Below are 57671 nucleotides of genomic sequence, written 5' to 3' on the forward strand. Positions count from 1 at the left end.
ATCAGATAGCTGATCTTTGACGGCGCCTCCTTCAGCCCGGCAAGCTGGGTGTCGTGTGCGCTCGACTGCGCCTGGACCGCTTGCAGCCGCTCGCTCTGGTCGTGCACGCTCTGCTCCACGCCGTCGAGCGCGGCCAACCTGTCATGCGCCGACTGGAGACCGCTGGCGTTTGCTTGCGCCTGCGCGGCCACATCCTTGAGCTTGTCGGGCAGCGGTGTGAGGTCGGCCAGCTTGCTGTTGCAATGGCTTGCGCTCTTTTCCAGTGCACGCAGCTCGCCCGTATGCGCGTCGGTCGTGTTCATCAGATGTGTCATCATGCGGGGAAAGTCGCTGATGCGATTGAGGAACTCTCCCATCCCGTCGATTTGCCGGGTCACGTCGGCCAATTTCTCCGGCAGTCCGTCGAGCGTGCCCAGCTTGGCCGTTACGCGCTCCAGCGTGTGGTCGATCGTCGATAGCCGGCCGTCCTGCTTGCCGCTGGTGTCGGACAATTCGGCAAGCTGATCGGGAACGGGTTCCAGAAAGTCGAGCGTCGCGCCCATCGTGCCGAGCCTTTCGCGCATGTCGCGCACCTCCTCGGGCAGCGGCATGAGCGCGTCGACGGCCTCGCCGATCTGCTCGACAGAGTGCTCGAGCGAGGCGAACTGCGTGTGCCGTTCGTCGGCCTGTGCGCTCAGATCGGCCAGCGCGCCGGGCATCTTTTCGAGCGGCGTTACCGCTTTGGTTAGTCGCGCGAGCGTCGCAGTCACCGTGTCCAGGCCGGCAATCCTGCTGGCCGCTATCTGGCCTTTTATCGCCAGCCCGCAGCTGCGTTGATGCGAGATCTCGACCTCGAGCTGCGGCGCCGAGGCGCCGGTGGCCGTGTTGCGGATCGTGGCCAGCAAGATCGCCGGCGCGGGGACGGGTTGGCCAGGCTCCGTAACCGCCAGTACCGGGCTCGCATCCGCCTGCCCGCTTTCCGGGTCCGCTGCCGTTTCGCCGAAGGCGATCGAAAGGCTTGCCGAGCCGCCCGACGGGATGGCGGGCAGTTTCAGCTCGGCCATTTCTGCGTTGAACTTGAGCGGTTTCTGGTCCGCATCCACCGCGCGCGTCGACAAGATAACCAGCCGGCCGAGCGCATCGATCGCGCCGCCGGGTCCGACCAGTAAATGCGCGCCCGAAAGCGCAACGTCGAACCCGCCCAGCACGCCGGGTTCGAGGATCGCTTGTGTCAGCACTTCGCGATGCCTGCGATGGTAGTCCTGTTCGCGCGTCAGGGCGGCCGCGTCGACCAGCATTCCCTCGCGGAAGACCTGGCGTTCTATGGTCGGAAAACTGCGTCGGGTCATATCGCTGTGTCCCTATTTTTTCCTGGTGTCGGGCAGCCAGGTGTCGACTCCGAGATTGCTCTTGCCCAACACCCAGGGATATTTGCCGTCGACCGGTTCATCCTTGCCGGAAGACGAACCGCCGGAGCTGTCTTCGTCGTCCTCATCGTCCTCGTCATCGTCGTCGCCTGGAGGGGGAGGCGGGCCGCCGCCGCCGCCGCCGCCGTCGCCTTTGTCGTCCGGCTTGCGGCGCGGCGGTTTGCGGGGCTTCTTCCATTTGGTTCCGCAGTAGCACCAGAAGACGCCCTCGACATGGCCGCTGATGCACACGGTCGCCTTCTTTCCCTTCTTCTTGACGATGATGATCTGAGCGTCCTTCACCTCCTTGGAGACGCCGAACATCTTGACGGTTATGCTGTCGAACCGGGCGACGATTTTCAGCGCGCGCGGCTTGGCGAGCAGCTTGACGTCGATTTCCTTGAGCTCGGCGACGATGTCGGCGAAGACGCCAAGCTTGTCGGTAAATCCTTCCGCGCCGGTAATTTTTCCGATCATCTCGACGACGTCGACATGGGTTTTCTCGACCATGCCCAATTCGAGCAGGTAGCCTTTCTCCGGCAGCGTGTCGCACAGCGACTGGGTCGCGGGCTTGAGAATGTCCTCCGCGCTCAACTCAAAATGAACGCCTTCGATCCTGAATTCCGCCGAAAGTTCGATGGCGCGCATGGTCTGTCTGTCCGTTACACTCCAAGGACCTTCCGCAGACCTTGAATCTGGCTACCCGACAGAAAGCCGTCGAGCACGGCGTCGGGATCGACCTCCACGCTTGGCGCGCCGCTGGCCGGCACCGATATCCTTAGATACGGTCTGTCGGGCAGGCCCCGCGGCGCAAGGCTCAGTTGCGAAGGCGTGTCGGCGGCGAAGGAGGCTTGCAGCGTGGCGTCGAAACCCAGCAGCGACGCGGCTGGATCGCCACCGAGGCCGAGCCCCTCATCTCTCAGTCCAACCGCGATATCGATGCTGAATCCGCTGCGCATCGGCGACCTCCCCAATAAGGCTGTCTCGGTGAAAGACAGCGCGCGCGCGTGCTATTCTTCCCAGTTGCTCAGCTTTATCTGCAGCTTGTCGATATCGACAACGCCATTGTTGAGCCCGTTCAAAAGCCGTTGGGGTGGGCTGACCAGAAGTTCGACATTATCGCCGCCGCCCAGCTTGAGCTTGATGACCGGTGGGGCGGGGTGCTTCGCGCCGTCGGCGCCGACGATCTGATTTTCCGCGGAGTTCGGATCGGGCGTGAGCGAAAACACATAAGGGTCCGTCTTGGAAACATGATGCGGGATCTCCAGCATCATCTCGTATTTGTCGTCACCGAATGACAGGATGGTATCGATCGACAGAGCTTGTTTGTCGACGGTCGGTTTCGGAGTCTGCTGCGTGTTCTGGTTGCCAGTATTGGTGTCGTCCTTGGCCATAATTTGTCCTCCCAATTGATTTTTTGACCGCATACCAAGAAATTTTTACGGTTATATTTGTTTTCACAAAGTTCAATCTGCGCTCAAAACCAATTGATCGCAATCATTAATGTGATGAGTGTGAAATAACGCTATCAAGAGCGCTTCCAATCAGTGCAATAGAGCGGTCGAACTGCGGCCTGACCCCAGTCAGCCGTCCCCGATTTCGTAGGCTTGAAACCCGACGCTAAGCCGGGGCGTTGTGGCATCGACGGCGTGCCAGAAGGGTGGATCGGCTTGAACCTCGAAACAATTCGCCGACCATCCGCCGGGATCGTCGCGCCGAACGATCTTCCCGTCGACAAGACCGAGAAAGGCGGATCGACCACCGAGCGGCACGCTCCAGTTGATGTAGAGCCGCCATCCGGGATGGTCGGCATTGGTATGCCATCCCATCCAGCCGCCGGCGGGATACCAAAGCAGGTTGGTCGGACGAAATCTGCAGCGCGGGAACACCCGGGCCAGCAAAGTCGCGGTTGCCGGCAGCACCCAGCGCTCGGGATGGCCCGGCGGGAACTTGGCGATCAGTTTGTTTTCGTTGGCGCGCAGGGAGCGTCTGCCGTTCATGTCCTGGATCTGCTTCAGGTCCTCGAGGGCAAGGCGCGGCGGGCCGCCTGCGCCCTGCCTGACGGGCGGGGTCTCGATCGCCAGCCGCCACTGTTCCAAAAGCCAGAAAGTCTCGGCGAACTGCGATTGGGGGAGATCGCTGGTGATGATGCCGTGACCGCGCGAGGGTGGCGCAGCGGGCTCGCCCGCCGCAAGGACCGTGTTCAGATAATCCTCGACGGCCTCGCGCAGGCTTGCACCGTCCCGCCGCGCGTCGTTCACCCATTGTCGCAACGCAACGCGGGAATGACTGGTCGCTATGGCCATGTTCCGATCGTGCCAAACTGCGCCGACAAGGATCCGACCGCAGAATATCCGGATCCGTATGGGCCAAGGCAAGCCATAACCGCCCCATACGGCAGCGCGATTGATCCGCGACATCCGGCGGGCGCGAGGTTTCCCGCCTAATTTCCCTTCGCCGTCATCCCGGCATCGCCGATCAGCATGATCTTTTGCCAGATTTTGCGCGACAAATTGGTGCCGAGCGCCTCGATGTCGTTGACCGCCTCTACCACGACATTGTCGTTGACCGACTGCGCGTAGAGCGCGGCGAGCTTGCCGGTGATCGACAGCATCTCCGAACAATAATCGAGATAACGCGCGAGGTCGGCCGGGCCCAGCGTGCGTTGCGGCGAGCTTTTGGTACGCCGGAAATTGGCCGACAAGGCGGCCGGGTCCTTGGTGAGCTGATGCATGTCGATAACGTGGATCATCGAGCGCAGCCCGTGCAATTGCCTGAACACGCGCTTGCGCTTGATGCGCTCTTCCGCGCTCACCAACGAGAACAGGCCGAGGCCGGCGAGCAGCAGCGTGTTGATCGAGGCTTCCAGCCCCTGGACGAAATCGAACGCGCCGGTCGGCGGCCGGTCGAACGACACGATCGTGCCGACGAACAGGAAGACGGAGGCACCGACCACGATGACCACGCCGATCAGCGCGCGTAGCCAGCCGATCGGCTGCTCCAGCGCCTTCGCGCCTTCTGCGAGGTCGCGTGCCAGCTTGACGAGCTCGTGCGCGACCTTGCGCAGCCCGGCCTCGGGAAACCGTTCCTCGACCCGACGCTCCAGGATCTCCGCGGTGAGAATGATGCGTTCGGGATCGAGGGTGCGGTAGGCCATCGGGCCGGCTCTATTTCGGCGCGTTGGTCTGCGCGCCGAAGCGGTTCGGCCCTCGCGTGCCCGGCGCCAGACACAAAAACAGATACATCAATATATCGCCGATGATGAAGAACACCGCGAACCAGCCCGGCTGGTTCATGTCATGCAGCCGCTTCACCGAGGTGGCGACGTGGGAGATCAGTGTAGCGCCGACCACCAGCAGGAACGCCCCACCCCAGAAAGTGGCCGCGGCTTCGTCGTCGCCTGCGTTGATGATGCGGTAGATCGGATAGACCCGCAGCAAATAAAGCAGCAGCCCGGCCAGCGCGTAGGCCTGACGACTGATGCGGCCGGAAAAGCCGAAGAACAGCCAGGTGAGTTGACCCGGACCCACCTTGTTCAATCCCTCAGCAACTCGTTGATCGAGGTCTTCGAGCGCGTCTTTTCGTCGACGCGCTTGACGATGACCGCGCAATAGAGGCTCGGACCCCAGTCCTTGCCGGGAATGGTCTTGCCCGGCATGGTGCCGGCGACCACGACCGAATAGGGCGGAACCTCGCCGTAAAACACCTCGCCGGTGGCGCGGTCGACGATCTTGGTCGACTTGCCGATGAACACCCCCATGCCGAGCACCGAGCCTTCGCGCACGATGCAGCCCTCGACCACTTCCGAGCGCGCGCCGATGAAGCAATTGTCCTCGATGATCGTCGGGCCGGCCTGCATCGGCTCCAGCACTCCGCCGATGCCGACGCCGCCGGACAGGTGGACGTTCTTGCCGATCTGCGCGCACGAGCCGACGGTCGCCCAGGTGTCGACCATCGTGCCGGCGTCGACATAGGCGCCCAGATTGACGAAGGATGGCATCAGCACCGCACCCGGCGCGATATAGGCGGAGCGGCGCACCACAGCACTGGGCACGGCGCGGAAACCGGCTTTCTCGAACTCGTTCGCGCTCCAGCCGTCGAACTTGGACGCCACCTTGTCCCACCACACGGCTTCGCCCGGTCCGCCCTTGATGATCTCCATCGGGTTGAGGCGGAAGGACAGAAGCACCGCTTTCTTCAGCCATTGGTTCACCTGCCAGGCGCCGTCGGCTGCGCGTTCGGCCACCCGCGCCTGGCCGCGATCCATCAGGTCGAGCGCTGTCTCGACGGCTTCCCGCACCTCGCCGCGCGTGGTCGTGCTCACGCCGTCGCGCGCCTCGAAGGCCTGTTCGATGATGCGCTCGAGGGCTGCGAGGTCGGGCTTGTGCATCCGGGGCTCCATTACAACGTCTAATTAAGGGATAGGCTTTAGCCATAGACGGGGCGAAAGTCGCGCGGAACCTATGTCAACGCCATGGGAGGGTCAATCGCGGCCATGCCGGGCGGACGGTGCAAAGCGACGCACAAGGGGATTGGACGAATGAACCCGATGGACAAGAACGGCTGGACGCCGTTGCCGCATTCGGACGAGGATCTGGAACGCTCGCGCAGCGTGCCCGATACCGAGCAGACGCGCTCGCCGGCCTATCGCCTGGCCTGGGACGACGACGATTTCATGACCCGGCGCGAACTACGCCCGGTGCGCCTGCAGCTAGAGTTGCTGAAACCGGAAATGGCGCTGGCCGAGCGCGGTATCCGCTCCACGGTGATCCTGTTCGGCGGCGCGCGCATTCCCGAGCCCGGCGGCGAGGCCTGGGCGGCCAAGAACAAGGTCCAGGAAAAGAACCTGCTCGCCAATAGCCGTTACTACGAGGAGGCGCGCAATTTCGCCCGTATCTGCTCGCAACATTCGGCCGCGTCCTACTATCGCGAGTTCGTCATCGTCACCGGCGGCGGTCCGGGCGTCATGGAGGCAGGCAATCGCGGCGCCGCTGATGTCGGCGCGCCGACGATCGGGCTCAACATCGTGCTGCCGCACGAACAGGCGCCCAACCCCTACGTCACGCCGGAGCTGTGCTTCAATTTCCACTATTTCGCGATCCGCAAAATGCACTTCATGATGCGCGCCAAGGCGGTCGCCATCTTCCCCGGCGGCTTCGGCACCATGGACGAGTTTTTCGAGACGCTGACGCTGATCCAGACCGGGCGCATGGAGCGGGTGCCCGTCATCCTGTTCGGCCGCTCGTTCTGGGAGGGCGCGGTCAATATCGAATTTCTGGCCGAGCAGGGCACGATCTCGCCGGGCGACCAGAACCTGATCGACTATGCCGACACGGCCGACGAGGCCTGGGACTGCGTCAAGCGTTTCTACGAGATCTGACATGCTCGAACGGTGCGCTCAAGCATCGCGAACAAGGACGTTCACCCCGCGAGCCTACCGGTCCGGACACGTCAGGCTTTGGCGGCTGCCGGATTGACCGCCGTCAGGAAGCCGGCGAGATCGTCGGTCACGTAGTCGACATCGTCCTCCTTGTCGGCGTCCTGTTCCCAGATTTCCGCAAAGGTCGGCTCGAAATTGCGCGGCACGATCAGCACCGTCTTCATGCCGAGCGCCTTCGGCACGGCGAGGTTGCGGGCCAGGTCCTCGAACATCACCGAATCGGCGCCGGCGACCCGGTGCAGCGCAGTGAACTTGTCGTAGGTTTCGCGGGCCGGTTTCGGCACCAGCCCGGCGGCCACGATATCGAATATGTCGTCGAAATGGTCGAGGATGCCGAGCTGCGCCGCCGTGCGCTCGGCATGGCCGCGATCGCCATTGGTGAAGATGAATTTGCGGCCCGGCAGCGTCCGGATCTGCGCGCCGAGGGCCGGATCGGGCGCGAGATGTGTGTAGTCGATATCGTGCACCTTCTGCAGAAAATCGTCCGGGTCGATGCCGTGCCGGACCATCAGCCCGTTCAGCGTCGTGCCGTGCTCGCGATAAAGCTCCTTCTGCAGCACGCGTGCCTGATCGCGCGGCAGTTCAAGCAGTTCCGACACATAGGCCGTCATGCGTGTGTCGATCTGGGCGAAGAGGTTCGAGTGATGCGGATAAAGCGTATTGTCGAGGTCGAACACCCAATTGCGGATGCCGGCGAAGTCGGACGATTCGGGGATCTGTGTCATGCCGCCTTATCGCATCTTTACGGCCGCGATGACAGCGGACGCGACCGCCCGGCAGGTCCGGATCATTTCAAATTTGATCGAAGTCTCATACCGGATTTTTAATGGTGCGATGGCAACAGCGGCCGGTGGGGAGTACGCAATGCGCTCTATTGTTTTGATCTCGGCGCTGATCGCCGTTGGCGCCGCCGTGGCGTCGGTGCTGATCGCCTTCAGCCTGATGCGGTTGCAGGGCTTGCCGCTGGGACCCAATGGACTGCTGATGTCCGTCATCTGTCCGCTGGTCATCGCCTGGCCGGTCAGTGTCTTTCATCTGCGCCAGCGGCGCAGATACATGGCCATGCATGCGCAACTGGCCCGCGCCCACGCCGATCTGCGCCAAGCGCATGTGCGGCTGGCCGAACGGGCGAGCCGCGATCCGATGACCGGCATGCTCAACCGCGAAAGCATCCTCGACGCCATTGCGGGCGAGCAGGCGCTCGGGGTCGACGGCGCCCTGCTGATTGTCGATGCCGATCATTTCAAAACGGTCAACGATACCTATGGCCACCAGGCGGGAGACGTTGCGCTGGTGGCGATCGCGGATGCGATCCGCCGTACCCTGCCGCGCGGCAGCATTGTCGGCCGCATCGGCGGTGAGGAGTTCGCGATCTTCATCCCCGGTTGCCGGGGCCGCGCGATCGCGCAGGTTGGCGAGGATATCCGGCGCGCGGTCGCGGCGACGTCGTTCAGGCCGGCCGACAGGCCGGTGCCGTTGTCCGTCAGCATCGGCGGCACGCATTTTTCCCGAAACCTGACAGTCTCACAGGCGCTGCGCAGCGCCGATCGCCGCCTCTATATCGCCAAACGGTCCGGGCGCGACTGCGTGGTGACGCAGGACGACGAGAACCGCGCGGCCGCCTGACAGGAGGCCTGCGGTTCGCGGCGTTCCCCTTGCTTTGAGCGTCGCCGTTGGCCTAGATCGCCTCTTTTAGGCGAGGGGCGCCCTTGGAACTTTGGATACCGATCACCATCGCAGCCGCGTTTCTGCAGAACATCCGTTCCGCGATGCAGAAGCATCTCAAGGGCGTGATGGGCACCACCGGGGCCACCTTCGTGCGCTTCGGTTTCGGCGCGCCCTTCGCACTCCTGTTCGTGGCCGTGCTGCATTTCGGCGCGGGCCATGCGCTGCCTCGGCTCAACGCGGCCTTCCTTGTCTGGATGATCGTCGGCGGGCTCGGCCAGATCGCGGCCACCTTCCTGCTGATCCATCTGTTTTCCTTCCGCAATTTCGCGGTCGGAACGGCCTATTCGCGCACCGAGCCGGCGCAGGCGGCGCTGTTCGGCCTGGTCTTCCTCGGCGAGAAGATCTCGGCAGGCGTGCTGGCCGCCATCGGCGTCAGCGTGTTCGGCGTCATGCTGATCTCGGTCGCCCACACGCCCCTGAGCTGGCGGGCGCTGCTCGCCGCGCTGGTCGGCCGCAACGCGCTTGTCGGGCTCGCCTCGGGGGCGTTGTTCGGCGTGACGGCGGTTGCCTACCGCGCTGCCTCGCTGGCGCTCGGAGGGCCGAATTTCATCATGCAGGCCGCCGTTACCTTAGCCTGGGTGATCGTGTTCCAGAGCCTGCTCATGGCCTTGTGGATGCTGTGGAAGGACCGGGCCGAGATCGGCCGCATCCGCAAGGCCTGGAAGCCGGCGCTGATCGTGGGTCTCGCCGGCGCGACTGCGTCGTTCGGCTGGTTCATGGCCATGACGCTGCAGCAGGCGGCGGTGGTCAAGGCGCTGGCGCAGGTCGAGATGATCTTCACCTTCGCCTCGACGGTGTTCTTCTTCCGCGAGCGCATCAACCTGATGGAGATCGCCGGCTGCCTGCTGATCGTCGGCGGCATCCTGCTCCTGCTGGCGCTGGGCTGACGCGGGCCCGGACGGTGCCCGAAAGCCGCTAAGGCACGATCAGCGTGCCGGCGCCGTGTTCGGTGAAAAGCTCCAGAAGCACGGCATGTGGCGTCTTGCCGTTGAGGATGACCACGCCTTCAACGCCGCGTTCGATCGCCTCGATGCAGGTCTCCACCTTCGGGATCATGCCGCCCGATATGGTGCCCTCGGCGATCAGCGACCTGGCTTCGGCCACCGTCAGCTCGTCGATCAGCGTCTTGTCGCGGTCGAGCACACCCGGCACGTCGGTCAGAAACAGCAGGCGCGTGGCCTTGACGGCCCCGGCGATCGCCCCGGCGAAAATATCGGCGTTGATGTTGTAGGTGTGGCCGTCGCGGCCCGGTGCCACGGGGGCGATGACGGGGATCATTTCCGAACGGGCCAGAAGGTCGAGCAATGTGCGGTCGACCTCGACCGGTTCGCCGACGAAGCCGAGATCGAGCACGCGCTCGATGTTGGAATCGGGATCGAGCGCGGTCTTATGCGCCTTTTCGGCGAACACCATGTTGCCGTCCTTGCCGCACAGGCCGATCGCCCATTCGCCCTCGGCATTGATCAGCGCCACGATCTCCTTGTTGATCGAGCCCGCCAGCACCATCTCGACGATCTCGACCGTTTTGGCGTCGGTGACGCGCAGGCCGCCCTCGAATTTCGATTCGATGCCCATCTTGGCCAACATCGCCGCGATCTGCGGCCCGCCGCCATGCACCACGATCGGGTTGACGCCGGACTGCTTCAACAGCGCGATGTCGCGGGCGAACGCCCGGCCGAGCTCGGTGTCGCCCATCGCGTGGCCACCATATTTGACCACCACGGTCTTGTTCTCGTAACGCTGCATATAAGGCAGCGCCGCCGAGAGCAGGCGCGCTTGTTCCCGGGCTGTGGCGGCGATGTCGCTCGTCATCGGTTTCCTGTTGCGGCGGTTGAAAATTATCCGGCGGGTCATAGCGGGAAAGCGGGGATCGGGCAATCGCTGCCCGGTCGCGCACCGGTCTGGCTTCGCCGGGGTGTCGGTTTTTCGTGGACGCGTGCCGGTTGGAGCGGTATAAGCGCGGCCTCTTTCGAGGAGTATGGGTTCGATGAACAAGGTTGCCTGATCCGCGCGAAACGGCGTCGTCGCGCCGGGCCGGATCGTTTGTCCCGCACCCCTGTTCACCATACCGATCGATGGAGACGCCCATGCACGCGCCCGATCCGCACGACACGCACCCGCTGCCCTTCCACCCACGCACCGCATTCCTGAAACCGTTGATAACGCGCCCGACCATAGAGGTCGGCGACTACACCTATTACGATGACCCGCTCGGCCCCGAGCGTTTCGAGGAGCACAACGTGCTCTATCATTTCGATTTCGTCGGCGACCGGCTGGTCATCGGCCGCTATTGTGCGATCGCCGCCAATACCCGTTTCATCATGAACGGCGCCAACCACGATCTGCGCGGCTTTTCCACCTTTCCGTTCGCTATTTTCGGCGGTGCCTGGCGCGACAGTTTCGATCCGCAGTCGCTGGCTGTCGGCTTTCGCGGCGACACGGTCGTGGGCAATGACGTTTGGTTCGGCATGGACGCCACCATCATGCCCGGCGTGACGATCGGCGACGGCGCGATCGTGGCGGCCGGCGCCATGGTGCCGGCCGACGTGCCGCCCTATGCGGTGGTCGCCGGCAATCCGGCCCGCATCGTGCGCATGCGCTTCGACGCCGCGACCGTCGAGCGCCTGCTTGCGATCGCCTGGTGGAACTGGCCTGTTGACAAGGTGACGCGCAACATCGATGCCATCGGCGGCAGCGATCTGGAACGGTTGGAATCAGCGACGTGAGCGAGACGAAAACCGACAACGACACCGGGCGGGACTTTCCCCGGTCGTGGATCTTCATTCGCGGCGTGCCGGCGATGAAATTCCTGCCGCCGGAAGGCCCGCCCGAGATCGCCTTCGCCGGGCGGTCGAATGTCGGCAAGTCGTCGCTGATCAACGCACTGGTCGGCCAGAAGGCGCTGGCGCGCACCTCCAACACGCCGGGCCGCACCCAGGAGCTGAATTATTTCGTGCCCGACGGCCACGCCGGTACGGCCGACGACCTGCCGCCGCTCGCTTTGGTCGACATGCCGGGTTACGGCTTTGCCAAGGCGCCCAAGGCGGTGGTGGAGAACTGGACCAGGCTGGTCTTCGACTATCTGCGCGGCCGCGTCACGCTGAAGCGCGTCTACGTGCTGATCGATGCCCGCCACGGCGTCAAGGCGATCGACGGCGAGGTGATGGACCTGCTCGACCGCGCCGCCGTCTCCTACCAGATCGTCCTGACCAAGGCCGACAAGATCAAGCCGCCGGCGGTTGAAACCCTGCTCGCGCAGACTTTGGCAACGGTCAAAAAACGGCCGGCGGCCTATCCCGAGGTGCTGGCCACCTCGTCGGAAAAGGGCGCCGGCATTGACGGCCTGCGTGCCGCGATCATGACGGCGATCATTTTATAGATATCGGGCCGGCGTTTCACCGAAGCGCCGGCCCGATCGCCCCTTCTGCGCCGGCTACGCCGCGCCGGACGGTTTGAAGGTGAGCGCCAGCCCGTTGATGCAGTGGCGTTTGCCGGTCGGCGGCGGGCCGTCGTCGAAGATGTGGCCGAGGTGGCCGCCGCAGCGGCGGCAATGGCATTCCGTGCGCACCATGAAAAGCGACCGGTCCTTCCGCGTGCCGACCGCGTCGGGCAGCGCCTCCCAGAAACTCGGCCAGCCGGTGCCGGACTCGAACTTGGTCTGTGATGAATAAAGCGGCAGATCGCAGCCCGCGCAGTGGAACGTGCCGGCACGCTTTTCACCGTTGAGCGGACTGGTGAAGGCGCGTTCGGTCGCCTCCTCGCGCAGCACCTTGTAGCGCTCGGGCGTCAGGATTTCCCGCCACTCGGCCTCCGTCTTTGCGACTTCGAATTGTTCTTTGTCCTTGGCCATTGCCGGGCTCGCTATGTGCTGACGCGCCAGCAGCGGCAGTCCGGCCACGATGGCCGCGCCGGTCGAGCCGTAGAGAAAATATCTTCGGTTCATGGCGGTCTCCTTTGTCGGTAGCGTATCGGGTTCGCGCGGTCACGGGGAAATCAACTCGCCTTGACGAAACGGGTCGCCGTTGTGATCGCTCCGCGCCACGGCCGTGCCGTGACGCGGAGCGTGCCCTCCGCCGTGGAAGGTGTTTGAGCGTCCGCGGGGACGCCACGCTGCTGGTCGGCGCCGCGTGTCAGGCTTTCGGCAACAGCACCGTGTCGATGACGTGGATGACGCCGTTCGACTGATCGACATCGGCGATCGTCACGGTGGCGACATTACCGTTCTCGTCGGTCAGGGTGATGTTGTCGCCGTCCATCTTGGCCTGCAGCATGCAGCCGCCGACGGTCTTGACCGGATGGTTGCCGCCGTCGTCCTTGATCATCTTGCCGATCGCGTCCGACATCGCGTCGGCCGCCACGACATGGCAGGTCAGAACCTTGGTCAGCGTGTCCTTGTTCTCCGGCTTCAGCAGCGTGTCGACCGTGCCGTCGGGCAGCTTCTCGAAGGCGGCGTTGACCGGCGCGAACACCGTGAACGGACCTTCGCCCTGCAGCGTCTCGACCAGGCCGGCCGCCTTGACGGCCGCCACCAGCGTGGTGTGGTCCTTCGAGTTGACGGCGTTTTCGACGATGTTTTTGTCGGCATACATCGCCGCCCCGCCGACCATCGGATTGTCGGCATGGGCGAGACCGGCAAGGCTGGAGACGGCGAAGGCGCCGGCGAGTGCGAAAAGCTTGGAATTTTTCATCGTGTCGAAACTCCCTGTTGGTTTGTCCCAGCGTGTGGGCAGGCGAAGACACGAGATGGTTCGGCCAGGAGTTTCAGTAAAGCGCGGTTGAAGATGAGAGCCGATTTATTCCGAAGGAGGGGATATCGGAGTTTGGTCCAGCCCGGCTTTCGTGACGCGGCCCAAACACGTCGCGCCGGTACACGCGCCCTTTTCCGACATCGAAGGCGAGAACCTCAGATCTCGCGCAGATCGCCGGCCGCCACGACCGGGCCGGTCGGCTGGCCGGTGGGCGAGCCGCCGGCGGGTTCCAGGCTGATCGCGAACACCGCGCCGGCTTCGATCTTGCGGCGCAACTCCGCGCCGACGGCGAGATGGACGGTGGAGCCGGCGGGAATCACGCCGAGCGAGGCGGGCGCGGTGTCGCCCTCGATCACCCACAACTCGAAATCGCGGCCGGCGTCGCGTTCGCCGGTGACGTGCGACAGCCCGATATCGCGGGTGCTGGCGTCGTAGACGACGAAATAGTGGACATTGCTTTGCTGCGGCGCCAGCGAAGCCACCAGGCGCCCGGTCGGTTCGTCGGCCGGTGGCGGAGCGAGCAGCGGCACGATCAGGGCGAGAATCAAAGCCGCGATCGCCGCGACCGCGATCCCGCGCCACACCGCAAGGCTCTGCCAGAAGCCGCCGGCGGGAGCCGCGACCTCGCGTGGCATCGGCGTGCCGTTGCCGGCGGCAAACAGCCGCGCGTCGAGCCCGGTTTTGATCACGGCTGGCGGCTCGACCGGTTCGTAGCCGGCCGCCAGCGGCGCCAAGTGCTCTTCCCAGCGCTCGACCAGGCGGGCGAAGCCGGGATCGGTCTCGATGCGGCGCGCAGCCGTGCGCCGATGGTCGCCGTCGAGCGCGCCGAGCACATAGTCGGCCGCCAGCGCGTCGTCGCCGGTCAATTCGCGTCCATTGTCGTCGGCAGCGCTCATCGCTCCAGACAATCCCTGAGTTTCAACAGGCTGCGACGCAGCCATGTCCGCATCGTGTTCAGTGGTACGCCGTGACGCGTCGCAAGTTCGGCATAGCTGTCGCCGCTCAGATAGGCGCCGCGCACCGCCGCCGCCCGCTCACCGTCGAGTTCGTCCATGCAGTCGTCGATACGCCGTCGCTCGCTTGCGATCACGGCGATGGATTCCGGTCCCGGCTTCGGGTCCGCGATCTCCACGGCCTGATCGATCGAAGCGCCGGCGGTCTTGCGCGCGCGCAGCCTGTCGATCGCATGGTTGCGCGCCACCGCCACCAGCCACGAGATCGGACTCAGATCCGAAACGGCGAAGCGGTCGGCCTTGGTCCATATCTTGACATAGACTTCCTGCAACGCTTCCTCGGCCTCCGCCCGGTCCTTCAAGACACGCAGGCACACGCCGAAGAGTTTCGCGCTGGTTTGCCGGTAAAGCAAATCGAACGCCCCGCGATCCTTCATCGAGGTACGGACGATCAGTTTTGTGATGTCGTGCGGCGTCATGCGGGCTCAACCTAGCGCGCCGCGACACATTTGCAATGAGGCTTCGTCGCGGTGCGGACCGGCTCAGAGCAGGCCGAGTGCGAACAAGCCGGCGGCGACCATGCCCGAAACCGTGCGCAGATGGTTCCACGCCGTCCAGCGGGCGAGGTAATCGGCCCATACCCGCGCGCCTTCCACGCTCGCCGGATCGACGACGGCGAGCTGGCCGTTCATCGGTACGTTGAACAAAATGGTCACGCCGACGATGCCGACCAGATAGGCGAGCGCGCCGGCCGCCGACGTCAGGGCGGGGCCGTCGTTCCAGCCAAGGACCGCGGCGGCGATCACGGCGAAGCTCGCCAGCGCGGTGCCGAAGAAGGCGAGGAAGAAGACCGGGTTCTGGATCACCTCGTTGATCCGCTGCATGGCGGCGATGCCGGCGGCCGGCTCGATCCGGCCGAGCGCGGTCATCACGGCGGTCGAAAAGGCGAAGAACAGCCCGGCCATCAGAGCGGAGCCGAAGGCGGCCGTGAGAACGACGAGGGTCATCGGTCTTTCCTCATCGGTCGGCGGCGACAAGCACCGGTTCGGCGACCGTGGACCACGCGCCCGACCGTGCGGCCGCGCGCGCATAGTCGCGAAAATCTTTCGGCGCGCGGCCGAGGGCGCGCTGTACGCCGTCGCACGGATAGGCGTTGCGGCCGTCGAGCACTTCGGTGAACAGCATCATCAACAGCGCGATCATCTCGTCAGGCAGACCCTCCGAGGTGAGCCTGGCGGAAAATGCGGCCGGCGAGATCGGTTCGAAGCGGACGTTATGCCCGCTCGCCGCGGTGATCTCGGCGACGGCCTCGGCGAAAGTCAGCAGGCGCGGCCCGGTCAACTCGTAGAGCTGGCCGACATGTCCGTCCTGGGTCAGGGCCGCGACCGCCACCTCGGCAATGTCGTCGGCGTCGACGAAAGGCTCCCGCACGTCGCCGACCGGCAACGCCACCACCCCGGCCTTGACGGCATCGAGCAGGAAGCTTTCCGAAAAATTCTGGTTGAACCAGCCGCAGCGCAGGATCGTCCAGTCGGCGCCGGAGGCCTTGAGGATGTCTTCGCTGCGCTGTGCTTCGGCTTCGCCGCGTCCCGAGAGCAGCGCGATGCGCCTCACGCCCCGCGCCAGCGCCATGTCGATGAAGACGGCGATCTCCTCCGGCGCGCCCGGGGCGGCGAGGTCCGGATAATAGCTGATATAGGCCGCCGAAGCCCCGTCCAGCGCCGCGCCCCAGGTCGAACGATCGGCCCAGTCGAACGGTATCGCCGCCGAGCGCGAGCCAATGCGCACGTCGCGGCCGCACGCCGTCAGGCCTTGGGCCAAGCGCCGGCCGGTCTTGCCGGTGCCGCCGGCCACGAGAATGGGTTTCTGCGGTTTGATGGTCTGGGACATATTGCCCTCCTCGTAAATACGAGTAATCCTCACGTTTGCAAATGTGATAAATCCTCATATTATTATTGTCAAGCGACCGGACCGAGTTTTCGTGAAAGGCGTTCGACAGTGATGCGAGACACACAGATGCGGGACACATAGATGACGCACGACGCGCCGGCGCCGCGTAAGACACCGGTCCAGAAACGCAGTCGCGAGCGGTTCGAACGTATGCTCGGCGCGGCGACCGAACTGATCGCCGAAGCCGGCAGCGACGCCTTGAAGATGAGCGACGTGGCCTCCCGCGCCGGCGTGTCGATCGGTTCGCTCTACCAGTTCTTCCCCGACAAAAGCGCCATCCTGGCCACGCTGGTGGAACGCTGCAACGCGCAAAGCCGCCACTGTATCGAACAGGGGCTGGCCGGGATCGGCAAGCCGGCCGAACTCGGACCGGCCTTCGCCGCGCTCTTCGACATCTATTATGCGATGTTCCTGGCCGAGCCGGCGCTGCGCGACATCTGGGCCGGAGCGCAGGCAGACAAGGCGCTGAGCGCGCTGCAGCTGGAGGAAAGCCGGGCGAACGCGGCGACCCTGACCGAGGTGCTGAAACGCCTGTTTCCGCATGCCGATCGGGAGGTCTTAGCGACCCGGGCGCTGCTCGTCATGCATCTCGGCGAGGAGGCGATGCGGCTGGCGGTCTCGGTGCCGCGCGTGCAGGGAGATCGGCTCGTGGAGGCTTACAAGCGCATGGCCGCCCGCGAGTTGCTCGCCGATCCTTCGCCGGATTGATCCGCCGCCAAGCCTTTCTCGGAACGAAAAAAGCCCGCGCGCGGCGGGCTTCCTTGATTGCCGTGCAGTCGGGCGACTATTCCGCCGGCTGTTTCGGCTTTTTCTTGAGCAGCCCCACCAGATTGTCCCACAACTCGATCTTGGCGCCCTGGCGTTTCATGATCACGCCCTGCTGGAGGATCGACAGAAAATTGTTCCAGGCCCAGTAGATGACGAGGCCGGCCGGAAACGTCGCCAGCATGAAGGTGAACACCACCGGCATCCAGTTGAAGATCATCGCCTGGGTCGGGTCGGGGGGCGTCGGGTTCATGCGCATCTGCAGGAACATGGTGATGCCCATGATCAGCGGCCACACGCCGATCATCAGGAAGGCCGGCACGTCGTAGGGCAGAAGACCGAAAAGGTTGAACAGCGAGGTCGGGTCGGGCGCCGCCAGATCCTGGATCCAGCCGAAGAACGGCGCCTGCCGCATTTCAATGGTGACATAGAGCACCTTATAGAGCGCGAAGAAGACCGGGATCTGGATCAGCACAGGCCAGCAGCCGGCCAGCGGATTGATCTTCTCCGTCTTGTAGAGCTCCATCATCGCCTGTTGCTGCTTCATCTTGTCATCCGCGTATTTTTCGCGGATCTCCAGCATTTTCGGCTGGACTTTCTTCATGTTCGCCATCGATTTGTAGGATTTGTTGGCGAGCGGGAAGAAGATCAGTTTGACGACGACGGTCGTGGCCAGGATCGCCAGGCCGAAATTGCCGAGAAGCTTGTAGAGCCAGTCGATCAGGTAGAACATCGGCTTGGTGATGAAGTAGAACCACCCCCAGTCGATCAGCAGATCGAACTGGCGGATCTGCCGGTCTTCCTCATAGGCGTCGACCTTGGACACTTCCTTGGCACCGGCGAAGACCATCGTCTCCACGGTCGCAGAACCGCCGGCGTCGACCACCATCGGATCGGACAGGAAATCGGCCTGATAGCGCGACCGCTTGTCGTCGAGATACACGAAGCGCGGCTGGAAGGGCTGCTTGCCCGACGGCACGATCGCCACCGCCCAGTATTTGTCGGTCATGCCGAGCCAGCCGTCGCTCGACTTCGACGGTACGACCTTGCCGTCCTCCTCGACATCCGAATAGTCGATTTCCTGCAGGCCTTCCTCGCCGGTGACGCCGATCAGGCCCTCGTGCAGCACGTAGATGCCGGTCGTCTGCGGCTTCTCGAAACGGGTCACCCGACCGTAATTGCTGATCGAGACGGCGTTGCCGGACGCGTTTTCGATCGTGTCGGACAGTGTGAACATATAATCCGCATCGACCGCGATGGTGCGCTTGAAGGTCAGGCCCTTCTCGTTGGTGAAGGTGAGCACGACCGGGTCCTGCGGCGTCAGCTTCGAATTGCCGTTGACCGACCAGACCGTATCGTAACTCGGCACCTGGCCCGACGCCTCGCTGCCGACATAGCCGACCTCGACATAATAGGCGTTGGGAACCGCCGACGGGTTGAGAAGCTCGATATTGGGCGAGTCCTTTTCCACCGTCACGCGGTAGTCTTTCAACAAAAGGTCGTCGATGCGCCCGCCCGTCAGGTTGATCGAGCCCGCGAGGCGGGGTGTGTCGATGACCACGCGTCCGCCATCGGCAAGCGCGCTCTCGCGTCCTGCCTGTTCGCTGGCTCCGCCGGGCACATCGGCAGGCGCGGCGCCCGGGATGTCGGGGTTCACCGCCACCGGGGCGTCATTCGCACCGGTGGCTTTTTCGGCGGCATCCGCTTCGGCCTGCTCGGTCTCGATGCGGGCCTGTTCGCGTTGGGTCTCGATCTTCGGGTTGACGTAGAAGACCTGCCACACCGTCAGGATCAGGATCGACAGCGCGATCGTGATGAAGAAATTACGGTTGTTTTCCATCAGGAGCGGTTCCGCGCATTCGTCGGGAGAGTTCGCTTTTCAACTGGTCGAAGGGGATCGCCGCGATTTCGCGGCGCCCGACGATCACATAGTCCTTGCCGCGCGCCATGTCATCCGCTGCGTGGGTTCGCACGGCTTCCTTGAGGCGTCGTCGGATAAGGTTGCGTATAACGGCGTTGCCGGTTTTTTTTGTGACCGTCAGCCCAAGGCGCGGCGCGTCGTCGTCGCCGCGATCGAAAACCTCGAGCAAAAACAGGCGCCCGCGCCGCTTCTCGCCGCGCCGCGCTGCCAGAAAATCGGTGCGTTTGCGCATCCGCTCGGGCAAGCGCCCACTGCGCCGGTCGCCGGTCAATGCCCGGCCGGCCCGGTTCAGGCCGAAAGCCGGCTGCGGCCGCGGTTGCGGCGTGCCGCGATGACGCGACGACCGCCCTTGGTCGCCATGCGGGCGCGGAAACCATGACGGCGTTTGCGCACGAGCTTGGACGGCTGATAGGTACGTTTCATTTATTTAATACCGCGGCGTGCGGCCCTTCTTGAAACTATCTCTTCAAAGCAGGAGCTTTCGGATCTTGACGTGGGCGCACATAAAAGGCGCCGGGCCACGGACCCGAACGTGCGGCGGCTTATAGAAAGCTGACTGCCGGAAGTCAATAAAAAGCAGGCGTGCGGCGCATTGGCGCGGATATCGCCCCCGGGGAAGGCCTCACGAAAGGGTGAGGCCGTTTCGCAGCACGGTCAATAGACGGTGAGATCGCAAGCATACGGGTTGTTCCCGGCCCGCGGCTGGGCCAATTCGAGGCGGTCGAACAGTAAGGACGCCCAATGCGACAGGACTGCACCATGCCTGATGCGGCCAACCTGCGAGGAGCCGCAGGCGCGACCCGGCGGCAACTGCTTGTCGGCGGCAGCGCGTTCGCGCTCCTGACCGTGGCGCGCGCGCCGGCTTTGGCTGCAACGATCGACGCGTTCCAGCCGCAGGGCACGGGCGGGGTCGACCACACCGCCTTTGACCGCCTCTTGCAAACCCATGTCAAACCGGACGGAAACGGTTACAACCGCGTCGACTATCGCGGTTTCGCCGCTTCCGGCCGCGCGGCGTTGAAGTCTTATCTCGACCTCTTGGAACAGGCCCGTCCGTCGACCTTCGCGCGCGCCGAGGCGCATGCCTACTGGATCAATCTCTACAACGCCAAGACCCTCGACGTGGTGCTCGACAACTATCCGGTGCGCTCGATCAAGACGATCAATCTCGGCGGCGGCGGATTGTTCGGCCGCGGCCCCTGGTCGAAGAAACTCATCCGCGTCGAGGGGCGCGACCTGTCGCTCGACGATGTCGAGCACCGCATCGTGCGGCCGATCTTCGCCGATCCGATGAGCCACTACGCTCTCAACTGCGCCTCCTATTCCTGTCCGAACCTGGCCACCCGCGCCTTCACCGGCGTCAATCTGGACCGCCTGATGGCCGGCAACGCGGCCGCCTACGTCAATCACGAGCGCGGCGTCAGCGTCGCCGACCGTGCGATCACCGCCTCCAAGCTCTATTCCTGGTACGCCTCGGATTTCGGGGGCAGGCGACGGCTGAAGAAACATTGGAACCGGTTCGCTACCCCGCCGCTCAAAAGCGCGATCGAGGCAGCGCCCCTGGGTGGATTCGTCTATGACTGGGCACTCAACGATGTCTGAGGAGACGACCATGTCCGGCGACGCCGGCAAGACGCCGACCGGCCCCGCCGGGGCACCGTGGCGCTACGCGCCGATCGCCATCGTCGTCGCCGGCCTGGGTTTCGGCTACGCGATGGGCTGGCACAGGTTCCTGTCGCTCGCCTATCTGTCGGAAAGCCGCGAGGCGCTGGCCGCCTTCGTCGCGGCGCATCATGTCCGCTCGCTCGTGCTGTTTTTCGTCGCCTATACGCTGGCCGTGGCGTTTTCCTTCCCGGCGGCCTCGGTATTGACCATCCTTGCCGGCTTTCTGTTCGGCTGGCTCGCCGGCGCCGCGCTGGTCGTCTTCGCCGCGACGCTCGGCGCGACCCTTCTCTTCCTGGCCGCGCGCACCGCGTTCGGCGATGTGCTGCATCGCAAGCTCGGCGCGCGCGTGGCGCGTCTGGCCGACGGTTTCGAGCGCGACGCGTTCGGCTATCTGCTCGTGCTCAGGCTGGCGCCGATCTTCCCGTTCTGGATCATCAACATCGCGCCGGCATTTTTCGCGGTGAGGCTGCGCACCTATGTCGCTGCGACCTTCATCGGTATCCTGCCCGGCACGATTGCCTATGCCTGGCTCGGCGAGGGGCTCGACAGCGTCCTGGTCGCGGCCGGGCAATCCGGCCGCGACATTTCGCTTCGCGATCTCGTTACTCCCGAAATCACGCTCGCCTTCGTTGCGCTCGCTCTTGTTGCCGCGATCCCCACCATCGTAAAGAAGGTCAGGGACCGGCGCGCCTGAGGCGCGGTGCCGCCGCACCGCCGCGAAAGCCGGCGGGCCCGCGGGCCATACGAAGGGACTTCATGACCGATACGATACTGAAACCGGATATTTGCGTCATCGGCGCCGGCTCGGGCGGCCTGTCGGTCGCCGCGGCGGCGGCGGCGTTTGGCGTATCCGTCGTGCTCGTTGAAAAGGGCAGGATGGGCGGCGATTGCCTCAATTATGGATGCGTTCCCTCCAAGGCGATGATCGCGGCCGGCAAGCGGGCCGCCGCGATGCGCGGCGCCTCGGCCTTCGGCATCGCCGATGTCGAGCCCAAGGTCGATTTCAAGGCGGTGAACCGCCATGTCCAGGACGTGATCGCGGCGATCGCGCCGAACGATTCGGTCGAGCGCTTCACCGCGCTTGGCGTTCATGTCATCCGTGCGCAGGCGCGCTTCACCGGCCCGCGCACAGTCGTTGCCGGCGACACCGAAATCCGCGCCCGCCGCTTCGTCGTCGCCACCGGCTCCTCGCCGATGGTGCCGCCGATTCCCGGGCTCGACGGCGTCGATTTCCTCACCAACGAGACGATTTTCGATCTCACCCGCCGGCCGTCGCGGCTGATCGTGATCGGTGGCGGGCCGATCGGCATCGAACTCGCCCAGGCTCATCGCCGGCTGGGCTCGGAGGTGACGGTGGTCGAGGCGTTGTCCGCGCTCGGCAAGGACGATCCCGAGGCGGCCGCGCCGGTCCTGGAGCGGTTGCGCGGCGAAGGCGTCGTCATCCGCGAAAACACCACCGTCGCGCGGGTCGAGCGCCGCGGCAAGACCGGGGTGCGGGTCTTTGTCGAGACGCAGGACGGCGCCGAGCCCATCGACGGCAGCCATCTGCTGGTCGCCACCGGCCGGGCCGCCAATGTCGACGGGCTCGGCCTCGACGAGGCCGGCATCGCCCACGACAAAAAGGGCGTGAAGGTCGACGCGAAACTGCGCACCACCAACCGGCGCGTCTACGCCATCGGCGACGTCGCAGGCGGGCTGCAATTCACCCATGTTGCCGGCTATCATGCCGGCCTGGTGATCCGCGCGCTGCTGTTTCGCTTGCCGGCGCGCGAGAACCGCGCGATCCTGCCGCGGGTCACCTACACCGATCCCGAACTCGCCCAGGTCGGCATGACCGAGGCCGAGGCTATCAAGAGCGGCGGCAGGATACGCATTCTGCGTTGGCCCTATGCCGAGAACGACCGCGCGCAGGCCGAGCGTCAGACCACTGGCTTCATCAAGCTGATGGCGGACCGGCGCGGCCGGCTGCTCGGCGTGACGATCGTCGGCGCCAATGCCGGCGAGATGATCAATCTGTGGGCCCTGATCCTGTCGAAAAAACTGCGTCTGCGCGATGTTGCCGCCTATGTGCCGCCCTATCCGACGATGAGCGAAATTGGCAAACGCGCCGCGATCACCTATTTTTCGGGTGCGGCCCGCAAGCCGATGGTCAGGCGGCTGATAGCGGTTTTGCGATTGTTCGGCTGATCGGCCGGCCGGCGCGGGCGAGAAAGGCGCGATGACGAGCCACGACAAAGCCCAGCACGGTCATGACACCGGCCCGGACGGTTCCGCCGGTCCGGTCGCCTGGCCCTATCGCCTGTCGACCAAGCTTCTGCTCTTGACCATCGTCTCTGTGCTGATCGCCGAGGTGCTGATCTTCATTCCCTCCGTTGCCAATTTCCGGCTGCGCTGGCTCGAGGAGCGGCTGTCGACGGCTGCCGCCGCCAGCGTGCCGCTGATCGAAAGCGGTGAGATCGAGCTGCCGCCGCAATTGCGCGACGATGTCTTGATGGCGCTCGGCGCCAAGGCGATCGCCGTGCGCGACGAGGGCGTGTCCCGGCTTTTGGTGAGCGCCGACATGCCGCCCGATGTCGACGAGCACGTCACCCCGTCCGAGGTCGGGCCGCTGGCTGCGATCGCCGGCGCGCTCGACACCATGCTGGATGGCGGCGACCGCATGCTGCGCGTCTATGGCCGCGTCGGCGACAGCCCGATGGATTTCGAGCTGATCCTGCCAGACGCCAAGCTGCGCGCGGCGATGTTCGTCTATGCGCGCAACGTCGCGCTGTTGTCGCTGCTGATTTCGCTGATTACTGCCGGATTGGTGTTTTTCGCCATCCACGCACTGATGATCAGGCCGATCCACGGCATGCGCAGGGCGATGTCCGCCTTCGCCGAGGCGCCCGACGATCCCGGCCGCATCATCCGCCCCTCGGGCCGGCGCGACGAGATCGGCATTGCCGAGCGCGAGCTGTCGGTGATGCAGAACCAGCTTCACCACACGCTGGGCGAGCAAAAACACCTCGCTGATCTCGGCCTCGCCGTGTCCAAGATCAATCACGACATGCGCAACATCCTCGCCTCCGCGCAGCTGATCTCGGACCGGCTGCGCGCCGTCAAGGATCCGTCCGTGCAGATGTTCGCGCCCAAGCTGGTGCGCGCCATCGACCGCGCCGTCGGCTACACCGAGCGCGTTCTGGCCTATGGCCGCGCCCACGAGGCGCCGCCGGCGCGCCGCATCCTGCGGCTGCAGACCCTTGTCGCCGAGGTCGAGGGGCTGGTCGGCCTCGATCCGCGCGCCGACATCGAGTTCGTCAACGCGGTCGCGCCCGATTTCGAGGTCGACGCCGATGCCGAGCAGCTGTTCCGCGTCCTCAACAATCTGTGCCGCAACGCCGTCCAGGCGATGGCGGCCGACCGGGAGGGCTCGCTGGTGCGCCGGCTGACCGTGTCGGCCGAGCGCGAGGGCAGCGTCAGCCGCATCTACGTCGAAGACACCGGACCCGGCCTGCCGGCCAAGGCGCGCGACAATCTGTTCGCCGCCTTCCGCGGTGCGGCGCGCTCCGGCGGCACCGGGCTCGGGTTGGCGATCGCCCATGAGCTGGTGCGCGCCCATGGCGGCACGATCGAGCTGGTGGAGAGCATCGGCGGGCGCACCCGCTTCGCGATCACGATTCCCGACCAGCCGGTCCGCCTCGACGAGGCGCGCCAGACCATCCGCCGCCCGGCCTGAGCCGGCACGCCGCGAAACGGTTGCCCACAAACGCGTTCCAGACGCGCGCCTTCGGCACCCGGACGTCTCCGCGCGGGCAACGCGTCCGTGTGAGGGACCGGCATCGCGCGGCCGCCTGCCGAAACGGCAAAGTTTTCGCCCGCGCCCGCTTGCTTTTCGCCCGCGTCTTCATTAGGTAGCGGTCTCGTTTGCGGATGGCAGCAATGCTCGTCTGCGGGCTGCTCTTGTCGCGGCCCCGTGCGCGCCCGTAGCTCAGCTGGATAGAGCACCAGACTACGAATCTGGGGGTCAGAGGTTCGAATCCTTTCGGGCGCGCCATCGCAAATGTTTGATTTTACTAGATTTTTCGCCTTCTCCTCCGCTGAGATATCGGTGCTTTCTTGGACTCTGTAGGCACGGTGTAGGCACGCCCACCCGCTGACTCATCACGTCAAAGTGGTCCATGTTGGAGGGTGGTTATTGATCAGGGCGCGATGGGCGCAAGGATCGGCTCGGGCTTGAACGGCGTCATGATGCCCTTCGAGACGGCATCATTGATGACCTGAGTGAAGGGATCGGGTTGCTCACGCAGCTTCCCGTCGAACACTGCACGGCGCAGACATTCTGCCACCAGCGCGCTCATCTCTCTGACTGGATCTTCCCCATACTCCCGATAGTACTTTGCGTATTTTTTCGAATCGTAGATGTCCGGTGCGCCACCATGGAGGACGGAATTTCTGAGCTTCATCAGCAGACGCACTCGATCCCGATCCAATCGGCCTTCAAAGAGAGTATCTACGCCTCGCACTACAGCGTCGGTCGCTCCGGTCTCCCCGGTGTCGTCGCCGAAAATGGCATCGATGGTGATGCAGTGAATAGCAAAGCGTTCGCTGTCAGCGAAAAACCAAGAGCGATAGAAATACTGAAGCGCCTTAAGCTTCCTCACGTGGGACGCGGACCTCGAAGAGATCGCTTCATCGAGCATGGTCAGCCAGACTGCATCCTCGGCCGTCAGGACGATGTCGCTACTTATCGCAGGCGTGTGTGACGGTCCGTCGCTATACTTCCAGCCCGACCCCAGGGTCGCGGCTCCACCCCAAACCTCTCGGCCCGTGAACTGGTGCCGATATCGATGAATCATCGTTAGGGCCACTGCGCCCAAGATTGAGGACCGATACTTCTTGCCTACATCGAGGGAGGGAGCCTTCACCAGGAGCCAACTCGCTGTCGGTCGGGTGGAGAATGCTCTGTCCCTGAAAGGTGGGAATACCTCGCCTGCAAGATGCGGGACGAACCTTTGCGGCACCATTGGCCGCGAGGTCAGATCTGCTCCGGTACACATCGCGAAATTGTTGCCGTCGAAGGACGTATCCATTCGGACGATTGTCAACGGAAAGAGGCACGTCTCCGGAGCCGGGTTCAGAATGTCACTCTCAGCGAACCGATCCACTAACAGCTGGACTTTCTCAGGAGAGAGCTGTTCCAGCAATGAAGCCCCGGCCACAGGGAAATAGAGGTTGCCGCCCAGGAGGTGATAGTGGTTCCTGAGAAACTGTCGCAGCAGGTCGAAGGACGTAGTCAAAGACAGGTATCGGAGGTGCGCAGGCCCGAGCGTCCGCAGCTTGATCGCTGCGGGGATTAGCTTCTTGCGTCGGAAGAAGACCGTGACCTCCAGACCTCTGGTAAATTGGTTTTGCCGCGGATCGATCAGCGCGAGACTGTCGAGCAGTCCGTCCTCTCCCACCGTGTCGCAGGTAGCATCCAGAAGCGTTCTCACTATCTCGCGGATATCGGCGGACTTCATGGCCATGCCCCGTTTACCCGCAGGAACGAATCCTTCAGCGGGTATGAATGGTCGGCAGCCTGCAAGGATTCGCAGCGCCAAGGCAAGTTGCCTTCACTCTGCGAGGCGTCTGACGATCCGGCTATCTCAGTGCAGGCGGTCGGTCTGGCTGTTTCCGTGGAGTCAAGCGCGTCGGCGCTGCTCCTGCACCTGTTCCCCGTCTGTCCGTCGCCATCCACTGCGTCCACCAACGGATTTCGGCTGTCGTGCTACAGTCGGCCAACAACGCCGGCAGATCGAACTGATGCTGCGCCCATGTTGGGCCGCGCCGCGCTCGCCTCCGTCGCTGCCATGACCCGCGTGATCGTCGAGGCGATGTCCTCGATCAGCGGCGGTTTCATGATGGAATAGTGGTCCGCATCCATCTCGATGATTTCAACGTTCGGCACGGTCGCCCGCCAATCCTCCTGCATGCGTCGCGCATCGGGCCGGTGCGTTGCGGCGAAAAGCAGAAGCCTTCCGCCAAAGGCGCGGGGTGTGTGCTTGTCGAGCGCGGTGAAACCCGCGCTGAAAACGCCATAGACTGCCTTCATCGCGACCTCGTTCGTCGGCATACCGAGCCGTTCCATGCGCTCCATCAGCCATGCGATACGCTCATCCGCGGAGAGTGGGGTCAATTCCTCTTTCGTGCATGTCAAAGGCAGCTTTGCCACGGCAGCCAGATCGTTCACGAACCTCGAGAAGCGTTCGTCCCGGCTTACTTCAGATGCGGTTCGATGTGCCTTGGGTATTGCGCTGTCGATCATGGCCACCAGGCCCGGCGTCTCGTGCTCGCCCTCCAGCCGGCGCGCCATCTCCTGCACGACCAGCCCGCCCAGTGACCATCCAATGAGGTGATAGGGGCCGTTCGGCTGGACGGTGCGGATCTCTTCCAGGTAGCGAACAGCCATATCCTCTATCGAGTCCAAAGGTGCCTGCGTCGCGCAGGTCAGCCCTGGCGCCCGCAATCCATAGACGGCGCGGCCGGGCCGCAGCGCCTGGGCGAGCCCGACATAACACATGACGTTGCCGCCGATCGGGTGGACGCAGAACAGGGCAGGGCCTTCGCGGCCGTGCCGGATCGGTGTCAGGATCGCGTCGGCTTGGTCTTCGCCGTTGCCGCGCAACAGATCGGCGATGCTGGCCACAGTGGGGTGGCTGACGAGCGTGGCGAAGGAAAACCGGCGTTTGAAGCGCTCTTCGAGCTTGGCCATAAGGCGCATGCCGGCGAAGGACGAACCGCCGAGCGCGAAGAAATCGTCTTCCCGTCCGACCTCGTCCGTGCCGAGCGTGTCGCGCCAGAGCGCGGCGATTGCTTCCTCCAGCGCGTCTTTCGGAGGAGCCGGCGAACGCTTCGTGGCCTCGCGGACGCCGAAATCGGGCGCCGGCAGGGCCGAGCGAACGACCTTGCCGTTGTCGCTGAGCGGCAGCCTGTCGAGCGAGACGAAATAGGTGGGCACCATATAGGCCGGCAGGATCGCGCGAAGCCGCTCCCGCAACCCGGCCGGATCGAGAGGCGCGCCCGCCGCTTTCGGGACGACGTAACCGGCGAGGTGGCGCGTCCCGGCGCCGTCGGTGACCGCCACCACCACCGCCGCGGCGACCTCGGGTGCGGCGAGCAGCGCGGCCTCGACCTCGGCGCATTCCACGCGGTAGCCCTGGATCTTGACCTGGAAATCCTTGCGCCCCAGGAATTCGATCTCGCCATCGGCGAGATAGCGCCCCATGTCGCCGGTGCGATAAAGGCGCTCGCCGGTGGTCGGATGGCGAATGAAACTGGCCGCCGTCTTGGCCTGGTCGCCCAGATATCCCAGCGCGACCCCGATCCCGCCAATATACAGATCGCCGGGCACCCATGGCGGGCACACGGCGAGATCGGCGTCCAGAACCTGGATCGACTGATGGTCCATCGCGTGGCCGTAGGGAATGGAACGCCATTCCGGATCGATGCGTCCGATCGGGTAGAGAACCGACCAGATCGACGCCTCGGTGGCTCCGCCCAGGCTCCAGATTTCCGCTGCCGGCGCCGCCGGACGGATCTGCTCGGGCAGGGTCAACGGGATCCAGTCCCCGCTCAACATGACCAGACGCAAGGACGGCATCACGGCGCCGTCGGCGCCTTCGACCGCCAGTTGCATCAGCGCCGGAACCGAGTTCCAGACCGTGACGTCGTGGCGCTGCACGAGGTCGCGCCAGTGCGAAGCCTCCTTGGCTCGCTCCGCGTCCGGAACGACGATCGTCGCACCGGCGGCGAGCGTTCCGAAAATGTCGTAGACGGAAAGGTCGAAGCTGAGCGACGAAAGGGCGAGTATCCTGTCGGCGGGCTTCAGCGAAAAGCGGCTGTTGAGATCGACGATCGTGTTCCATGCGCCGCGGTGATCGATCATGACGCCTTTGGGAACACCGGTGGAGCCGGAGGTGAAGATCACGTAGGCAAGGTCGGTCGCCATTGCCTCGGCGGGCGGGGGCACATCCTGGCCGTCGTCGCGCACCAGATCGACGCAGATGCGCTGCAGGCCGGCCGGCCAGGCCAGCGCTTCCTCGAGAGGCGTCCGTGTCAGGACGAACCTTGCCTTGCTTTGCGAAAACAGCACGTTGCGGCGTTCGGCCGGCAGGTCCGGATCGACGGGAACATAGGCGGCGCCCGCATAGAGAATTCCGAGAACGGCGACGATCTGTTCCCAGCCCTTGGGCAGCGAGACGGCGACCAAGTCGCCGCGCGCAACGCCGCGCCGACGCAGCTCGCCGGCCGTCGCGACGGCCAGGCGCCGCAATTGCGCATAGGTGAGGCGCCGATCGCCGGCGATCACCGCGACGTTTTCGGGACGGTCGGCCGCCTGACGCTCGAATGCCGCTTCCAGCCGCTCCGGCGCGGCGGAAGGGGCGGTGGCAGGCGTCGGCGGCGCCGGCTTGTATGGTTTGGGATCCCGTTCGTTCCAGAGCGCCTCGTCCCGAGCCAAACTCAAGAACAAGTCGCGATGGGCCCGGCACAGTTCCTCCACGAAACCGGCGGGGAAAATCTGTTCGACATAATCCCAGTTGAAGATCACGGACCCGTCATCGCCGAAATGCATCTGGTGGTCGAGATAGACCTGCGGAACCTGGAGGCGCGCGGTGTCGTGATCGATCCGCACCCTTGGATTTCCGGTGGCCTCGGGGCCGGAGGGGCCCGTGACCGCGGTGAAGGTGACCGGCACGCTCATGCCCGGGCCGGTTCCCGCGCGCTGTTGCATCGCGCGGGAGATGTCGATGCCGCTGACCTCGATCCGCTCGGCATCCCGCCAGAACTGGCGCTGCAGGCCACGGACGCGCTCGACGAACGAGCGGTCCCGGGAAGCGTCGACCTCGAGCAGGATGGTGGTTCCGAAATTGCCGAATGTTTGGGTGGCGCGCGGCAGATGCTGGAAACGGCCGGAGTAGAGAACCGTGATCGCGAAATGACCGCTGCCGGCGTAACGGGAGAGCACTTCCGTGTAGACGGCGCATGCCAGCAGGCTTGGAGGGATGCGCAACCGTGCGCAGATGTCGACGATTTTCGCCCAGTGCTGCGCCGACATCGTCCGGCTGAGATGTCGGAACCGCGGGCGCCGGTCGAGGGATAGCCTGCTGGTCAAGGGCAGGGACGGCGGGCCGGGGAAGTCGCCCAGGCGCGGCTGCCAGTAATCCCAGGCGGCCCGCCATCTCGGTCCCTGCCGGACCAGGCCTTGCGCCTCAACATAGTCTGCGAACGACATTTCGATCGGTGGCAGGGCGCTGGCCGGGTCGGCGCACAGGGCGAGCCATTCCCGCAGAAGAAGGTGGAAGCTCCAGCCGTCCATCATCCACAGCGCGAACCGCATATGCAGGCGCAATCCGGCCTCGTCCTGCGTCGCACGGATGTCGAATTGAGGCCAAAGGTCCGTGGGCAGCGCCCCGGCGTTGATTTCGGTCCGAAGCGTCTCGAGCCGTTCCCGCCGCCGCGTTGCTGGAAGGTCTCTCAGGTCGAGTATTTCGATCTCGTACGGTCCGACATCGTCGAGAACCTGCTGCTCGCCCGACGGCAAAATCACCGCCCGCAGCATATCGTGGCGTCGGAGGAGCTGCTGAAGAGCGGGCGTCAGTTCGGTCTTGAGCTCGCCCGGAACGTCCACTTCGACATAGTAGGTGGCGGGGGTGCTAAGGTCGAGCTCGGCACCCTGTCCGACCCAGTACGCCTGTTGAATACCTTCCAGGAGATACGACGCTTTTTCACTCTTCGCGCGCTCCGCCGGCGCCGATGGCTCAACCATTCCATGCTCCTCCTGGTTCCGCATCGCTGACGCCGCGAGGGGAGCGTCAGACCTTGAAGGTTCTATTATATTAGTGTAACGCTGTCGAGAGAGGAAGGGTGGTTGGCTCGCCGGAAGCCCGCGGCAACTCACCCTTGGAAAGATCGATCGGTGCCGCGTTGCAAAGGTTGCAAAGCCTGGCTGGCGCGCGCCGGACCATGGATCGCCAAGGCAGAGAGGGTGCTCGATGCGGAAGGGCCTGGACGTCCGCGAGCTTCGGACCGATCCGTGCGCGGACGGCATGCATTCGTTCGCCGAAGCGCTCGACAGAACCGCCCAGCGCGCGATCGAGCGTCACGGTGGATATCCCGACAACTGGATCCCCGAGCGGGCAAGTACCGACCACGATGTCGTCGTCGTCGGTGGCGGCCAGTCCGGTGTGGCGATCGCGTTTGCGTTGCGCCGCGCCGGGATAACGCGAACCGCCGTCATCGACACGGCCGACGAGGGCGGGGAGGGCATCTGGCTGGCCACGGCCCGCATGAACGCGCTGCGGTCGCCCAAGCATCTCCCCGGGCCGGAATTGGGCCTGCCGGAACTGGGTTTTCAGGCCTGGTACGAAGCGCGTCACGGCGAGGCGGCCTATGCCGAAATGCGGTCCATCTCACGACTCGACTGGGCCGACTACCTGGTCTGGTACCGGAAGATGGTCGGGGTATCGGTGCGGTTCGGGACACGGCTGGAAACTATCGAGCCGGCGCAACAGGGACTGAGGCTTCGACTGTCGGTTGACGGTCGCCCGAAGCAGGAGGTCTGCCGCAAGCTCGTTCTGGCGACCGGCTTCGCCGGAAGCGGAGGCGTCAATATGCCTGCCTTCATCGCGCGGTCCCTGCCCGCCGAACTTTATGCGCACGCGGAGGAACCGATCGATTTCGCCGCGCTGCGGGGGCGGCGCATCGCCATATTCGGCGCGGCCTCCTCGGCGTTCGACGCCGCAGCGGTCGCGCTCGAGCATGGCGCGGCTTCGGTGCATCTGTTCTGCCGCCATGACGACCTCGAACGCCTGTCGGTCATGCGGATGCTTTATTACCCGGGATCGGTAGAGCATTTCCGGCTTCTGCCCGATGCCGAGCGCTGGACAATCATGAGCGCGCTGTGCCGGCGCGCCCAGGGCCCGGTGCCCGATACGGTACGTCGCGCAACGCGCTTCGACACGTTTCACCTTCATCTCGGCGCGCGCGACCCGCTTCTCGAAACGGATGAGGTCACGATTTCCCTTCGACTTGGCGGGCACGACACGGGTTTCGAATTCGACTTCGTCATCGCCGGAACCGGCTACAAGGTCGATCTCCGCGCGCGTCCCGAACTCAGAAGCATCGTCGACCAGATCGCGCTGTGGCGGGATCGCTACCGGCCGCCGGCTGGAGAAGAGCATGAAGATCTCGCGCGCCATCCCTATCTGTCGCCGGGCTTCGCCTTCACCGAGAAGGAGCCCGGGACCGCACCTTGTCTCAAGGACATCCACTTCTTCGGCGCCGGCGCCCTTCTCAGCAATGGCCGCAATCCCGCCGAAGTCAGCGGATTTCGCCACGGCATACCACAACTGGTTTCGGCGATAGGCGGGGATCTTTTCACCGCCGATGCCGCGCAGCATGTCGCGCGGGCTCTCGGCCCGTGCCAGCCGATACTCACCGGACAGGAATACCGCGACAGCGTCTGGACCGGGCAAGATTCGCAGGCCTCGAAACCGGCAAAGAACGCTGTCAAAGATCGCCTGCCGGCAGGCGGATGAGCTTCGGCAGGACGCAATGGAGCGATGACGATGAACCAGACTATGCGCGTCGATCAGGTGGTTCTGCAGGAGCGCATCCTGGAGCAGGCCCGCACGATCCTCAAGTGCGAGGATATCGGGCCGCAGACCTATTTTCTGGAGGTGGGCGGGGATTCGCTGGTTGCGCCGGTCCTTGCCAACAGGATCGAGGCGGAGTTCGGCGTGCGGCCTCAGCTCGAGGACATCTTCACCAGATCGTTCGGCGAGTTGGCCGAACTCCTTTCCGCATCCAGTTAAAGAGGAACCGCTCTAGAGCCGGGCAATCGCATGCGACCGCCGCCGACCCGCCAGAACTATTTGGCTCCCGGGCCGGGCGGCGGTCTGGCGCGTCAGGCGTGTGCGCGCACGCTCTGCCGCTGCGAGCCCAGGCCTTCGATGCCGAGCTCCACCACGTCGCCGGGCTTGAGATAGCGCGGTGGCTTCAAGCCCTGGCCGACGCCGGGAGGCGTACCGGTTGAGACGATGTCTCCCGGGTGCAGGGTCATGAACTGCGACAGATAGCTCACCAGATGGGCCACGCCGTAGACCATGGTCGCCGACGAGCCGTTCTGCATGGTCTCTCCATTGACCGACAGCCACATGGCGAGTTGCTGCGGATCGGCAATCTCGTCGCGCGTGACCAGCCAGGGGCCGGTCGGACCGAAGCTGTCGCACGACTTGCCCTTGGTCCACTGACCGGACCGCTTGTTCTGGAAATCGCGTTCCGAAACGTCATTGACGACGCAATAGCCGGCGACATGGTCCAGCGCCTCGTCCTGCGACACGTGTTTCGCGTGCTTGCCGATGACGACGCCGAGTTCGACCTCCCAATCGGTCGCGCTGGATCCTTTCGGAATAACGATATCGTCGTTCGGTCCAGACATCGCCGACGTGGCTTTCATGAAGATCACCGGTTCGGGAGGAACCTCCAGACCCGCTTCCGCCGCATGGTCGGCGAAGTTGAGCCCGATGCAGATGAACTTGCCGGTGCCGGCCACGCATGGGCCGAGCCTCTGCGGTTCCTCGATCACCGGCAGGCCGGCAATGTCCACGTCCCGCATCCAGGCGAGATCGGCGAGCCACCGGCCGCCAATGTCGTCGACGACGCCGCCGAGGTCGCGGATATGCCCGTTATCGTCCAGCAGGCCGGGTTTTTCGGACCCGGCGGCTCCGTAGCGAAGTAACTTCATATTTTTGGCCTTTCAGTACGTCGTTCGGCCGCCGGACAGGTCGAATGTCGCGGCGGTGGTGAAGCTGTTCTCCTTGGAGACGAGCCAGGCGACCATCGCGGCGGCTTCGTCCACTTCGAGAAGGCGGCCCCGCGGGATGCGCGAGCGCATATACTCGATATGTTCGGGGGTGAGCTGCTCGAGGATGCGCGTCTGCGCCGTTGCCGGCGAGATGCAGTTGACCGCGATGTCGTACCCGGCGAGTTCCTTGCCGAGCGACTTCGTCATGCCGATCACGGCCGCTTTCGAGGCCGAATAGGCGGCGGCGTTGGGGTTGCCTTCCTTGCCGGCGACCGACGCGATGTTGACGATGCGCCCGTAATTGCGCTCCTTCATGCCTGGAACCACGGCGCGGTTGACGTGGAAGGTGCCGTTGACATTGATGTCGATGACCGTCTTCCACATCGCGATCTCGTAACTGTCGAGCGGCGCTGCCGCGCCCGCGATGCCGGCCGAATTGACCAGGATGGAGATCTCGCCCCCGGTCTCTTCCGTCCTGTCGCGCGCCGTCTTGACCGAGTCCCAGTCGGCCACGTCCACAATCTGTGTCGACGTTGCATTGCCGAGCTCGTCGCGGGCTGCGTGAAGCTGCGCCTCGTCGATGTCCCACAAGCTGACCGTGGCGCCGGATGCGACGAAGCGCTTGGCCATCGCGAAGCCAAGCCCTTGAGCTCCGCCGGTGACGACGGCATGCTGTCCGTTGAGATCGATCCTGTTCATGTCGATGGTCCACTCCGCTCGGTTCTGCCTGAAGATTGTTCGAGGCGCGTATGAGGCTTTGGGGTCGGTCGCGCCCCGCGCGCAGCCTGCAATGGCTTGATTTGATCTATTATATTAGTGTAACAGGACCGACAAGTGCCGCAGTGACAAAATGGCGCCATTCGCAGGAGAGGCAGAGTGAAAGCGACCGAGACACGCAGCGTCGGACGGACGGGTTTGGATGTAACCGCGCTCGGCATGGGGTGCGCTTCGCTCGGCGGTCTCTACGCGCCGGTCGACGACCGGACCTGCCTGGCTACGCTGCAGGCGGCCTGGGATTGCGGACTCCGTTATTTCGACGCCGCTCCCATGTATGGGTTGGGCCGTGCCGAGCACATGCTGGGCCACTTCTTGCGGGAGCGCGTTTCGGTCTCGCAGCCGGTGGTCAGCACCAAGGTCGGCCGTCTCATGGCGCGCGAACGCCCGGGCCGGAACCTGCCGCAAGCCGCCGAGAAGAATCCGCTCGATGCGGGATGGCGAAACGGGCTGCCTTTCCACGAGGTGTTCGACTACTCCTACGACGCGATCATGCGCAGCTTCGACGACAGCCAGCAGCGCATGGGACGGGAGCGGATCGACATCCTGTTCGTGCACGACATCGGCAGGCTAACCCACGCGGAACGCGCCGATACCCACTGGACGGCGCTGACCAGGGGCGGCGGCTTTCGCGCGCTGACCGATCTGCGCGACGCCGGCATCATCAAGGGTTTCGGCCTCGGCGTGAACGAGGCGGATGTGGTGCTTGATGCCATGAACGAAGCCCGGCTCGATTGCACGCTGCTTGCCGGGCGTCATACGCTTCTGGAACAGAACGCCAACTCGCTGCTGGACAAGGCTCTCGCCGACGGCATGTCGATCGTGGTCGGCGGCGTGTTCAACTCCGGCATCCTGGCCGCCGGACGATCGGGCAACCGCAAGTTCAACTATCAGGACGCTCCCGAGGAGATCGCCAGGAAGGCGGACAGGCTGGCGGCGGCGTGCGAGGCGTTCGGCGTGCCGCTTGCCGCGGCTGCGATACAGTTCCCGTTCAGGCACAAGGCGGTGACCTCCGTCCTGATCGGCGCAAAGCACCCCGATCATGTATTGCAGAATGTCGAATGGTTCGAAATGTCGCTGCCGGACGCGCTTTGGGACGCGCTGCGGAGCGACGGGCTGATCGACGAGGGTGCGGCGCGGGCGTGAATACGGATGAAACGGACCGCGTCCGGCGTCAGTCAATTGTGGCGCGGAGCCGTTTGCTGCGCTGCAGCCCCCTGTAGTCCCTTCTGAAATAAAGCAGCGGTTCTGTGCTGTCGCGGCAACGCAGACCTGCGACCCTGCCGATGAGGATGCGGTGGGTGGCGACGGTTTGGATTGCTGAGATCCGGCAATCGAAAACGGCGATCGCATCGGACAGGGCAGGCGCGCCGGTGGAGATCGTCTCCCATTCAGCCGCGGCAAACCTGTCCGCCTGCGTCAGGCCGGTCATGCCGGCGAATGCGGCAGCGAGCGGCTGGTGCTCGGCTGCAAGCGTGTTGAGTGCGAAAACGCCGTTCTCGGCAAAGCAGTCGTTGGCCTGGTTGTCGCGGTTGAGGCATACAAGCACCGTAGGCGGGTTGTCTGACACCGAGCAGGCGGCAATGACGGTTACGCCGCGCCGGCCCGCGGCGCCGTTTGTGGTGATGACATGGACCGCGCCGGCGAAATTCGCCATCGCGTCCCGGTAGGAGCGCGGCTCGATCTGGCCAGTCTTCAGCAATGTTGTCCCCGGCGCGGCTCTCGAAACACTGTCCGACTCTCCGGTCCCCCGAAGCGCCCGAGCCGGCTCGGCTTGACCGGCCGCATGGGCGGGCGCCGTGCGCGATCTACATCGTGGCACCAAGGCTCCATGGCACAAATTCGTTGTCGCCATAGCCGAGCGACTCCGACTTGGTCGACCCGCCCGACGCGACACGAAGGATTTCGGCCAGTATCTCCTCGCCTTTTCGGGCAAGCGAGGTGCCCTCCATAATGTCTCCGCAGTTGATATCCATGTCCTCGCGCATCCGCTCGAAAATGACGGAGTTGGAGGCAAGCTTGATCGAGGGCGTGGGCTTGCAGCCGAAAGCCGAGCCTCGCCCGGTCGTGAAACACAGAACGTTCGCGCCGCCGGCGACCTGGCCCGTTGCCGAAACGGGGTCGTAGCCGGGTGTATCCATGAAGACGAGGCCGCGCTCGCGGATCGGCTCGGCATATTCCAAAACGGCGCGGAGATTGGTCGTGCCGCCCTTGGCCAACGCTCCGAGCGATTTCTCCAAAATGGTCGTCAAACCGCCAAGCTTGTTCCCAGGCGACGGGTTGTTGTTCATCTCCATGTCATGTTTGGCTGTGTAGGCCTCCCACCAGCGAATGCGTTCGACGAGTTTTTCGCCCACTTCCCGGGTCTGCGCTCGCGAGGTAAGCAGATGTTCGGCGCCATAGATTTCCGGCGTTTCGGACAGGACGGCGGTGCCGCCTTGAGCGACCAGAAGATCCACCGCTGCGCCGAGGGCGGGATTGGCGCTGATGCCGGAATAGCCGTCCGATCCGCCGCACTGGAGAGCTAGGACAAGTTCGGAGGCGGGTTGCGTCGTGCGTTCGGCGGCGTTCACGATCGGCAGCATCTCGACGATCGCCCTGACTCCGGCTTCGACGGTCTTGCGGGTGCCGCCGGTTTCCTGGATGGTCATGGCGCGAAAAGTCGTGCTCTCCTCGATGCCGTAGGATTTCATCCAGCGCGGAATCTGAAACGCCTCGCAGCCGAGGCCGACCATCAGCACGCCGCCGACATTCGGATTGGTTGCGAAACCCCACTGCGTGCGCTTCAAGACATCGTAGGCAGGACCCTTGATGTCGATGCCGCAGCCGGTGCCGTGCACCAGCGAGATGACGCCGTCGACGTTGGGATAGTCCGCCAGGATGCCGGAGCGGTTGACCTCGTCGGCGATGAAACGGGCAACGCTGGCTGAACAGTTCACCGATGTCAGCGTTGCGATGTAGTTTCGGGTGCCGACCTTGCCATTCGGCCTCTTGAACCCCTGAAACGTCGCCCTGTCGGATTCGGAAACCATGTGTGTGGGGCGCGAATTGGCGCCGAACGCATGGTCGCGCTCGAAGTCACGCAGATAGACATTGTGCTCGTGCACCCAGTCGCCCGATGCGATGGGTTGTCGGGCAAACCCTATTATCTGACCGTATTTCACGATGGCATCATCGGCCGCGATATCGCGCAGGGCCATTTTGTGGCCGCGCGGTATGCGCGTCTTCACGACAACGTCCCCCGCCTTCTCGCCGACATTCAGCGGGTTGACCGCGAGAAGGATGTTGTCGGCTTCGAACAACTTTATAAAGCGCGTCATCAAATGGACTCGGATTAGGGCCGTTTCGAACTTCCGGCCGAAAGGGGCAAATGAAATTGGAATACTAATATAACAGTAACGATAGGTCAAGCGATCTCCAACGGCATGGGATGCTTTGCCGAACGACACGAGCAGAGGCGCGGCGCTCTTATGGCGGCCACCGGCAAGCGTAACGACGAGCGGGGTCGCGACAACCTTCGAAAGGCCGACCTTACCATCCCCTACGGCCGAGGATCATGCCGCTTTGGTTGGATAAGCCGGCTGAACGGCGCCGTCGAGCCGATCCCGGCGGCCAAGGTCAATCGAGATGAAAGACCTCTTCCATGGCGGCCCACCATTCGCCCTTGGCCCGCGTCGGCAGGGGTTCCTGCATGGGATCGCACAATTCCCACCACTTACGCATAGCCGGCGATTCGCCCATCTTGGCCGCGTCTTTCGCGAAATCGGAGCCGTGGTACTCCCAATAGGCGAAGAGCAGATTCTCCGGCTGCCGCAGGAATATGGAATAGTTCCTGATATTGGCCCGGCTGATGACGTCGAGGACCTCGGGCCAGACCTCGGCGTGAACACGCTTGTACTCCTCCAAGGCATCCGCCTTCAGGCCAATTGAAAGCCCCATTCTTTGCATGCCGCGCCTACTCCGACTCGTTTGCCGCAGCCGCCACCTTGTCGGCCAGTTCTCCGGCGACTTCGATTGTGTTGTGGAGCGATGTCTCGAGATGATGTTCCATCGCCAGCGCGGCACCCTCGGCGTCCTGGCGTTTCAAGGCGTCGAGGATCGCTTCATGCTGCTTGATCGTCTGTTCGCCATAGCCCGGCTTTGGTATCGCCAGGTAACGGCCACGATCCATCTGCGCTTTCGAAATGTCGACGGCTTTCCAAATCATCGGAAACCCGCTGGTTTCGGCAATGGTACGGTGGAACACGTCGTCGAGTTGTATGGCTCTGGCGTATTTTCCACGCGAAATCGCGAGACGATGTGCGGCGATATTGTCCTCGAGCGCTTCGCACGCCGAAGCGGTGAACTTCGGCGCGGCCCGCCGGGCGCTTTCCATTTCCAGTGCGCGCCGGATCACATAGGCCTCCTCGAGGTCGGCGCGGCTTATGGGCGCGACATAGGTGCCCGTCTGTGCCAGAACCTTGATGAGGCCTTCGTCGCTGATGCGCTTGACCGCCTCGCGTACCGGGGTACGGGATATGCCGAGCGCTTCGGCGATGGCCACCTCGTTGATCGGATCGCCCGGCTTCAGTCGCCCAACCGCGATCATGTTGCGAATCTTGTGATAGATCTGATCCCGGAGCGGGAGGGCCCGGTTCAGGGTAGTCGGGTCGAAGTCCATAAAACCATCCATGTTGCCATTCGTGGGCAATGATTACCAATATACTAACATGTCAACCGTTTACGGAAAGCGGCCTGTGCCATGTCGTCGATGCCGCGAAAATCCCCATGTCAGATTAAGCTTGTCATGACTGTTATATTAGTGCAATAGATGCGGCGCCGGGGAATTGACACGTTGCGCGTCATCCTTTTCGGCCATCGGGACGCTTCACAACAGACCGACGGACATTCAGGAACAAAGCAGCCGCTTGAAAGAACTGTTATACTAACATAACATACACGCGGTCGTTGTGGAGGCAGCGGCCGGTTCTGCCAGGGAGGAACCAAGCCGGTTATGACAGACGCTCATTGCGCCTTGGATATGAAGGGGATCACCAAGACGTTTCCCGGCGTGAAGGCGCTGTCCAACGTCAACTTCTCCGTAAAGTTCGGCAGTGTCCATGCCGTCGTGGGAGAAAACGGCGCGGGCAAGTCTACGCTGATGAAGGTCTTGAACGGATCTTACCCTCCCACGAGCGGTACGATCAGGGTCGGTGGCGCGGAGGTGCGCATGCGCCGCCCCGCTGACGCACAGGCGCTCGGCGTGCGGATGGTCCATCAGGAAATCAACCTGGTTCCGGATTTGAGCGTTGCAGAAAACGTCTATCTCGGCCGTATGCCGGGAAAATGGACGTTGCTGCGCCGGCGCGAGATGGTCGCCAAGGCGACCGCCGTGCTGGAGGAACTGGGCGCGGCGATAAACCCGCGCGAACGGCTGGGCAATTTGTCGATCAGCCAGCAGCAATTGGTCGAAATCGCCAAAGCCTATGCCGCCGATCCCCGCATCATCGTGCTGGACGAGCCCACGTCCAGCCTCAGCGAGCATGAGACCGCCGCGCTTTTTTCGATCCTGCGAAAGATGCGCGATGATGGGATCGCCATCGTCTATATCAGCCACCGGCTCAAGGAGGTTCTGCAGATCGCCGATGAGGTGACCGTGCTGCGCGACGGCAGCATGATCGAAACCCGGCCGATCCAGGGCATTACCGCCGCCGAAATGATCAGTCTGATGGTCGGGCGGGAAGTGAACAACGTCTTTCCCAAAAGCCCCGCGGCCATCGGCGCGCCGGTGCTCAGCGTGGAAAACATCAGCGACGGCAGGCATTTCCGCGACGTGAGCTTCGACGTGCGCGCCGGCGAGATCCTCGGCCTGACCGGGCTGGTCGGGGCAGGGCGCACCGAAGTCGCCCGCGCCATCTTCGGCCTGTCGCAATTGACCGGCGGTACGGTCCGGCTCGGCGGGCGTAAGACGGCTGTCAGATCGCCCTCCGACGCAGTGAAGGCCGGCATCGCCTATGTGCCGGAGGATCGCAAGGGCGACGGCATCGTTCCGGCCATGTGCGTACGCGAGAACATCAGCCTGCCGATCTTGCGGCAGCTGAGCCGGTTGGGGCGCATCAGCCATGGCGCCGACCGCGCGCTCGCCGGCCACTACGTGTCCCAATTCGCGATCTCGCCTCCGGATGGAGAGCGCCGGATCAATCTTTTGTCGGGCGGTAACCAGCAGAAGGCGGTCATCGCCAAATGGCTGGCCGCCAAACCGTCCGTGCTCATTCTGGACGAGCCGACGAGGGGCGTCGACGTTGGCGCAAAGGCGGAAATCCACAACATTATCGGCCAGCTGGTCGCTGAGGGCATGGCCGTCCTCATGATCTCTTCGGAACTGCCGGAGGTTCTCGGAGTGTGCGACCGAGTGGTGGTGATGCGGGACGGTCACGCCTCCGTACCGCTCGATCGCAAGGCGCTCAGCGAGGAGCGGATCATGGCATTGGCGACGGGTGAGGAGGTCGCATGACCGACGGGGTTGCAGGGGTTGCACACATGAAGTCCGGCGACCGTTTCACGCGCGGCAGCAAGGCCGTGGAGGCGCTGTCCAAGGCGGGGTTGCTGATCGCTATCCTCGCGGTGGTGCTGTACGGCTCGATCGCCAACGCCGCCTTCTTCTCCACCGGGAATTTCCTCAACGTGCTGACCTCGATGTCGATCGTCGGCATCGTGGTCGTCGGCATGACGTTCGTGCTTGTCGTCGGCGGGCTCGCCGACCTCTCGGTTCCGGCTACCATCGCCTGCGGCGCCATCCTTTCTCTCGGACTTCAGCCGATGATCGGACCGGTTCCCTCATTCGTGGTCGCGGTGGCGCTGGCCGGCGCGATCGGGCTTTTGAACGGGATGCTGGTGGGTTATTTCGGCGTCAATCCCATTATCGCCACGCTGGGCGTGGGAACGATCGGCCTGGGCATCGTCCAGGCAGCGGTCGGCGGGGTGATCGTCTACGGAACCAACCCCGCTTCCGCCGAACTGGTCAAGGGCAGGCTTTTCGGCATACCGGTCGTCGCCCTCATCTTCGCGGCCATCGCGATCGTCGGCCATTTCGTCTTGTCGCGCTCCTTCTGGGGCCGGTGGACCTTGGCGACGGGCGGCAACTACAGCGCCGCCGAAGCAAGCGCGGTGCCGGTTCGCGCAGTCAAGGCGGGCGCGTTCGTCATCACCGGCCTGGCGGCCGGCATCAGCGGCGGCCTGCTCGGGCTGACGCTGCAGAGCGCCCGTCCGCTTGTTGGCACCGGCTATGAGTTCAGCGCCATCACCGCGGTCGTCGTCGGCGGTGTCTCCATCATCGGCGGTTTCGGTTCGGTTCCCCGCGCCATCGCCGGCCTGGTCTTCGTGCAGCTTCTGACGAATGTGATGGTGCTGGAGGGGGTTCGCACGCCCGTGCAGGGTTTCGTGCTCGGGACGCTGATCGTGTGCGCCGTCGGCATGGATGCCGCGCTGCGCAAGCGGGGAGGCGCGTGATGCGGTACGTCTCGCTCGCCCTGCAGTACAGGGTCGGAATCATTCTCGGCCTCACTTTGATCGTTTCGGCGATGCTCGTGCCCGGCTATGTGAGCGCCACGACGCTCAGCCTCGGGCTCGACCGGGCCGCCACGATCGGCCTGATCGCCATCGGCCTCACGGTCCTGCTGATCGCCGGCCAGATCGACCTTTCGGCCGGTTCGGTGTTCGCACTGGCAGGCATTGTGTCGATCATGTTGCAGCCGCAGCTCGGCATCCTGCCGGCCGCCGCGGCGGGCGTCGTCGTGGGCATGGTGGCGGGTGCGATCAACGGCGCCCTGGTGGTCGGCCTGAAGGTGCATTCGCTCGTTCTCACGCTGGCCACGATGCTGATCTTCCGCTCCATCGCGCACTGGATCACCGACAGCCAGCCGGTGACGGGAACCGATATCATGTTCTCGCTCGCCCTGGCCCAGATCTATCTGGACGTCTTCACGGTTCGCAGCGCTCTGTTCGTGGCCTTCATCCTGCTGCTCCATTTCTGGCTGACGCGGACCATTCCGGGCCGCAACGTCTTCGCCGTCGGGTCGAATGCGGTGGCGGCCGAGGAAAGCGGCATCGCGTCCGGCCGCATCCTGTTCTTCGGCTTCGTATTCGCCGGCACGCTGGCAGGCCTCGCCGGGGTGCTGCAAAGCCTGGTGACCAACACCGGCTCCCCCGTGTTCGGCTCCACTCTGATCGTGACCGTGATTGCGGCCGTCGTCGTCGGGGGAACCAGGATCGAGGGCGGCAAGGGTTCCGCCCTCGGCACGCTGGGCGGTGTGCTCACCATCGGCGCGCTGACGGTGGCGATGGAGTTCCAGTCGGTGCCCGCCTACGTCCAGCAGGTCGTCTCGGGGTTCATCCTGATCCTGCTCGTCGTGCTCGATCGCACCGTCAATACCAGGAGGAAGGCCGCGGCCGACCGTCCTGCTTTCGTTCAAGGCAATCCAATCAAACAGGGAGGAAGCGCATGATTGAGAAGAGGAATTTGTTGTACGTGGCAGCCGCTGCCATGCTGGCGTCGACCGGTTTGGCGCACGCAAAGACGGTTTGCTACGTGAACGCGGCCGACTCGCATGCCTATGCAACGCCGGCCAACGAGGCGCTTCAGGAGCGCGCCAAGGAACTCAAGATCGAGATCCTGAGCCTCAGCCAGGACTTCGACGTCCAGAAGGGCACCGAGCAGCTCAACACGTGCGTGGCGCGCGGCGTCGACGGGATCATTCTTTGGCCTCTCGACCCGCAGGCCTACATACCCGGGCTGGCGCGCGCCCAGCAAGCCGAAATTCCGGCCATTCTCATCAACTCGCCGATGGGCGAGGAGGCGAAGCCGTTCGTGACATCCTTTACCGGACCGGACGTCTATGAGGAGGGTGAAATGGCCGCGGACGCGCTCAACGAGGCGCTCGGCGGCGAGGGTTCGGTGGTCATCATCGCCGGCCAGGCTGGCAACGGCACCACGATCGGCCGCGTCGGCGGCTTCGAGGACCGGCTCAAGGAAATCAGTTCGGGCATCGAGGTACTCGACACGGTCAACGCCGACTTCGACCAGCAGAAGGCGCTGGTCGTGAGCCGCGACCTCATTACGCGTTTCGGCGATGATCTCGACGGCGTCTACGCCAATGACGACACCATGGCGCGCGGTTTCATCGATGCCTGGAAGGAAGCCAATCCGTCCAAGCCGACCCCGCCGATCGTCGGCATCAACGGTCAGAAGGATGCCTTTGAATCGATCCGCACCGGCGAGATGCATGCAACGATCGTACAGTCGCCGGTCGAAGACGGCCGGCTGGCGATCGAAACGATGGCACGCATCCTCGATGGCGAGGAGGTCAAGGACCGACTGCCGATCCCGCTGACCGTCGTGACCAAGGAAAACGTGGAGTCGGTCGAGCCGGCATTCTGACGCTTAAGCGGCTGGCCCGGACCGTCCGGGCCGGCCGCTGCTGCGGTATTGCGCGATGGTGAAGTCGCTTGCCGCGCCGGCGGGCGGCGAAGCAATCGGAGAGCGACCATGAAGTTCAGCCTCATGTTCTTCTCGAATTCCTATCCCGAGGAGGCCGGCGGGCCCTACGCCGTCATCTCCGAAATCGCCCAATACGGCGACCGGCACGGCTTCGAGGCGGTGTGGATGCCGGAACGCCATTTCCATACACTCGGTGGCATCTATCCCAACCCGGCCGTCGTTGCGGCCTATCTCGCGGCGGCGACGGAAAAGATCCGCCTGCGCGCCGGCAGCGTGGTGGTGCCGCTGCATCATCCAGCCGAGATCGTGGAATCCTGGTCTGTGGTCGATCAACTCTCCGACGGGCGCGTCGACCTCGCGCTGGCAAGCGGCTGGAACGTCAACGATTTCGTGCTCTCGCCATCCACCTACGCGGATCTGCGCAACATCTGGCTCGAGCGTATCGACGAGATCCGCAGGCTCTGGCGAGGTCATCGGGTCGCCTATCCGAACGGGGACCAGGTGCCGACGGAGATCGTTACCTATCCCCGACCCGTTCAGCCCGAACCGAATCTCTGGCTGACGGCGTCCAAGCAGCCGGAAACCTTCCGCAAGGCGGGCGAACTGGGGATGAACGTCCTCACCATGCTGGCGGGGATTTCGCTCGAGCAGCTCGCGGACAAGGTCCGACTCTATCGGCAGGGCCGCGACGAGGCCGGCCACGATCCCGCCGCCGGCACGGTGACGCTGATGCTGCACACGTTCGTCCACGACAACATCGACGTCGTGCATGGCGCGGTGCGTGGGCCTTTCCTGCAATACATCAAGACCAGCCTGTTGAGTCATCTCCAGGGCAAGGCCGTCGATGTCGGCCGGCAGCTTTCTCCGGCGGAGATCGACGACATGGCCGAATATTCGTTCGAACGCTATTTCTCCACCGCCGCGCTTTTCGGCTCGGTCGAAGGCACGCGCAAGTTCGCCCTGTCGGCCGCCGCGGCCGGCGTCGACGAGATCGCGTGCCTGCTCGACTACGGTCCGTCTCTCGCCGACATCCGCGCGAATCTCCCCTATCTGGCCGAGCTCAAGAGAAGCTTCGAGCCGGTCACCGCATAGGCGTTGCCCGCGACATGCAAGCGGCTAGCGAAGAAACGCTCCCGGAAAACAACGCGCCGCGCAGCGCTGCCGGCCCGGCGCTTGCGCCGATGGCGATCGTGGGCCTGTCCTGCCGGTTCCCCGGCAGCCGGGGCCCGGAAGCGTATTTCCGCTCGCTGATCGGCGGGGACGACCTTTTTTCGCCGCCGCCGCGCGAGCGATGGCCCTGGTGCGGTAACGACCGGATCGCCGTGCCCAGGGTGGGGGGGCTGGACGACGTCTTTGATTTCGACAACGGACTGTTCCGTCTGTCGCCGCGCGAAGCCGAGACGCTCGATCCGCATCAGCGTCTGATGTTGGAGGAGGCCTGGCTCGCGATCGAGAACGCCGGCTATGCGCCGGAGGATTTCCGGCGTCGGTCGACCGGCACATTCGTGGCGATGTACAATCAGGACTTCCAGTTCTACGCCCGTGCCGGAGACTGGGACGAGATCTCGCGGATCTATCTCGCCGCCGGCAGCGCCCATTCGCTCGTGCCCAACCGGATCTCCTATGTCTTCGATCTGCGCGGCCCCAGCGAGATCGTCGACACCGCGTGTTCCAGCGCCCTCGTCGCCGTCCACCGCGCGGTCGAGGCGATCCGCAACGGCGAGTGCGAACAGGCCATCGTCGGGGCGGCCAGCCTGCTCCTGGAACCTACCAGGCTCGTGATGCTGCAGGAACTCGGCCTGCTCAGCCCGTCGGGGGAATGCGCCCCATTCGACCGCGATTCCGGCGGGCAGGTGCTGGGCGAAGGCGTGGCCGCGCTGGTGATCAAGCCCCTGGAGACGGCGCTGGACGACCGCGACACCATTCATGCCCTCATCCTGGCCAACGGCGTCAATCATCAGGGCGCCTCGTCCGGCGGTCTCACCCGGCCTGATGCCTCCGCACAGGCCGATCTGGTCCGCCGCACCTATCGCCGCCACGGGATCGATCCGCGGCAGGTCGGCTATGTCGAGGCGCACGGGAACGGAGGCGGCGGCGATCTCAGCGAATTGCTGGCGTTTCAGGCGGTCTTCGCCGAGGGTGTCCGCGTCGGTTCGGTGAAGGGCAATATCGGCTTCCTCGAGGCGGCCGGCGGCATGTCTCAGATCATCAAGATCGTCATGGCGATCAGGCACGGGGTGGTGCCGGCGACACGCGGCCATCGCGGCATCGTGGAAGACACGGAGCTGCGCCCCGGCGCTTGCCGGATCCTGACCGAGAACATCGCGGTTCGGGAGCTTTCGGCGATGAGCGGTCAGGCCGCTTTCACGGCTGCCGTTCATGCTTACGGGTTGGGCGGTTGCAATGCCCACATCGTCTTGAGCGAACCGCCGCGCCCGCCCGCTGTCGACACGGCGCCGGGACTCCTTCCCATTCTGCTTTCCGGCGAGAAGGCGGAAGACCTGCGCGAGCAGGCCGGGCGGCTGTTGCAATGGCTTGACCGCGAGGCGTCGGTATCGCTCGCCGACCTCGCCTTCACCCTCGCCGCCGGCAGAACCCATCGCGCGTGCCGGAGAGCGCTTCTGGTTTCATCGGGGGACGAACTCGCGACGCGGCTATGCGATCTCGCGCGGGGCGCGGAGCGTCTTGAGAACGCGGAGGATGCCGGGGTCGGCACGGACGAACGGGTCGGCGCGGCGTTGAAGCACTGGCTTGCCGGGGAAACGCTCGACTGGGGGGAGGTCTTGACGGCGGGGCGACGTACGGCGATCGATCCGACGCCGCTGCGCCGCCGCTACTTCCCCCTGCCCAACCTCCGCGCCGAATAAACCGCCCCGTTCATGGCATTATCGAGCCACGCACCGGTGCCGCCGCGCCCTCAATCGCTCGGTTTCAGCCCGTAAAATCGCGCCGCGTTGCGTGAGAATATCCTCGCATCCGCGCTCAGCTCGGCGGGCAGGGCGCGCATCGTCGCCGCAAGCACGTCTCCATATTCGCCGGCCAACCGGCACACCGGCCAGTCGCTGCCGAACATCAGCCGCTCCGGTCCGAAACAGGCGACCGCGTGATGAACATAGGGCTGCAGGTCGCAGACGCGCCAGCCTGCCGGGTCAGCTTCCGTAATCAGGCCGGAGAGCTTGCAGTAGACGTTCTCGAAGCGGGCCACACGCTCGATCGCCGCCCGCCAGGGATCCAGTTCGCCGGAACCGATCGGTGGTTTCGACAGATGGTCGATCACCGCCCTCAGCCCCGGTATTTCCTCCAGCACCGTGGCGACATGGCCGAGATGGCGCGGGTAGGTGAGGAAGTCGAACGCGATGCCGGCTTTGGCGATCGCCTCAAGGCTGCGCATCACCTTAGGCCGCACAATCCAGTCGTCGTCGGGCAGATCCTGCAGCATCGGCCGGATTCCGACGAATTTCGGCCTGTTTCGGTAGTTCGACAGCTGAGCGCCGAAATCGTCGCTTTCCAGGTCGAGCCAGCCGACCACGCCGGCGATGAAATCCGTGGTTTCGGCAAGGTCGAGCAGGAAGTCGGTTTCGGCCTGCGTTTGGGCCGCCTGCACGACGATGGTTTTCACCACGCCGAACCGCTGCAATACAGGCGCCAGATCATCGGGAAGGTAATCGCGCAACAGGATATCGGGTGCGCCGCGCATCCAGTCATAATCGTTGCGCGCCGGCTTCCACAGATGATGATGCGCGTCGACGATCATTGTGATGTCCTCGTTCTGGTGCCGTCAGGTGGCCCGGCCGGGCAAAGCCGGCGGAGGGGCAGTTTTGCCCGGGTCCGCCTCGCTTGACCCAATCATTATACTAGTATTCTATTCTTTTGAACCAGTGATTTCCATGCGTTCTCTAACGACACTATGGAAGGAGGGGCGAGTATGAGCAGCGGCGCCCCGCTTTGCGGGCTTGATGATCGCGGTCGTACGGCGTTGCGCAGCCATGCCTCAGCTCTCGTCGGCGGTTCGTGCCGGGTCGACGACCTGGCCGCGGCGCCGTCGCGCCGGACGCGCATCGACCTGTGGTACGTGCCGCTCGACCATTTCTCGCCGGCGGAACAAGCCGACTGCCTGCAACTCCTGAGCCGCGAGGAGCGGCAGCGTCACGAGTCTTTCAAAGCGGAATCGGCCCGCCAACAATATCTCGCCGCTAGAGGGCTCGTGCGCACCAGCCTGTCGCGCTATCGCGACATCGCGCCGAGGGACTGGCGCTTCGCGACCAATCGCTATGGCCGCCCCTTCATCGAGGCCTCCCACGGCGTAACCGGCCTGCATTTCAGCCTCTCTCACACCCACGGCATGGTCGTATGCGCGGTGGGCGGCGTCGCCGAACTGGGCGTCGATGTCGAACATCGCGCCCGCGCGGGCCCTGTCGACGACCTGGCGAAAAGCGTCCTCGCGCCACCGGAACAGGCCCGTTTTGATGCCTTGGCGGACGATCGGCGCGGCGCGTTCTTCTTCACCCTGTGGACACTGAAGGAAGCCTACCTAAAGGCGCGAGGCCTGGGGATGTCGCTGCCGGTCGAGGGCGTCTGGTTCGACGTCGATGGCGTGCAGCCGGCGGTGCATTTCACAAACGCCATCGCGGACGATCCTTGGCGCTGGACGTTTCGCAGCCGTCAGCTGATGGGCTACGCCCTCGGCATCGCGGTCTCGACATCCGTCGAGCCGGATCTCGTGCTCAGACGGGCGCAACCGATCAACCTGCCCTCCAGGGGTGAGCGCGGGCAAGCCGCATCTGGCGACGGTGAAGGTCAAAAACGATGATCCGGGCCGCGCCCGACTTGTTCGAAGCATCCTATTATATTAGAATAACAAACGATCGGGCGCGTGCCGGCGGACTGCGGGGCCGTCGATTGGAGGAATGCCTCTCCGGCGCAAACGGTCGCAAGGGGGAAGCCTCAGACGAGCCGGCTGGTTTGTTGTGGCGGCCGGACGGAGGAAGGAAGGTCACGCGGACATGGAAGCATTCATCTTTCCGGGGCAGGGCTCGCAGCATCGCGGCATGGGAGGGGAGTGGTTCGAGCACGACGAATTCCGCAGGCTCGAGGGCGAAATCGACCAGATTCTCGGCTATTCCATTCGCGCCCTGTGCCTCGAGGATCAGGACGGCCGGCTGAGACAGACCCAGTTTACGCAGCCGGCGCTCTATGTCGTCAACGCCCTGCATTATTTTCGCGCCATGCGTGAGAACGGGCTTCCATCCTATGTCGCGGGTCACAGCCTGGGGGAGTTCAACGCGCTTTTCGCCAGCGGCGTGTTCGACTTTCACACCGGGCTCAGGCTCGTCAAGAAGAGAGGCGAACTCATGGGGCAGGCGCGCGGCGGCGCCATGGCCGCGGTGATCGGCCCGGATGCCGAAACGCTCGCCGGATTGATCGAGGATCATGCGTTGTCCACGATCGACATCGCCAACCACAATTCGCCAAGCCAAACCATCATCTCCGGTCCCGAACCGGATATCGAGGCCGCCGAAACGGCACTCAAGCCGCATGTCGACATGTTCATTCCGCTGCCGGTCAGCGCCGCTTTCCACTCGCGTTACATGCAAGATGCCGCCGACGCGTTTCGCCTTGCCCTGGCGGATTTCTCTTTCGGCGAACCCCGCGTCGGCGTGATGTCGAACGTCACCGCGCAGCCTTATCCGGCCGAAAACGGTTCCGCGGCGATCAAGGATCTGTTGGCGAGACAGATCACCAGCCCGGTCAGGTGGCAGGACACGGTTCGCCATCTAAGGCGCCTCGGCGTGACCGAATTCAGGGAAGTCGGACCGGGTAACGTTCTGACGAAGCTCGTCGCACAGGTTCACTGACACGTTCCAGGCAAGTCGCGGCCGCGGCCGGGCGACTATGCAGCTCTGGCGAACCCGCACGGTGGGAGACGATGGCAAACACATCCACAACGAAAATCGCTGAAGCTCCGGCGCGGTTGCTGTTGGACCAGTGCTTCCGGGATGGCGCTCCGAAATACATCGTCGATATCGGCTTCGGCGCAGGCTCATTATCCGGTCAACTCGAGCAGGCGTTGCGCTCCGAGTATCGGCACCTGCCATCCGGTTCGTTGCCGATGCTGATCGGCTTGAACCCCAATCCCGACACCGACCACGCCGGCTCCTCCGTGCGCATTGTCCCCGGCCTTTGCGACAGCGGCGCGCTGCTTGCCGAAAAACTGGCAGCACTCGGCGTCACCGACCTCGAGAACGCGGCCTATATCCATGCTCCAGCCGTGGAGGCAACGCCCGACGCGGCAAGCGCCGCGGCGGCGAGCCTGCTCTTCGACGCCGGATCGTTCGGACCGTGGCTCAGGCGGCACGGCCTGATCGTTCTGGCCCAACAATCCGCGTTGGAGCCGTCCTCCCCGGTCGAATGGATGCGGGACCCGCAACGATTGTTGCTGACGCTGGCCGGCGGCGGAGTTTTTCCCGATGCCGGCCCGGCGTTCGAATTGGGGCAGATGTCGGACAAGGACGGGTTTTCGGTCGTTCGCTTCAGGCATCGCGACTATCGCATTCGTCCCGCCGACAAGGCCGACCTGCCGACATTGGTGGCGTTGGAGAAATCGTGTTGGGCGGTGGGCAGCCGCGCCTCCTCGGCCATGATCCGCGGCCGGTTGACCCGCTATCCGGCCGGTCAGCTCGCGCTCGAAAACGAACATGGCCTCGTCGGCGCCGTCTACTCGCAACGGGTCGTGAACGACGATTTCGGCGCTTCGACAATGTTCACGGTCGGCAAACTGCACGACGACGCCGGCCCGCTGGCGCTGCTGCTGGCGCTCAACGTTCTGCCCGAAATGCAGGACAGGAGTTATGGCGATCAGCTTCTGGAATTCATGCTTCAGTACTGCGCGGCCACGCCGGGCATAGACGCCGTCATCGGTGTGACGCGCTGCAAGGATTACGCCAAGCACGACGGCGTGGACATGTCCCGCTATATCGGGCTGCGGAACGAGCAGGGGCGGCTTGTCGATACCGTGCTTCGCTTTCACGAAATGCACGGCGCCCGAATCGAAAGGCTGGTTGCGAACTACCGGCCGCGCGATGACGAAAATAGCGGCTTTGGCGTCCTGGTCAGATATGAAGGGTGCCGGCAGCGCAAGGAACTGTCGGTCGACGCCGCCGCAACGGCGGTCCCGGTCGGCGTGAGCGAGATCGAATCCTTCATCGCCACGACCGTGGCGGCGATCCTCAACGCCGGTGATGGCGCGCGGATCGACGTCGCGCGACCCCTGTTCGAGCTCGGCATGGATTCGGCGGACCTGCTCGACCTCCGGGAGCGCATACGCGCGACCTTCGGCGTACGGCTGGAGGCGACGTTCTTCGCCGAGCACGGCACGTGCGAGCGTATCGCCAAGCATCTGGCGGAGCGGCTTCCGCAGGAACCCGACAACGAGGGAGCCGAGCTCCCAGAGGCCCCGCAGGCGAGCGCTTCGCCGGCCGCCGGTTCGCCGCCAGCCGAAAGACGCAAGACACCTATGGCAAAAGGCGACGCGATCGCGATCGTGGGCATGGCATGCAGGCTGCCGGGAGGGATCGAGGACCGGCACAGCTTCTGGGAGATATTGCGCGACGGCAAGGACATGGTCGGCCGGATGCCTGCCGGCAGATGGGCTTGGCCCGCCGGGATCGACCCGGGCGACACGCATCGCGGCATCGACCGGGGCGGCTTCATCCACGGCGTCGACGAGTTCGACCCGTTGTTTTTCCGCATCTCCCCAAAGGATGCCGCAACACTCGATCCCCAGCAGCGATTGATGCTGCAACTGGCCTGGTCGTGCGTCGAGGACGCCGGATATTCGGCGCATGCGCTGGCCGGGACCGCCACGGGCGTCTATGTCGGGGCGAGCGGCTCCGATTATCAGTTGCGCCTGTGCAGCGAGCAGCTCGAGCATATTGACGGCCACTTCGGACTGTCGACATCCGTCGCCCTGCTTGCCAACCGCGTCTCCTATTTCTTCGACTGGAACGGACCGAGCATCCAGGTCGATACGGCCTGTTCCAGCTCGCTCGTCGCTGTCCACGAGGCGGTCTCGGCGATCAAGAACGGCATGTGCGACCAGGCTCTGGTGGGCGGCGTCAACATCATGTGCCATCCGGCCACCAGCGTCGCGTTCTATTCGGCCGGCATGCTGTCGAAGGACGGGCGATGCAAGACGTTCGGCCGCGCCGCGGACGGTTATGTTCGCGGCGAGGGCGGCGTCATGTTCCTGCTCAAGCCGCTGGACGCGGCTCTGGCCGCCGGCGACCGCATTCACGGGCTCATCGCCGGAACGGCGGTCAACCATGGCGGGCAGACCGCGGGTCTGACCGTGCCGAGCAATGTCAGGCAGGCGGCGCTGGTAAGGCGCGCTCTCGCCCGCGCCGATTTGCCGGCCGACGCCATCACCTATGTCGAGGCGCACGGCACCGGAACGGCGCTGGGCGATCCCACCGAGGTCAGGGGGCTCACCGAGGCCTTCGCCGACTGCCGGCACGACCAGGCGGAGCCCTATTGCGGGCTGGGTTCGGTGAAGACGAATATCGGACATCTGGAAGCGGCGGCCGGCGTGGCGGGTCTGTTGAAGGTGTTGCTGCAACTGCAGCATCAAACGCTGGTCAAGAGCCTTCATTGCGACGATCTCAATCCGCATATCCGGCTCGACGAGGGGCCGTTCTACGTCGTGCGCGAGAACCGGCCCTGGACGCCGTTGCGCGACGGGGACGGCGATGCGCTGCCGCGGCGAGCCGGCATCAGCTCGTTCGGCAGCGGCGGCGCAAACGCTCATCTCATCGTCGAGGAATATGTGGAACCAGCCGGTGCGTCCGATCTCGCAGCGGACACCGGAGCGCCGGCGATGGTGGTGCTGTCGGCCAAGACCGAGGAGCGGTTGAAGGAGCGCGCGCGGCAATTGCTCGATGCGATCGCGACCTACCCGCTGGGCGACGAGCAGCTCGCGAGCCTTGCCTACACGTTGCAGGTCGGGCGCCAGCCGATGGAAATGCGCCTGGGGATCGTCGCGGCCTCGATATCAGAGCTCGAAGCGACCTTGCGCGCTTACCTGGCCGGAGAGACCGCGATCGAAGGCCTTCAGCGCGGCAGGGTCGCCCGCAACACCGATGCCGCAGACGGCGCCGGTGCCGCCGATCCTCGGGAAAACCTGGCGAGATGGGTCGAAAACGGCGAGCACGCGAGGCTGCTTGAGCTATGGGTGAAGGGCGTCACGCTCGACTGGGCGGCGCTTTATGGCGAGAACAGGCCGGCCCGCCTGGCGCTGCCGACCTACCCGTTCGCCAGGGACCGCTACTGGCTGCCGCCGAAACCGACCGCGACCAGGACCCAGCCTGCCGGGGACGGGCCGGACGCCGCGCGCGCCGGCCTTGCCCACCCGCTTTTGCAAGCGAATATATCCGACCTGTCGGCCCAGCGCTTCCTGACACGCTTTTGCGGCGACGAGCTCTTTCTCTCCGACCATGTGGTGCAAGGGCGGCGGGTGTTTCCGGCGGTCGCCTATCTGGAGATGGCGCGTGCGGCCGTATCGCAGTCGGGCCGGGACGCGTCGTGGCGGGCGGGACTCGAACTGAAGGACGTGGTGTGGGCGCAGTCGATCGCGGTCGACGATAGCGCGGTGGACGTTGCGATCGGCCTGTCGGCGCGCAACGGGGCCGATATAGCGTGGGAGGTGTCGACCCAAGCTGCCGGGGGGCGGGACGGCGAACGCATTCTGCATTGCCAGGGGCGGGCCGTGCCTTTGGCCGAGCGCGACGCCCCGGTCGTCGACATAGCGGCGCTGCGGGCGCAATGCCGGTCGACATCGATCCCGGCGCAGGAGTGCTACGAACGGTTCCGGGCGATCGGCCTGGACTACGGCGCGGCGCAGCGCAGCATGGCCGAACTGTCCGTCGGGACCGATCGGCACGGACGCAAACAGGTCCTCGCCCGCTTGGCTTTGCCCGATCCGGTGCGGGATGATGTGGCTCGTTATGGGCTTCATCCGAGCATTCTGGACGGCGCCTTGCAGGCGGCGTTGGGGCTGGATTTCGCGCAGGCGCAACAGGGTGGCCTGTCGCTGCCCTTCGCGGCGGAAGCGGTTGCCGTGTTCGGGCCAAGCCCGTCCAGCGGCTGGGCCTGGGTGCGCGACAGTGATGGTCGCGATGCGTCGCAGACGTTGCACAAGCTGGATATCGATATTTGCGACGACGACGGGCGAACCAGCGTGGCATTGCGCGGCTTCACCATGCGGGCGGCGCGACAGGGCGAGGAAACGCGCCCCGCGACGATGCCGGCCGATAGCGATGCCGTGATGCTGACGCCGGCGTGGGAGACGACCGATCCCGAACTCGGCGATATTTGGCCGACCGCCTCTGATGCGGTGGCCATTGTCGGCGGCAGCGCCGCGCGCAGGGCGGAATTTCGCGCCCTCTATCCGCAGGCGCGCCTGATCGAGCTCGAACCGGCGTCCGGCGTGGAGGCGATCGAGGATCGGCTTCATGCGGCGGGAGCCATCGATCACGTCGTCTGGCTCGCGCCGGACGATCCGCCGGCCCAGCCGTTGGGGGAGGCGGTGGTCGAAGGCCAGCGGCGCGGCGTTCTACAATGTTTCCGCTTCATCAAGGCGCTGCTCGGACTTGGCTATGGCGACCGGCCGCTGGGATGGACGGTGGTCACGACGCAAACCCTGCCGATCGAACGCGGCGAGGCGTTGAATCCGACCCACGCCGGTATGCACGGTCTGATAGGCTCGATGGCGAAGGAATATCCGACCTGGCGGGTTCGTCTTCTCGACATGCCCCGCGACGGTGACTGGCCCGTCGCCTCCGTGCTGCGAATGCCTGCGGACGGACACGGCAATCCGTGGGGATACCGGCACGGCGAGTGGTACCGCCGCGCCCTGCTGCCCAGCCGGCTCGAAGGGTCCAGCCCCAGCCTGTATCGGCGCGGTGGCGTTTATGTCGTGCTCGGGGGCGCCGGCGGCATCGGCGAGGTCTGGAGCGAGTACATGATCCGCACCTATCAGGCGCAGGTGATCTGGATCGGCCGGCGCGCCAAGAACGCGGCGATCCAGTCGAAGATCGACCGTCTTGCCGCACTCGGCCCGGCGCCGGACTATCATGCCGCCGACGCGTCGGACGAGGCGGCCCTCGGGCAGGTGCACGACTTGATCAGACGCGCGCATGGCCAGGTCCATGGCGTGGTCCATTCGGCGATCGTCCTCAACGATTCCAGCCTGGCCAGAATGCAGGAACCGGCCTTTCTGGAGGCGCTGTCGGTCAAGGTCGACGGTAGCGTTCACCTGGCGCGGGTGTTCGGCCGCGATCCTCTCGACTTCGCCCTGTTCTTCTCGTCGATGCTGAGTTTCAAGGCCCCGCCGGGGCAAAGCAATTATGCCGCCGGCTGCGCCTTTAAGGATGCGTTCGCCCATCGCCTGGCGCAGGACCTGCCATGCGCCGTCAAGGTGATGAACTGGGGCTATTGGGGGTCCGTCGGCATCGTCGCCTCACAGGCGTATCGCGAACGCATGGCGCGGCTCGGGCAAGGGTCGCTGGAACCCGAGGAAAGCATGGCGGCGCTGGAACTGCTTTTGCGTGCGGCGCAAGATCAGGTCGTGTTGCTGAAGCCGACCCGGCCGTTCGCCGCCGAAGATGGCGTCGCCGGGGATGAGGTGAGCGTCAATCCGGCGGCGTATCCGTCGGCGCTTGCGGGGCTGCAAGCCTCGGTCGCGACACCGGCGCAAGAGATGCGGCCAGAAAGGGCCGCGGGTTTTGAAGAGATCGAACGATTGCTGCGCCGGCTGCTCTGGGCCCAACTGTGCAAGCTCGGATTTCCGGCCTCGCCCACGGACTTTGACGGGATCAAGGCCGCGTTGGGACTTCGCGATCTCTACGACCCATGGCTGGCGGAGAGCCTGACCGCCCTCGCCGACGACAACTATCTCGCGAGCGACGGCAAGGCCTACTGGAGGCTGGCGTGCCCGGAGGCGGACGAGGCGGCGGCCTGGCGGGAGTGGGACGCGCACCGGAGCCACTGGCTGTCGGAGCCGGCCCTGGCTGCCAATGTCACACTCCTCGACAAGACCATGCGTGCCTTGCCCGACATCCTGAGCGGCGCGACGCGGGCGACGGACATCCTCTTTCCGAACGCGTCGATGGCGCTGGTCGAGGGATTTTACAAAGACAACCCCGTCGCCGACTATTTCAACGAGATCGTGGCGGACACGGTCGCCGGCTTCATCGAGCAGCGGACCGGACAGGACCCGACGGCGCGCATCCGCATTCTGGAAGTCGGTGCCGGCACCGGCGGCACCAGCGCACGGGTCCTGGAGCGGTTGAAAGCGTATCGGGACCGTATCGAAGACTATTGCTATACCGACCTTTCACGGGCCTTCCTTACGCATGGCGAGCGTGTTTTCGGGGCGGAGAACCCGTATTTTCGGACCCGGATCTTCGATGTCGAAAAGCCGATCGCCGACCAGGGCCTGGATGGCGGTCAGTACGATCTCGTCGTCGGGACCAACGTTCTGCACGCCACGCGCAACATCCGGCGGACCTTGCGCAATGCCAAGGCGCTCCTGCGCGGCAACGGCCTGCTGCTGCTCAACGAGATCGTCGAGAAATCGCTGTTCCTGCATCTGACCTTCGGCCTTCTCGAGGGTTGGTGGCTGTCGGAAGACAAGAGCGTACGCCTGTCGGGCTCGCCCTGCCTGTCCGCCGATGCCTGGCGACGCGTTCTGATCGGCGAGGGCTTCAAGACGGTGCTGTTTCCGGCGTCGCAAGCGATCGGGCTGGGGCAGCAAGTGGTGGTCGCGGAGAGCGATGGCGTGGTCCGCCAGCAGCGGCACGAGCCTGCCGGTGGCGCTGAGGTGGCGCCGGTCCCGCCGCCCCGCCCGCCGCAGGAGAGACCGAACGAAAGCCATGTCCGCGAGATAGTGGTCGACAAGATCGCGCAATCGCTGGGCATGGCACGCGAGCGGATCGAGAGCGACCGACCGTTTTCGGAATACGGGTTCGATTCGATCGTCTCCGTTGGATTGGTGAACGAACTCAACCAGGCGCTTCACATCGATCTGCCGACGATCGCGATCTTCGATTTCAACACGGTCGACAGGCTTTGCGCGAAGATCTGCGCGGATTTCGGTCAGTCGATCGTCCCGCCGGCCGGTGAGGCCGCGCCAGCGGCAGGGAATGGGCCTCGGGATGTCCAATCCTCCCCCGCCACCGTCGTCGAATTGAAGGCCATCCTCGCGCGTGGCCGCAAACCGAAACACGCCGACGTGTCGCGACCGACGCTTTCCGTGGCGACGAGCCCGCTGAAATTTCACCATGTCCTTCTGACGACCCCCGGCCGGATCGATGATATCCGCCTGGTCGAGGGCACACTCGCGGACCTCGAGCCGGATCAGGTCCATGTCGCCGTTCACGCGTTTTCGTTGAATTTCGGAGACCTGCTTTGTGTCTCCGGCATGTACCCCACCATGCCCGGCTATCCCTTTACCCCGGGATTCGAGGCGAGCGGCGTCGTCGCGTCGGTCGGCAGCGCGGTCACGACGGTCGCGGTAGGCGATCCGGTGATCGCCGTGATGGGGGAGCGGCTCGGCGGGCAGGGAAGCGTCGTCACCTGCCGCGAGACGCAATTGCTGCGCAAACCCGACTCGGTCTCCTTCGAGGAGGCAAGCGCGTTCCCGATCGTCACATCGACGATGGTCGGCGCTTTCCGCAAAGCCGATCTGCGCAAAGGGGAGCGGATCCTGATCCAGTCCGCCGCCGGCGGCACCGGCCTCATCGCCGTGCAGATGGCCAAACATCGAGACGCGGAGATATTCGCCACGGTCGGGTCCGACCACAAGATCGCACTTCTCCGGGAACGCGGTGTCCATCACGTCTTCAACTATCGCGACAACGATTTCGAGGTCGAGATCGAGCGGCGTACCGCCGGCAAGGGGGTCGATGTGGTGATCAACACATTGCCGGACGATGCCCTGCAGAAGGGGATCCGATGCCTGTCATCCGGCGGGCGGTACGTCGAACTCGCC

50 protein-coding genes and 1 tRNA gene (2 of these 51 only partly in view) are annotated in these 57671 nt (G+C 64.6%); 23 read left to right on the forward strand and 28 right to left on the reverse strand.

The window, feature by feature from the left end; all coding sequences use genetic code 11:
* The 8 genes from GN330_RS13660 to dapD all read right to left on the reverse strand — a co-directional run.
* Positions 1–1328 carry the 5' portion of a coiled-coil domain-containing protein gene (locus GN330_RS13660; protein WP_156713246.1) on the reverse strand. It extends 442 nt beyond the left edge of the window, so the window shows 1328 of its 1770 coding nt (coding positions 1–1328); it begins with the start codon at positions 1326–1328; the stop codon falls past the left edge of the window.
* A 12-nt stretch (positions 1329–1340) separates the two neighbouring features.
* Complete coding sequence (locus GN330_RS23490; protein WP_197435157.1) at positions 1341–2033, reverse strand: hypothetical protein; 693 nt, start codon at positions 2031–2033, stop codon at positions 1341–1343.
* A 14-nt stretch (positions 2034–2047) separates the two neighbouring features.
* Positions 2048–2344 carry a hypothetical protein gene (locus tag GN330_RS13670; RefSeq protein WP_156713247.1) on the reverse strand — a complete coding sequence of 99 codons (297 nt, stop codon included), beginning with the start codon at positions 2342–2344 and terminating at the stop codon, positions 2048–2050.
* A gap of 51 nt (positions 2345–2395) precedes the next feature.
* Positions 2396–2779: a hypothetical protein gene (locus GN330_RS13675; RefSeq protein ID WP_156713248.1), complete on the reverse strand. Its 384-nt coding sequence runs from the start codon at positions 2777–2779 to the stop codon at positions 2396–2398.
* Between the two features lie 189 nt (positions 2780–2968).
* Positions 2969–3691: a hypothetical protein gene (locus tag GN330_RS13680; RefSeq protein ID WP_156713249.1), complete on the reverse strand. Its 723-nt coding sequence runs from the start codon at positions 3689–3691 to the stop codon at positions 2969–2971.
* Between the two features lie 137 nt (positions 3692–3828).
* Entirely contained in the window at positions 3829–4542 is a 714-nt protein-coding gene (locus GN330_RS13685; protein WP_156713250.1) for a hypothetical protein, read from the reverse strand.
* A gap of 10 nt (positions 4543–4552) precedes the next feature.
* A complete protein-coding gene (locus GN330_RS23495) occupies positions 4553–4915 on the reverse strand; it encodes a DUF805 domain-containing protein (RefSeq protein WP_343040779.1) in 363 nt (120 codons plus the stop codon).
* Between the two features lie 5 nt (positions 4916–4920).
* Complete coding sequence (gene dapD, locus GN330_RS13695) at positions 4921–5775, reverse strand: 2,3,4,5-tetrahydropyridine-2,6-dicarboxylate N-succinyltransferase (protein WP_156713252.1); 855 nt, start codon at positions 5773–5775, stop codon at positions 4921–4923.
* A gap of 150 nt (positions 5776–5925) precedes the next feature.
* Here dapD and GN330_RS13700 point away from each other — a divergent pair, with 150 nt between their 5' ends.
* Positions 5926–6765 carry an LOG family protein gene (locus GN330_RS13700; protein WP_156713253.1) on the forward strand — a complete coding sequence of 280 codons (840 nt, stop codon included), beginning with the start codon at positions 5926–5928 and terminating at the stop codon, positions 6763–6765.
* A gap of 71 nt (positions 6766–6836) precedes the next feature.
* Here the strand turns inward: GN330_RS13700 and GN330_RS13705 are convergent, their stop codons facing one another.
* Positions 6837–7550, reverse strand: coding sequence for a pyrimidine 5'-nucleotidase (locus GN330_RS13705; RefSeq protein ID WP_156713254.1), 714 nt, complete (start codon positions 7548–7550; stop codon positions 6837–6839).
* A gap of 139 nt (positions 7551–7689) precedes the next feature.
* On the opposite strand from GN330_RS13705, the gene GN330_RS13710 reads away from it, so the two are divergent.
* Positions 7690–8451 (forward strand): GGDEF domain-containing protein, encoded by a 762-nt coding sequence (locus tag GN330_RS13710; protein WP_210252322.1) that lies wholly within the window; start codon positions 7690–7692, stop codon positions 8449–8451.
* An 83-nt stretch (positions 8452–8534) separates the two neighbouring features.
* Entirely contained in the window at positions 8535–9440 is a 906-nt protein-coding gene (locus tag GN330_RS13715) for a DMT family transporter (protein WP_156713256.1), read from the forward strand.
* Between the two features lie 28 nt (positions 9441–9468).
* Here GN330_RS13715 and argB read toward each other — a convergent pair whose 3' ends face one another.
* Complete coding sequence (gene argB / locus GN330_RS13720; protein ID WP_156713257.1) at positions 9469–10365, reverse strand: acetylglutamate kinase; 897 nt, start codon at positions 10363–10365, stop codon at positions 9469–9471.
* A gap of 263 nt (positions 10366–10628) precedes the next feature.
* Between argB and GN330_RS13725 the strand changes: the two genes are divergently transcribed.
* Both GN330_RS13725 and yihA read left to right on the forward strand, forming a co-directional pair.
* Positions 10629–11279: a CatB-related O-acetyltransferase gene (locus GN330_RS13725; protein WP_156713258.1), complete on the forward strand. Its 651-nt coding sequence runs from the start codon at positions 10629–10631 to the stop codon at positions 11277–11279.
* A complete protein-coding gene (gene yihA / locus GN330_RS13730) occupies positions 11276–11932 on the forward strand; it encodes a ribosome biogenesis GTP-binding protein YihA/YsxC (protein WP_343040666.1) in 657 nt (218 codons plus the stop codon). Before GN330_RS13725 ends, yihA begins: the two co-directional genes overlap by 4 nt.
* Before the next feature lie 54 nt (positions 11933–11986).
* Here yihA and msrB read toward each other — a convergent pair whose 3' ends face one another.
* From msrB to GN330_RS13760, 6 genes are all read right to left on the reverse strand, one after another.
* Complete coding sequence (gene msrB, locus GN330_RS13735; RefSeq protein WP_156713259.1) at positions 11987–12496, reverse strand: peptide-methionine (R)-S-oxide reductase MsrB; 510 nt, start codon at positions 12494–12496, stop codon at positions 11987–11989.
* Positions 12497–12683: 187 nt separating this feature from the next.
* Positions 12684–13241, reverse strand: coding sequence for a fasciclin domain-containing protein (locus GN330_RS13740; protein WP_156713260.1), 558 nt, complete (start codon positions 13239–13241; stop codon positions 12684–12686).
* 215 nt (positions 13242–13456) lie between these two features.
* On the reverse strand, positions 13457–14197 hold the full coding sequence (locus tag GN330_RS13745) for an anti-sigma factor (protein WP_156713261.1): 741 nt from the start codon (positions 14195–14197) through the stop codon (positions 13457–13459).
* Positions 14194–14733: a sigma-70 family RNA polymerase sigma factor gene (locus GN330_RS13750; RefSeq protein WP_156713262.1), complete on the reverse strand. Its 540-nt coding sequence runs from the start codon at positions 14731–14733 to the stop codon at positions 14194–14196. Before GN330_RS13750 ends, GN330_RS13745 begins: the two co-directional genes overlap by 4 nt.
* Positions 14734–14796: 63 nt before the next feature.
* Entirely contained in the window at positions 14797–15261 is a 465-nt protein-coding gene (locus GN330_RS13755) for an anthrone oxygenase family protein (protein WP_156713263.1), read from the reverse strand.
* Positions 15262–15271: 10 nt separating this feature from the next.
* Positions 15272–16144, reverse strand: coding sequence for an NAD(P)H-binding protein (locus tag GN330_RS13760; protein ID WP_156713264.1), 873 nt, complete (start codon positions 16142–16144; stop codon positions 15272–15274).
* 141 nt (positions 16145–16285) lie between these two features.
* Between GN330_RS13760 and GN330_RS13765 the strand changes: the two genes are divergently transcribed.
* A complete protein-coding gene (locus tag GN330_RS13765; protein WP_156713265.1) occupies positions 16286–16912 on the forward strand; it encodes a TetR/AcrR family transcriptional regulator in 627 nt (208 codons plus the stop codon).
* Positions 16913–16988: 76 nt separating this feature from the next.
* Here the strand turns inward: GN330_RS13765 and yidC are convergent, their stop codons facing one another.
* From yidC to rpmH, 3 genes are read right to left on the reverse strand one after another with little or no spacing between them, the layout of a single operon-like run.
* A complete protein-coding gene (gene yidC, locus GN330_RS13770) occupies positions 16989–18809 on the reverse strand; it encodes a membrane protein insertase YidC (RefSeq protein WP_156713266.1) in 1821 nt (606 codons plus the stop codon).
* A complete protein-coding gene (gene rnpA, locus GN330_RS13775; protein WP_156713267.1) occupies positions 18793–19122 on the reverse strand; it encodes a ribonuclease P protein component in 330 nt (109 codons plus the stop codon). Before rnpA ends, yidC begins: the two co-directional genes overlap by 17 nt.
* A 56-nt stretch (positions 19123–19178) precedes the next feature.
* Positions 19179–19313, reverse strand: a complete 135-nt coding sequence (rpmH, locus tag GN330_RS13780) for a 50S ribosomal protein L34 (protein WP_106572747.1) — start codon at positions 19311–19313, stop codon at positions 19179–19181.
* A 336-nt stretch (positions 19314–19649) separates the two neighbouring features.
* Between rpmH and GN330_RS13785 the strand changes: the two genes are divergently transcribed.
* The 5 genes from GN330_RS13785 (at position 19650) to GN330_RS13805 (ending at position 24588) form a co-directional block, all read left to right on the forward strand.
* Positions 19650–20492, forward strand: coding sequence for a DUF547 domain-containing protein (locus GN330_RS13785; protein WP_197435160.1), 843 nt, complete (start codon positions 19650–19652; stop codon positions 20490–20492).
* A 10-nt stretch (positions 20493–20502) separates the two neighbouring features.
* Positions 20503–21249, forward strand: coding sequence for a TVP38/TMEM64 family protein (locus GN330_RS13790; protein WP_156713269.1), 747 nt, complete (start codon positions 20503–20505; stop codon positions 21247–21249).
* Positions 21250–21311: 62 nt separating this feature from the next.
* Entirely contained in the window at positions 21312–22742 is a 1431-nt protein-coding gene (locus GN330_RS13795) for a dihydrolipoyl dehydrogenase family protein (RefSeq protein ID WP_156713270.1), read from the forward strand.
* Between the two features lie 31 nt (positions 22743–22773).
* The gene (locus GN330_RS13800; protein WP_156713271.1) at positions 22774–24270 is read left to right on the forward strand and encodes a sensor histidine kinase; all 1497 of its coding nucleotides are present in this window, start codon (positions 22774–22776) and stop codon (positions 24268–24270) included.
* 241 nt (positions 24271–24511) lie between these two features.
* Positions 24512–24588, forward strand: a tRNA-Arg gene (locus tag GN330_RS13805).
* A 145-nt stretch (positions 24589–24733) separates the two neighbouring features.
* Here GN330_RS13805 and GN330_RS13810 read toward each other — a convergent pair.
* Both GN330_RS13810 and GN330_RS13815 read right to left on the reverse strand, forming a co-directional pair.
* Positions 24734–26059 (reverse strand): hypothetical protein, encoded by a 1326-nt coding sequence (locus GN330_RS13810; protein ID WP_156713272.1) that lies wholly within the window; start codon positions 26057–26059, stop codon positions 24734–24736.
* Between the two features lie 242 nt (positions 26060–26301).
* A complete protein-coding gene (locus GN330_RS13815) occupies positions 26302–30339 on the reverse strand; it encodes a non-ribosomal peptide synthetase (protein WP_197435161.1) in 4038 nt (1345 codons plus the stop codon).
* A 280-nt stretch (positions 30340–30619) separates the two neighbouring features.
* Here GN330_RS13815 and GN330_RS13820 point away from each other — a divergent pair, with 280 nt between their 5' ends.
* Together GN330_RS13820 and GN330_RS13825 are read left to right on the forward strand one after the other, a co-directional pair.
* Entirely contained in the window at positions 30620–32110 is a 1491-nt protein-coding gene (locus tag GN330_RS13820) for a SidA/IucD/PvdA family monooxygenase (RefSeq protein WP_210252323.1), read from the forward strand.
* A 30-nt stretch (positions 32111–32140) separates the two neighbouring features.
* A complete protein-coding gene (locus tag GN330_RS13825; RefSeq protein WP_197435162.1) occupies positions 32141–32386 on the forward strand; it encodes an acyl carrier protein in 246 nt (81 codons plus the stop codon).
* 92 nt (positions 32387–32478) lie between these two features.
* Here GN330_RS13825 and GN330_RS13830 read toward each other — a convergent pair whose 3' ends face one another.
* Positions 32479–33318, reverse strand: a complete 840-nt coding sequence (locus GN330_RS13830; protein WP_156713276.1) for a fumarylacetoacetate hydrolase family protein — start codon at positions 33316–33318, stop codon at positions 32479–32481.
* A gap of 12 nt (positions 33319–33330) precedes the next feature.
* Positions 33331–34077: an SDR family NAD(P)-dependent oxidoreductase gene (locus GN330_RS13835; protein WP_156713277.1), complete on the reverse strand. Its 747-nt coding sequence runs from the start codon at positions 34075–34077 to the stop codon at positions 33331–33333.
* 237 nt (positions 34078–34314) lie between these two features.
* Between GN330_RS13835 and GN330_RS13840 the strand changes: the two genes are divergently transcribed.
* Complete coding sequence (locus tag GN330_RS13840) at positions 34315–35298, forward strand: aldo/keto reductase (RefSeq protein ID WP_156713755.1); 984 nt, start codon at positions 34315–34317, stop codon at positions 35296–35298.
* A gap of 28 nt (positions 35299–35326) precedes the next feature.
* Here GN330_RS13840 and GN330_RS13845 read toward each other — a convergent pair whose 3' ends face one another.
* The 4 genes from GN330_RS13845 to GN330_RS13860 all read right to left on the reverse strand — a co-directional run bounded on the left by GN330_RS13845 (position 35327) and on the right by GN330_RS13860 (position 38812).
* Positions 35327–35854, reverse strand: coding sequence for a flavin reductase (locus GN330_RS13845; protein WP_156713756.1), 528 nt, complete (start codon positions 35852–35854; stop codon positions 35327–35329).
* Between the two features lie 106 nt (positions 35855–35960).
* Positions 35961–37472, reverse strand: a complete 1512-nt coding sequence (locus tag GN330_RS13850; RefSeq protein WP_156713278.1) for a UxaA family hydrolase — start codon at positions 37470–37472, stop codon at positions 35961–35963.
* A gap of 298 nt (positions 37473–37770) precedes the next feature.
* Positions 37771–38100 carry an L-rhamnose mutarotase gene (locus tag GN330_RS13855; protein ID WP_156713279.1) on the reverse strand — a complete coding sequence of 110 codons (330 nt, stop codon included), beginning with the start codon at positions 38098–38100 and terminating at the stop codon, positions 37771–37773.
* A gap of 7 nt (positions 38101–38107) precedes the next feature.
* Positions 38108–38812, reverse strand: coding sequence for a GntR family transcriptional regulator (locus tag GN330_RS13860; protein ID WP_156713280.1), 705 nt, complete (start codon positions 38810–38812; stop codon positions 38108–38110).
* Positions 38813–39145: 333 nt separating this feature from the next.
* Between GN330_RS13860 and GN330_RS13865 the strand changes: the two genes are divergently transcribed.
* The 6 genes from GN330_RS13865 to GN330_RS13890 all read left to right on the forward strand — a co-directional run bounded on the left by GN330_RS13865 (position 39146) and on the right by GN330_RS13890 (position 46494).
* Positions 39146–40645 (forward strand): sugar ABC transporter ATP-binding protein, encoded by a 1500-nt coding sequence (locus tag GN330_RS13865; protein ID WP_156713281.1) that lies wholly within the window; start codon positions 39146–39148, stop codon positions 40643–40645.
* Positions 40642–41640: an ABC transporter permease gene (locus GN330_RS13870; protein WP_197435163.1), complete on the forward strand. Its 999-nt coding sequence runs from the start codon at positions 40642–40644 to the stop codon at positions 41638–41640. Before GN330_RS13865 ends, GN330_RS13870 begins: the two co-directional genes overlap by 4 nt.
* Complete coding sequence (locus GN330_RS13875) at positions 41640–42635, forward strand: ABC transporter permease (RefSeq protein ID WP_156713282.1); 996 nt, start codon at positions 41640–41642, stop codon at positions 42633–42635. Before GN330_RS13870 ends, GN330_RS13875 begins: the two co-directional genes overlap by 1 nt.
* Complete coding sequence (locus GN330_RS13880) at positions 42632–43567, forward strand: sugar ABC transporter substrate-binding protein (protein WP_156713283.1); 936 nt, start codon at positions 42632–42634, stop codon at positions 43565–43567. The genes GN330_RS13875 and GN330_RS13880 overlap by 4 nt, the downstream gene beginning before the upstream one ends.
* Positions 43568–43675: 108 nt before the next feature.
* Positions 43676–44719 carry a MupA/Atu3671 family FMN-dependent luciferase-like monooxygenase gene (locus GN330_RS13885; RefSeq protein WP_156713284.1) on the forward strand — a complete coding sequence of 348 codons (1044 nt, stop codon included), beginning with the start codon at positions 43676–43678 and terminating at the stop codon, positions 44717–44719.
* A 14-nt stretch (positions 44720–44733) separates the two neighbouring features.
* Complete coding sequence (locus GN330_RS13890; RefSeq protein ID WP_156713285.1) at positions 44734–46494, forward strand: beta-ketoacyl synthase N-terminal-like domain-containing protein; 1761 nt, start codon at positions 44734–44736, stop codon at positions 46492–46494.
* Positions 46495–46544: 50 nt separating this feature from the next.
* On the opposite strand, the gene GN330_RS13895 is transcribed toward GN330_RS13890, so the two are convergent.
* Positions 46545–47381 carry an amidohydrolase family protein gene (locus tag GN330_RS13895; protein WP_156713286.1) on the reverse strand — a complete coding sequence of 279 codons (837 nt, stop codon included), beginning with the start codon at positions 47379–47381 and terminating at the stop codon, positions 46545–46547.
* 171 nt (positions 47382–47552) lie between these two features.
* Here GN330_RS13895 and GN330_RS13900 point away from each other — a divergent pair, with 171 nt between their 5' ends.
* The 3 genes from GN330_RS13900 to GN330_RS13910 all read left to right on the forward strand — a co-directional run.
* Positions 47553–48437 carry a 4'-phosphopantetheinyl transferase family protein gene (locus tag GN330_RS13900; protein WP_197435164.1) on the forward strand — a complete coding sequence of 295 codons (885 nt, stop codon included), beginning with the start codon at positions 47553–47555 and terminating at the stop codon, positions 48435–48437.
* 193 nt (positions 48438–48630) lie between these two features.
* Positions 48631–49482 (forward strand): ACP S-malonyltransferase, encoded by an 852-nt coding sequence (gene fabD, locus GN330_RS13905; protein WP_197435165.1) that lies wholly within the window; start codon positions 48631–48633, stop codon positions 49480–49482.
* Positions 49483–49553: 71 nt separating this feature from the next.
* Positions 49554–57671, forward strand: partial view of an SDR family NAD(P)-dependent oxidoreductase gene (locus GN330_RS13910; protein ID WP_156713289.1) — the 5' portion only. 333 nt of this gene lie beyond the right edge of the window; the window shows 8118 of its 8451 coding nt (coding positions 1–8118); the start codon lies at positions 49554–49556; its stop codon lies off the right edge, out of view.

Origin of the sequence: Nitratireductor arenosus (genome assembly GCF_009742725.1) — a bacterium.
Taxonomy (GTDB): domain Bacteria; phylum Pseudomonadota; class Alphaproteobacteria; order Rhizobiales; family Rhizobiaceae; genus Mangrovimarina; species Mangrovimarina arenosa.

What these genes read in the sequence shown, in the direction of transcription:
- GN330_RS13725 (WP_156713258.1), top strand. Translation starts at nt 10,629, where the DNA reads ATGGAGACGCCCATGCACGCGCCCGATCCGCACGACACGCACCCGCTG.
- GN330_RS13685 (WP_156713250.1), bottom strand. Translation starts at nt 4,542, where the DNA reads ATGGCCTACCGCACCCTCGATCCCGAACGCATCATTCTCACCGCGGAG.
- GN330_RS13870 (WP_197435163.1), top strand. Translation starts at nt 40,642, where the DNA reads ATGACCGACGGGGTTGCAGGGGTTGCACACATGAAGTCCGGCGACCGT.
- GN330_RS13895 (WP_156713286.1), bottom strand. Translation starts at nt 47,381, where the DNA reads ATGATCGTCGACGCGCATCATCATCTGTGGAAGCCGGCGCGCAACGAT.
- GN330_RS23490 (WP_197435157.1), bottom strand. Translation starts at nt 2,033, where the DNA reads ATGCGCGCCATCGAACTTTCGGCGGAATTCAGGATCGAAGGCGTTCAT.
- GN330_RS13795 (WP_156713270.1), top strand. Translation starts at nt 21,312, where the DNA reads ATGACCGATACGATACTGAAACCGGATATTTGCGTCATCGGCGCCGGC.
- GN330_RS13705 (WP_156713254.1), bottom strand. Translation starts at nt 7,550, where the DNA reads ATGACACAGATCCCCGAATCGTCCGACTTCGCCGGCATCCGCAATTGG.
- GN330_RS13830 (WP_156713276.1), bottom strand. Translation starts at nt 33,318, where the DNA reads ATGAAGTTACTTCGCTACGGAGCCGCCGGGTCCGAAAAACCCGGCCTG.
- GN330_RS13835 (WP_156713277.1), bottom strand. Translation starts at nt 34,077, where the DNA reads ATGAACAGGATCGATCTCAACGGACAGCATGCCGTCGTCACCGGCGGA.
- msrB (WP_156713259.1), bottom strand. Translation starts at nt 12,496, where the DNA reads ATGAACCGAAGATATTTTCTCTACGGCTCGACCGGCGCGGCCATCGTG.
- GN330_RS13680 (WP_156713249.1), bottom strand. Translation starts at nt 3,691, where the DNA reads ATGGCCATAGCGACCAGTCATTCCCGCGTTGCGTTGCGACAATGGGTG.
- GN330_RS13790 (WP_156713269.1), top strand. Translation starts at nt 20,503, where the DNA reads ATGTCCGGCGACGCCGGCAAGACGCCGACCGGCCCCGCCGGGGCACCG.
- GN330_RS13885 (WP_156713284.1), top strand. Translation starts at nt 43,676, where the DNA reads ATGAAGTTCAGCCTCATGTTCTTCTCGAATTCCTATCCCGAGGAGGCC.
- GN330_RS13785 (WP_197435160.1), top strand. Translation starts at nt 19,650, where the DNA reads ATGCCTGATGCGGCCAACCTGCGAGGAGCCGCAGGCGCGACCCGGCGG.
- GN330_RS13760 (WP_156713264.1), bottom strand. Translation starts at nt 16,144, where the DNA reads ATGTCCCAGACCATCAAACCGCAGAAACCCATTCTCGTGGCCGGCGGC.
- dapD (WP_156713252.1), bottom strand. Translation starts at nt 5,775, where the DNA reads ATGCACAAGCCCGACCTCGCAGCCCTCGAGCGCATCATCGAACAGGCC.
- GN330_RS13865 (WP_156713281.1), top strand. Translation starts at nt 39,146, where the DNA reads ATGACAGACGCTCATTGCGCCTTGGATATGAAGGGGATCACCAAGACG.
- GN330_RS13740 (WP_156713260.1), bottom strand. Translation starts at nt 13,241, where the DNA reads ATGAAAAATTCCAAGCTTTTCGCACTCGCCGGCGCCTTCGCCGTCTCC.
- GN330_RS13850 (WP_156713278.1), bottom strand. Translation starts at nt 37,472, where the DNA reads ATGACGCGCTTTATAAAGTTGTTCGAAGCCGACAACATCCTTCTCGCG.
- yidC (WP_156713266.1), bottom strand. Translation starts at nt 18,809, where the DNA reads ATGGAAAACAACCGTAATTTCTTCATCACGATCGCGCTGTCGATCCTG.
- GN330_RS13855 (WP_156713279.1), bottom strand. Translation starts at nt 38,100, where the DNA reads ATGCAAAGAATGGGGCTTTCAATTGGCCTGAAGGCGGATGCCTTGGAG.
- GN330_RS13755 (WP_156713263.1), bottom strand. Translation starts at nt 15,261, where the DNA reads ATGACCCTCGTCGTTCTCACGGCCGCCTTCGGCTCCGCTCTGATGGCC.
- GN330_RS13890 (WP_156713285.1), top strand. Translation starts at nt 44,734, where the DNA reads ATGCAAGCGGCTAGCGAAGAAACGCTCCCGGAAAACAACGCGCCGCGC.
- GN330_RS13800 (WP_156713271.1), top strand. Translation starts at nt 22,774, where the DNA reads ATGACGAGCCACGACAAAGCCCAGCACGGTCATGACACCGGCCCGGAC.
- GN330_RS13710 (WP_210252322.1), top strand. Translation starts at nt 7,690, where the DNA reads ATGCGCTCTATTGTTTTGATCTCGGCGCTGATCGCCGTTGGCGCCGCC.
- GN330_RS13820 (WP_210252323.1), top strand. Translation starts at nt 30,620, where the DNA reads ATGCATTCGTTCGCCGAAGCGCTCGACAGAACCGCCCAGCGCGCGATC.
- GN330_RS13750 (WP_156713262.1), bottom strand. Translation starts at nt 14,733, where the DNA reads ATGACGCCGCACGACATCACAAAACTGATCGTCCGTACCTCGATGAAG.
- rpmH (WP_106572747.1), bottom strand. Translation starts at nt 19,313, where the DNA reads ATGAAACGTACCTATCAGCCGTCCAAGCTCGTGCGCAAACGCCGTCAT.
- fabD (WP_197435165.1), top strand. Translation starts at nt 48,631, where the DNA reads ATGGAAGCATTCATCTTTCCGGGGCAGGGCTCGCAGCATCGCGGCATG.
- GN330_RS13840 (WP_156713755.1), top strand. Translation starts at nt 34,315, where the DNA reads ATGGGGTGCGCTTCGCTCGGCGGTCTCTACGCGCCGGTCGACGACCGG.
- GN330_RS13880 (WP_156713283.1), top strand. Translation starts at nt 42,632, where the DNA reads ATGATTGAGAAGAGGAATTTGTTGTACGTGGCAGCCGCTGCCATGCTG.
- GN330_RS13675 (WP_156713248.1), bottom strand. Translation starts at nt 2,779, where the DNA reads ATGGCCAAGGACGACACCAATACTGGCAACCAGAACACGCAGCAGACT.
- GN330_RS13810 (WP_156713272.1), bottom strand. Translation starts at nt 26,059, where the DNA reads ATGGCCATGAAGTCCGCCGATATCCGCGAGATAGTGAGAACGCTTCTG.
- GN330_RS13860 (WP_156713280.1), bottom strand. Translation starts at nt 38,812, where the DNA reads ATGGACTTCGACCCGACTACCCTGAACCGGGCCCTCCCGCTCCGGGAT.
- GN330_RS13765 (WP_156713265.1), top strand. Translation starts at nt 16,286, where the DNA reads ATGACGCACGACGCGCCGGCGCCGCGTAAGACACCGGTCCAGAAACGC.
- GN330_RS13745 (WP_156713261.1), bottom strand. Translation starts at nt 14,197, where the DNA reads ATGAGCGCTGCCGACGACAATGGACGCGAATTGACCGGCGACGACGCG.
- argB (WP_156713257.1), bottom strand. Translation starts at nt 10,365, where the DNA reads ATGACGAGCGACATCGCCGCCACAGCCCGGGAACAAGCGCGCCTGCTC.
- GN330_RS13900 (WP_197435164.1), top strand. Translation starts at nt 47,553, where the DNA reads ATGAGCAGCGGCGCCCCGCTTTGCGGGCTTGATGATCGCGGTCGTACG.
- GN330_RS13670 (WP_156713247.1), bottom strand. Translation starts at nt 2,344, where the DNA reads ATGCGCAGCGGATTCAGCATCGATATCGCGGTTGGACTGAGAGATGAG.
- GN330_RS13875 (WP_156713282.1), top strand. Translation starts at nt 41,640, where the DNA reads ATGCGGTACGTCTCGCTCGCCCTGCAGTACAGGGTCGGAATCATTCTC.
- GN330_RS13825 (WP_197435162.1), top strand. Translation starts at nt 32,141, where the DNA reads ATGAACCAGACTATGCGCGTCGATCAGGTGGTTCTGCAGGAGCGCATC.
- rnpA (WP_156713267.1), bottom strand. Translation starts at nt 19,122, where the DNA reads ATGCGCAAACGCACCGATTTTCTGGCAGCGCGGCGCGGCGAGAAGCGG.
- GN330_RS13815 (WP_197435161.1), bottom strand. Translation starts at nt 30,339, where the DNA reads ATGGTTGAGCCATCGGCGCCGGCGGAGCGCGCGAAGAGTGAAAAAGCG.
- GN330_RS13700 (WP_156713253.1), top strand. Translation starts at nt 5,926, where the DNA reads ATGAACCCGATGGACAAGAACGGCTGGACGCCGTTGCCGCATTCGGAC.